This window comes from Arthrobacter ginkgonis (assembly GCF_039540195.1).
GTDB lineage: Bacteria > Actinomycetota > Actinomycetes > Actinomycetales > Micrococcaceae > Zafaria > Zafaria ginkgonis.
Window position 1 is genome coordinate 225424 of sequence record NZ_BAABEO010000009.1, and the last position, 55068, is coordinate 280491.

The window sequence follows — 55068 nt, forward strand, 5'->3', positions numbered from 1 at the left end:
GGGGCCACTACGTCCACTGGGCGCGGGAACGGGGCGTGGACCCGCTGACCGTCGGCGGCGCGGAGAACGCGCCGCGGCGGCTGGAAAGCTGGGACCAGGTGTACCAGACCGGCATTCCCGCGGACCTGCATCCCAGCGCCTACGTCGGCGAGCGCGCTGCCGGGCACCTGGCCGGGTTCGCCGAGGCGGGGGAGCCGTTCTTCATGTTCGTCTCCTTCCCGGACCCGCACCATCCGTACTCCCCGCCGGAGGGGTACGCCGACATGTACTCCCCGGACGAGGTCCAGTTGCCGGTCGGTTTCTACCAGGACCACGCCCAGTCCCCGCCGCACATCCGCCACATGCTCGAACGCCGCGGGGAGCCCAACGAGGACCCCACGATGACCTTCGCCGCGGACGAGGCCCAGTTCCGCCAGGCGCTGGCGGCGCAGTACGGGCTGATCACCCTGATGGACGAGCAGATCGGCCGGGTCCTGGCCGCGCTGGAGGAGAACGGGCTGGCGGAGGACACGATCGTGGTCTTCACCAGCGACCACGGCGACCTGTTCGGGGACCACGGGCTGATGCTCAAGCACTTCAGCCACTACCGTGCGGTGACCAACGTGCCGCTGGCCATCAGGGTCCCGGGCCTGGCCGCGGGCACCTCCGACGCCCTGGTTTCCACGGCGGACCTGGCCCCGACCCTGCTCGACCTGACGGGCACGCCCCGGTACCGCGGCATCCAGGGCCTCTCCCTGGTGCCCCTACTGGAGGGGGAGGCCGAGTCCGTGCGGGAGGCCCTCATCATCGAAGAGGACCAGCCGTTCGGGTTGCCCGGCCTGCCCGGACCCGTCCGCACCCGTTCGGTGCTGACCCGGCAGGGCCGGCTGACCAGGTACTTCGGCACGGAGGTCACCGAGCTCTACGATCACGGGGTGGACCGCGAGGAGCTGAACAACGTGGCGGGGCAGGAGAAGTTCAAGGAACTCCAGGACGCCCTGACCGTGGCGATGCTGGAGGGCATGGCCGAGTTGGCGGACGAGGGGATCGCGCCGACCGCGGCGGCCTGACGGCTGCCGCCGGGTGCGTAGCGGAGCGGGCCCCGAACCTCGGGGCCGCTCTGCCTGCGGAGAGCCGGCAACGCGTGCGCGATCCGTGTCGATTGGGGGTGCCCAAACCGGCGCGGATCGCGCACGCGTTCGGGCTTGGGCCCGCCCTTCCTCCCGCGCGGGGCGCGAGCCTAGACTCGAACCACCTCACTCCACCAGGACCCTTCATTAGGACCCGGAAGCCCTTGGGGCGCCACAGGAGACGGCGCGCACCGGCCCAGGGCCCGCGGAAGAAGCCCCTCATGAGACTCGTCGTCGACCTCACGAAGTGCCAGGGCTACGGGCAGTGCGCCTTTCTGGCCCCGGACGTCTTCACCATGAGCGGGGACGAGGCGCTGGCCTACGACCCCAACCCCGACGACGCACAGCGCAGGGCCGTGCTGCGCGCTGCCGCAGCCTGCCCCGTCCAGGCCATCCAGCTCGACCGGAGCAGCCAGTTCGATCAGGCCAGCCAGCCCGACCGGACCAGCCAGCCCGAACCGGCGGCGGATCCCCACAGACCGGGGCTGTCCGGCGAACCGGCGGCGGACCCGGCCTCAAGCGCCGACGGAAGCGCCGACGGGTTCAAGCGGACCGGGCGGATCGTCGTCGTCGGCGCCTCGCTGGCGGGGCTGCGGGCCGCGGAACGGCTGCGGGAGGAGGGGTTCGCCGGGCAACTGACCCTGGTCGGGGACGAACGGCACGAGCCCTACGACCGGCCGCCGCTGTCCAAGCAGGTCCCGGCCGGGCACATACCTCCCGAAGGCACCGCGCTGCCCCAGCGGCGGGAGATCGACGCCGACTGGCGGCTGGGCGTCGCTGCCACCGGACTGGACGTGGCCGGCAAGCAGGTCCACTTGGCCGACGGCACCCGGATCGGCTTCGACAAGGTGCTGATCGCTACCGGCGTGCGGGCCCGCCCGTGGCCCCACCCCGAGCAGGCAGCGCTGGAGGGCGTGCTCACCCTGCGCACCCGTGAGGACGGGGCCCGGCTGCAAGAACTGCTCGCGGCACGGCCCCGCCGGGTGCTGGTCATCGGCGGAGGCTTCATCGGCTCCGAGGTCGCCTCGGTGTGCCGGGAACTCGGCCTGCCGGTGACCGTGGCCGAATCGGGGCCCGCGCCGCTGGGATCGGCGCTGGGCGGGATGGTCGGCGCCATCGCGGGGGAGATCCAGCGGGAGAACGGCGTCGACCTGCGCTGCGGGGTCCGCGTCACCGCCCTGGAGGGCGACGGCGGCGGGCGGCTCCGACGCGCCCGCCTGTCCGACGGGACCGTGCTCGAGGTCGACGTGGCCGTGGCCGCCCTGGGCGTGGTCCGCAACGTCGAATGGCTGGCCGGCTCCGGGCTGGCCAGTGGCCCCTGGGGCGTGGCGTGCGACGCCGGCTGCCGGGTCATCGACGCGAACGGGCTGGTCATGGACAACATCTTCGTTGCCGGCGACGTTGCCCGCGCGCCGCAGCCGATGTTCGGCTACCAGTTCCTGGCCATCGAGCACTGGGGCAACGTGGTTTCCCAGGCCGAGGTGGCGGCGCACAACATGGTCAGCGGCGAGGCCGAGCGGTGGCCCCACCTGGAGGTGCCGAAGTTCTGGTCCATCCAGTTCGGCACCGAAATCAAGAGCGTGGGGGTGGCCTCCGTGGCCGACGAAGTGGTCATTGCCCAAGGGTCGGTGGAGCAGCGCCGCTTCCTGGCGGTCTACGGCTCCAAGGGGCGGATCGTGGCGGCGGTCGCCTTCAACCAGAACAAGTGGGTGGAATTCTACGAGCCGCTCATCGAGCGGGCCGCGCCCTTCCCGCCGTCGTTCGAAACGGTCGACGAACCCACCCGGCAGCAGCCCGTCCCGGCGGGGTTCCGTGCCCTGGCCCGCCTGACCCAGGACGCGACCGTCGTCGTGACCGGGCACGATCCCGGCGAACGCCGCGCCACCCTGACACCGATGGACGCAAAGGAGCCCCGGCCATGAAGCAGCCACCTTCCAAGGAAGAGCAGGGCCTCTGGGAACAGATCCTGGACTATTCGAACCGGGCCAACCCCTACCCGCTCTACGCGCAGCTGCGCAGCGCCCCGGTGACCAAGCTGGCTGACGACTCCTACCTGGTGAGCACCTACGCGGAGATCCTCTCGCTGCTGCACGATCCGCGGGTCAGCTCCGATCCGCGGCGGAACCCTCAGGCGCTGGCGGCTGCCGCGGCCGCCGCTGGCGCTCCGGGCGCGGCGGACGAGGCAAGCCCCGAGGAGGTGTCCGAGGCCTCCCAAAGCTTCCTGCTCAGGGACCCGCCCGACCACGACCGGCTGCGCCGGCTGACGATGCGCCACTTCGGGCCGCCGAACGCTCCCCGGCGCGTCACGGACCTGGAACCCCGGATGCTCGAAATCGTCACCGAACTGATCGATGACATGGAGGGCAGAAGCCGGGTCGACCTCGTGGAGGACCTGGCCTACCCCTTCCCGGTCTCGGTGATCTGCGAACTGCTGGGGGTTCCCGCCGAGGACAAGCCCCGGTTCCGGGTCTGGGTGGACAGGCTCCTGGAATCCACGGACCCCAACCTGGATGCGGAAACGCGGATGCAGCGGCAGCGGGAGGCGGGCCAGGACCTGAACGCCTACATGGGCGAACTGGTGGCGGCCCACCAGAAGGATCCGGGTGGCGACATGCTTTCGGCCATGGCCACCGACGACGGCCCCGAAGGGCGGATGGACACCGAGGAGCTGGTGAGCGTGGGCCTGCTGCTGCTCATCGCCGGCCACGAAACCACCGTCAACCTCATTTCCAACGGGGCACTGACCCTGCTGCGCCACCCCGAGATGCTCCAGCGCCTGCGTGCGGAGCCGGATCTGGCCATCCCGATGGTGGAGGAGCTGCTGCGCTACGAGCCGCCGGTGCACTTCGTCCCCTTCCGAACGGCCATCGACGACATCGACATCGCCGGAACCACCATTCCCAAGGGCTCCGCGATCACCCTTGCCCTCGCCGCCGGCAACCGCGACCCGCGCCACGTCGCCGATCCTGACCGCTTCATCCCCGACCGGCCGAACAACGCCCACCTCGGCTTCGGCAGCGGCATCCACATTTGCTTCGGTGCGCCGCTGGCCCGGCTGGAGGCCCAGACCGCGCTGACCGAATTCGCCCGCCGGCTGGAAAACCCCCGGTTGGTCGAGGACCCGCCGCCGTACCGGCTGAGTCCGCTGCTGCGGGGGCCCAAGCACCTGGAGGCCGACATCGACGGCGTGCTGGCCGCCGACCATTCCGGGGCGCCCTAGTCTGCGGCCACCACGTGAGGTTTGCCGGAACCCAACCTGTCGGACCACGTCTGTAGCGTCCTCTTCTGGATCCACGAATTCGCACTCTGGATCCGCAGGATCCGAAGAGTCGGTTCCTTGTCACTCGTTCCGTTCCCGGCGCTCTGGGAACGACTGCATCATGGGGGAAACATGACCAACCAGACCGCACAAGTACCCGCGCCCCAAGCTGGGCCGACACCCAAGACCGGCGCCGGCAAGGGCCTCGGCATTGCCGCGCTCGTTATCGCAATCGTCGCCCTGCTGCTCAGCTGGGTTCCGATCATCAACAACTTCGCCGCGTTCCTGGGCTTCGTCTCCCTGGTCCTCGGCATCGTTTCGCTGGTAATCGCCGCGAAGCGCCACGGCGGCAAGGGCCTGGGCATCGCCGCCTCGGTCATCTCGGTCGTCGCGATCGTTCTTGTCTTCGTCACTCAGGCCGCTTACGTGAAGGCCATTGACGACATCGCCGCAGCGGTGGAGGACGGCTCCGACGGCGAGCGTGCCGCCACCGAAGAGGTCCAGGAGGCGGCCGCCGCTGAATCGCTCGCTCTGGGGACCAGCGCCGAGGTCGGCGAGTACAGCGTCACCGTCAACAGCGTGAACCTTGCGGCCGATAAGGCGATCGCCGCGGCCAACGACTTCAACGAGCCAGCCGAGGGCCAGTATGTGCTGGCGGAGCTGACCGTCGAATACACGGCCTCTGAGGAGGGCGACCCCTGGATCGACCTCAACCCCGAACTTGTCGGCTCCGACGCCCGCATCTACAGCACTACCTCCTGCTCGGCGGTCGTTGAGCAGCCCGGCATGGACGTACCGACCCTGACCAGCGGTGGCACTGGAACCTACGAGGTCTGCTTCGACGTACCGGAGGCCGCCGTGGCCGACGCCAAGATCCGTGTTAGCGAGACGATCTCCTTCACCGACGCCGCCGCGATCTGGGCGACGAATTAACCGTCGCAGGTCCCCGTTCCCCTCACTGCGTTGGGGAATCCGGTAACCGCTGAAGTGGCCGCCGCATCTGTTTAGGATGCGGCGGCCGCTTCATTTTGAGATCAGGCGGTGTGCCCCGACCGGCACGTCCCGCAAGACGCAATCGGCTAAGCAGTCTTACAAAGGCCGAGGAATCGTCCCGGACCGTGTGGTGTTCCGTCAGGATGCGGGGATGGCCTGCTTCAGGATGGCCGGGGCGTAGCGTGTGTCGCCGATGTATTTGACGCTGACTCTGGGATTCGATGCCCAAATTGTTTGCTCAGCCACGCCATTGACGAGCCTAACGGGCAGCCCGGACTTGTCGTCGCCGTCGTAGAACTGCACGTACCCGGTCGGAGTGCGTCCGCCGGGCTCTGTGGCTCGAACGGTGGCAGACACCGTGGACGAGAATCCATTTTCCGACTGGTCAATCGTGAAGGATCCTGTGGCTGCCGCCGCCCAGACTGGGGGCCTGACGGTGAGGAGAAAGGGCCTCGATGCGGACGACTCATAGTGAATGAAGGGTTCGAAAGCGGCGGTGATCTTGTGCGTCCCGATGGGCAGGTAGCCAATCGTCAGGGAAGCATCCCATCCCCTAGACCCGGGCCTGCTGATTCCTTCGCCGATCCATTCCCCGTCCGCAAAGAACTGGATATGTCCGTCCGAATACCCGGTTAGGGGCCGGCCCGTGGAGGTGGTGACCTGCGCCCTGAGGGTGATCGGCTCGCTGACGGTGGTTGTGCGCTTGTTCACCTTCAAGGTGGTCTTGGTGTCAGGCCCGGACCAAACATCATAGGAGATCGTTTGCTTAATTGGCTTGTAGAACTTGTCCCCTGAATAGGTGACGGTGTAGTAGCGTTTCCCGACCTTGACCGGAGTGATGTACGGCCGGATCTCAGCTTCATCCCCGGTGAGGTTCAGGACGTACGGTTTCGCGCCCCGCTCGTGCAGGGTCAGGGTGAACGTTCCGGTCGGCCCGGATGGAGCATCCGCCGGAATGTCGGTGGTGAACCAGTTAATGACCTCGACCGGGTTGCCAACATAGGCCCAGGCGGGCTCGTCCAAATATGACAGGAGAGTCGCTTGGATCCGGTCGTCCGCCTTTTTTGAACCGGCCTGCGAGGGAGCGGCCGGTGCCACGGTGAATGCGGCTGCCAAGGCCAAGATGAGGGCAAGGACGAGCGGGAGCCGGCGTCCGGCCCCTCGCGCAGCGGTTGGTTGCATCAGTTCTCCTTCACAACGGTGCGTTGATGAAGTCCCCCAGAACCTCCTGCGGGCAGCGGGTGCCCATGCGCCTGACAATATCGGCCGAAGGATGGCTGCAATACCGCCACAAGGCGTGGATCGCCATATCCCCGGAAAGTACGGTAGCCGGGCTCCCTCGGGGCGTGGAAGCAGGACAGAATCCGGGCAATCCCTGCCCTGTGAATGCGGCGCCGACCCGGTTAAAATCCGTCCCCGGGATTGGACCCGTTCCCCGGCGGCAGTTGCGGCACGCAGGCGCCGGAGCCCAGCACTGCCAGCCCGGCGCGGTCCCCGTCCTGCAGTTCCGTCACGCTGTTCGGGCCGCCATACATGCGATGCGTCGAGCCGTCGACGTGGCCTAGGCCCAGCACGTGCCCGTTTCCTTGACGGTTGCGCTGCCGCCCGAGGATGGCTTTAGACCATACTCGGGCGGCAGCGGGCATTCACGGGCCTATTTCTCCAGGGCCTCCAAGGCCAGTCCCAGCTGCTCGAGCAGCTGGTCCGCGTGCTCCCGGGTGAACACCATCGGGGGGCGCATCTTCAGCACGTTGTCGTGGCGGCCGACGCGGCTGATCAGCACGCCGCGGGTCTTCATGTCCTCGATCAGCGCCTTCGCCAAGGCGGGGGCAGGCGTGCCGTCCGCCTCGACGATATCCAGGCCGAAGAACAGGCCGCGTCCCCTCACGGCACCCACATGGGTGCTCTTGGCGGCGAGGGGCCGCAATCGGTCGGCGATGTGGGCGCCGACGCCCGCGGCCTGCGCCATCAGGCCTTCCTCTTCCATGACCTGCAGCACGGCCAGCCCGGCCGCGGAGGACACGGGGGTGCCGGCAAAGGTGTTGAAGTACATGTTGTTCCGGCCGAACTCATCCAGCAGGTCGGCGGTGGTCACCACTCCTCCCACCGGATAGCCGTTGCCCATGGGCTTGCCCAGGGTGACCAGATCCGGCTCGATGCCGAACATCTGGTGCCCCCACATGCTGCTCCCGACCCGGCCGAAGCCGGACTGCACCTCATCGGCAATGACCAGGCCGCCCGCGGCGCGGACCCGGGCGGCGACGCCGTCGACGTAGCCGGCGGGCGGCTGCAGCAGTCCCTCGGTGGAGAACAGCGGGTCGAACAGGAACGCCGACACGCCGTGCCCGGCCTCCTGCAGGGAGGCGATCGCGGCGTCGACCTCGGCCAGCGCCTGCTCAAGCAGTCGTTCGCCGGCGTCGGCTGCCAAGGCGTCGGGAATGCGCACCGGACGCACGTGGGCCCCGAGGGGCTCCCGCACCTGCAGTCCGGTGGTCAGTTCGGCCAGGCTGGTGGTGTTGCCGTGGTAGCTGAAGTCGGACACGAGGACGCCGGTGTTTCCGCTGTGCTGGCGGGCGACGCGCAGGGCCAGCTCATTGGCCTCCGAACCGCTGTTGGTCAGGAACAGCCGCTGCAGTCCGTCGCCGAACGTGGCCAGCAGCGCCTCGGCGTACTCGACCACCCGGCTGTTCAGGTACCGGGTGTGCAGATTGATCGTACGCAGCTGGGCGTTGACCGCGTCGGCCACCACAGGATTGGCGTGGCCGACGTGCGGCACGTTGTTGTAGCCGTCCAGGTAGGTCCTGCCCTGGGCGTCCGTGAGCCAGACGCCGTTGCCGGAAACCAGTTCCAGCGGGGTCTCGTAGAACAGCGGGGAGTGGCTGCCCAAGGTCGCATGGCGGCGTGCGAGCAGGTCCTGCGCGGGCCGGGTGGCGGCCGCGATGGCCGCGGTGTCCGAGGTCATGGTTGTCCTTCCGATGATGGGGGTGGTTCTGCCTAGGCCGCCGCGGGGCCGAGGAGCCCTTGGGCCAGCAGCCTGATGGCAGCAATCTGTTGTTCCGCCGAGTCCGGGTCGGCGGCAACCTTCGTCCCTGCGGCTCCGATGGCGCCGCTGAAGGCCGTGGCCAGCGCTGCGGTGGGGGCGTCCGCGCGCAGTCGGGCCGCGGCCCGGGCCTCTTCCAAGTCGCGCCGGATCAGGTCCTCGAACGACTTGGATGTGCCGACCGGTACGCCGGTCCCGGTAAGGACGGCCACCATGTCGGAGCCCATCACGCCGTAGAACCGCCCGGCCGGCGTGGCGGCGGCCTCCAGTAGGGCCCTCGCCAGCGCGGCGATCCGGTCGGGGACCTCCACCGCCTGCTCGCGCAGGCTGATGCCCCGGACGTATACCGCATCGGCGATGCGCAGGTAGGTCTCCCGCACGATCTCCTCACGCCCGCCGGGAAAGTGGGCGTAGAGGGTTCCGCGGGCCAGCCCGGCCCGTTGGCTGAGCTCTTCCACGGTGGTGCCGGCGTAGCCGCTTTCGCTGAGGATCTCGGCCGCGGCGTCGAGGATGTCCGCTCGGGTTCGCAGCCGGTTCCGTTCACGCAGCGGCAGCTGCTGGTCCTGCGTAGATGCCATGGAAGGCCGCCTCTCTTCGTGTTTCTGTTTCAAGGATTGCACACCCGGGTAAAAAATTGAACAGAAAGTACAGTTGCCAAACTTGGCGTTCAGGATTTAGCTTTGCCTATGACGCCGATCACACGGCGAGGTTCGTCAGGCGGAAGAAAGTTGTGCGCGTGAAAACAGAGGAAGCAATCCGGGCCCTTCGCGGGGCGCTGAAACTTTACGGATTCGAGGAAACCTCGGGGATCGAACTCATCAAGTACCGGGAGAACTACGTTTTCCGGCTGACCCGGGAAACGGGGGACAGCTACGCCATGCGGCTGCATCGGGCGGGCTACCGTACCGACGACGAGATCCGGACCGAACTCGCCTACCTCCAGGTCCTGGGGGAGCAGGGCCTGAGTGTTCCTGAAGTCGTTCCCACCCTCGACGGTGAGCCGATGTGCAGGGTGCAGGCCGAGGACGGCACCGATTTCCAGCTGGACGTCCAGCGCTGGATCGAAGCCTCGCAGCCGCTGGGGGACGTGGCCGAGGCACTGGCTGGAACCAGCAGCCTGGAACCGGAGACGTTCCGCCGGCTGGGTATCCTCGCGGCCGAACTGCACGAGCGTACGACGGCGGTCGAGCGTGTGTGCAGTTTCCAGCGGCGCGCCTGGGACTCGGACGGTCTGGTGGGCGATGCCGCGCTGTGGGGCGATCCGCTGGCAGTGGACGGGCTGGGCCGGGACGATGCCGCCTTGCTGCGATCGGCCATGGCGCGGCTGAAGCGCGAACTCGACGTCATGGACACCTCGGCCGACGGGTACGGCGTCATCCATGCGGACCTTACGCCGGAAAACGTCCTGGTCCAGGACGGCCGCCTGATCATGATCGACTTCGACGACTTCGGCGAAGGCTGGCACCTCTTCGACCTGGCGACCATCCTCTTCTGGTACCAGCCGCACCCGCAGTACGAGGCCTACCGCCGGGAGCTCTTCGAAGGCTACAGCTCCGTGCGGCCCCTGCCTGCGCATTATCCGGCCTCGTGGGAAGCGATGCTGCTCGCCCGCGGCCTGACCTACCTGGGGTGGGCCGGGGAGCGCAGCGGCGATCCCGAAGCCGCGTTCATCGCCGAGCAGGTTGTCCCGATGGTGCTGGAACAAGCCCGCCACTACATCTCGACCACGATTTCCCCGGCCCGCACCGGATCCTGACACCCGACCCGGCCCCGACGTAGAGCACCCATCATGAGGAGACACCATGCCTGAACAAATTCATGCCGAACAGGGCCATGCCGATCTGATTGTGACCGGCGGCAGGATTTATACCAGCAATCCCGCCCACGAGTGGGCCGAGGCGCTCGCCGTGGCCGGCGGAAAAATCGTGGCCGTGGGCACCGACGCCGAGGTCCGCGCCCTGGCGGCCGGTTCCACCGCCATCGTGGAACTGGACGGCGAACTCGTCCTGCCCGGATTCAGTGACGGCCACTCGCACCTGGGCCTGGGCGGAGGACAGGCTGCCTGGGAACTGCCCATCCTTCCCACCGACACGAAGGAAGCCATCTTCGAAAAGGTACGGGCCTGGGGCGCGGACCTGGGTCCGGACGAGTGGATCATCGGCGGGATCGTCGGCGCGACCGTCATGGACGAGATCATGAACACCGACGACCTGGCCGCCCTGGATGCGGCCGGCGGCGGCCGTCCCGTGCTGCTCTGCGATGATTCGATGCACAACCGGTGGGTGAATTCCCGGGCCCTCGAACTGATGGACGTGGGCGCGGACACCCCTGATCCCGACGGCGGCACCTACGTGCGGGACGCGTCCGGTGCCCTCACCGGGGTCCTGCAGGAACTGGCCTCCGCCGTGGCCGAAGCGGCCGCCGATGCCTCGGTCGCCGACCCGGATTCCCGCAACAGGGTCTCGCTCAAGACCGCGCTGGAGACGCTGAATTCGTTCGGCATCACCTCGGTGCAGGACGCGGCCACGATGGAGTACTCCTGGAAGGCGCTCAGCTCGCTGGAGGCCGACGGCGAGGTCACCGCGTGGGTGGTCGGCTCGATGCCGGCCCGCAACTTCATCGAGGCCGGCACCGTCGGGGAGGACCTGTTCGCCATCGGGGAGGCGCACCGCAGCACCCATGTGCGCCCCGATTTCGTGAAGTTCGTGCTGGACGGCATCCCGATGACGCGCACTTCGGCGATGCTCCAGCCCTACATCTGCCACCACGGCCATGACGATCCGGGTTTCACCGGATCTCCGCTGTGGACGCAGGACGAGCTGGTGGAGGCGCTCGAGCTCTGTTACGACCGCGGGTACGGTGGCAAGCTGCACGCCACCGGAGACGCGGCGGTGCGCCTGGTGCTCGACGCCGTCGAGGTGGTGCGCCGCAGGCACGGCTTCGGCCCGATCTTCCAGATCGCCCACGTGGAATTCGTCGACCCCGCCGACATTCCCCGCTTCGCCGAACTGCAGGTGGTCCCCGATGCCTCCCCGTACATCTGGTACCCCTCGGTCATCCAGGACAGCATCGCGAAGCAGATCCCGGAGGACACCGTCAACAGCAGCTGGCCCACCAAGGACATGATCGACGCCGGCGCGCTGCTGTCGGCCGGCTCCGACTGGCCGTGCGCCCTGCCTTCGCCGGACCCCTGGACCGGCCTCGAAACCCTCGTCACCCGGCGCAATCCGGATCCCGCCGTCGAGGGCACGCTCAACGCCTCCCAGCGGCTGACAATCGCCGAAGCCATCGCCGCCTTCACCCGCAACCCGGCGGCGGCCATGGGACTGGCAGACGTGACGGGCATGATCCGGGAAGGGCTGTCCGCCGACTTCATCGTGGTGGACCAGAACCTCTTCGAGATCGACCCGGGCACCATCCACAAGACCCGCGTGAAGCAAACGTACTTCGAGGGGCGGAAGGTCTACGACCTGTCCGACGCCCTTGCCGCGGACGGGGACGTCCCGGCGCCGCTGGCCGCCGGCTGACGCCCGGACAACGAATCGGAAGCTGCACTTAACGAAGAGGACACCATGGCAACAACACTGGCCACTTCCGGCACCCGCACGGGCACGGACCGCGGCACCTACACCTTCATCGCCGTCTATTCCGCCGTCCTATACACGGTATTGCTGGTCGCCCCGGTAATCGCCGGCAAACTGATCGAGCAGTTCGGCCTGACCCCGGTGGAACTGGGTGGCCTGTTCTCCCTTGAACTGGCGGCCTTCAGCCTGGCCTCGGTGCCGGCGTTCCTGTGGCTGCGCCGCGTCAACCTGCGCACCGCCACCTACCTGTTCACCGCCGTCGTTATCGCCGGCAACCTGGCGTCCGGCTTCATGGACAGCTTCCCGGCCCTGATGGCGGCCCGGTTCGTCACCTCGCTGGCGGCCGGATCGATCACCGTCATCCTGCTCACCCTCAGCGGCAGGACCTCCAACCCGAGCCGGGCGTTCGGCATCTTCGTGGTGTTCCAACTGGCCATGGGGGCGCTGATCCTGGCCGCGTTCCCGGCCCTGTACGCCGGCGCCGGCGTGTCGGCGATCTACTGGACCCTGGCGGGTTTGGCGGCACTGTGCGTGTTCGTGGTCCGGCAGATCGACGGCGACGCGCTGCGCCGGGACGTTCCCGCGGAGGCCGGCCGCGCCGCCGCCCCGCAGCACGACGCCGGCGGGCCCGGCAAGGCGCCGCTGTTCCGGCTGGTCCTGGGCATGGCCGCCGTGCTGCTGTTCTATGTCGCCCTCTCGGGCGTCTGGACCTTCATGGCCCAGATCTCCGCGGGCGCCGGCATCGAACTGTCCGCCTCCAGCCTGGTGCTCTCCCTGGCCACGACCGCCGGCATCCTGTCCGCCCTGGTGGCCACGCTGCTGGGGGACACGCCGCGGCGCCGCGTCTTCCTGCTGGCCGGCTACGCCGGCATGGCCCTCAGCGTGGCCCTGCTGTTCGGGGCTCCGGGGCTGGTCCGCTTTGCCATTGCGGCGGTCATCTTCAAGTTCGCCTGGACCTTCATCCTGCCGTACCTGCTCTCCACCCTGTCCGATCTCGGCGGCGGGCACGTCATGAGCACCGTGAACCTGATGATCGGCACCGGCTTCGCCATCGGACCGCTGCTGGGCGGAGTGCTGATCCAGTCCAGCGGCGGTGGGTTCACCGGGATGCTGGGGGTGGCCGTCGGCGGTGTGCTGGCCTCCATGGCCTGCATTGCGGCCGCCCAGCGGAAGACGTCCTGATCCGCGCCGGGTGCGGGTACGGCAACCAGACCACGAGGAGAAAACATGCCTGAAAATCACGGAGCCAAGGGCACGGACCCGATCGATCGGAAAGTCGCGCTCATCACCGGCGGCGGCACCGGAATCGGTGCCGCCGTGGCCACCCGGCTGGCAGCGGACGGACTGCGCATCGCCGTGACGGGACGCCGGGAGGCACCCCTGAAGGACGTCGCCGGACGCACGGGCGCGCTCGTGGTTCCGGGAGACATGGCCGACTCGGACGATGCCCGCAGCGTCATCGACCAAGTGGTCGCCCACTACGGCAGGCTGGACATCGTCGTGGCCAACGCCGGCGGCCACGGCTTCTCCACGGTGGGCGAAACCGATGACCGGTCCTGGAGCGACAGCCTCAACGCCAACCTCACCACCGCCTTCAAGACCGTGCGGGCCGCGCTGCCGGAACTGACCCGCAACCGCGGTTCGGTGGTGATCGTGTCCTCGCTGGCCGGGCTCTTCGCCGGGCCCGGCGTCGCCGGCTACACCGTGGGCAAGCACGCGCTGATCGGCCTGACCAAGACGCTCGCCCGGGACTACGGGCCCGCGAACGTGCGGGTCAACGCCCTGTGCCCGGGCTGGGTACGCACGCCCATGGCCGACGCCGAAATGGGCGAATTCGCCCGGGCCGCCGGGATCGCCAGCCGCGAGGAGGCCTACGGGCGCGTGACCGAGCACGTTCCGCTGCGCCGCCCGGCCCAGCCGGAGGAAATGGCCTCCATCGTCAGGTTCCTGGTCTCCGACGAGGCCTCCTACATCACCGGGTCCACCATCGTTGCCGACGGCGGCGCCCACATCGTCGACCTGCCCACCCTTCCTTTCGAGGCGATGGGCTGACCGCCGGCTACAGCTGCGGCACGCAGGCGCCGGAGCCCAGCACCGCCAGCCCGGCGCGGTCCCCGTCCTGCAGCTCCGTCACGCTGTTCGGGCCGCCGTACATGAGCTGGCTCGGATCGTCGACGTGGCCCAGACCCAGCACATGCCCGAGCTCGTGCATGATCACGGCCTGCACCCGGTCCGGGCCGTACGGCTCGACCAGCGTTTCGGTCAGGTCGGGGCCATCCAGTTCGATCTGGCCGTTGACGCGGACATAGGGGGTACCCGTTTCCTTGATGGTGGCGCTGCCGCCCAGCCCGGCAACGTCCCCGGCCAGCCGGGGGCTTTCGGTGGGCGAAGACCACGCGATCAGGACGGGTGCCCACCGCTTGCCGTAGGCATCGGGCTGGTAGGACTCCCGCCTGTTCGACGGACCCTCTTCCGTGAGCCCGTCGTAGGCGAACTGCAGGCCGGTGGCGGCCGAGATCTCCGCCACGGCCTGGTGGACCAGGGCCTCGGAGTCCGGTGGGGCGTTGTCGGGGCGGATGACGTAGTGGATGGGCCGGCACGGGTCGTAGGCCGCGAAGGGCTGGGACGAATCCGGCGGCTCCAACAGCCGGTAGGCCGTGGATTCCGCGACGTCGGGCGGAGTCCCGAGCGGCTGCGCGGCGGCCTCGACGCCCTGCGGTGGAACGCTCGACCACGGCAGGGAGGCCTCCACAACGGGCGCGACATTCCGGTCGACGAACGCCGTGCCGAAGTAGAAGCACAGCAGGACGGCGACCACCACGGCCGTCCTGAGCACGGTCCGCGGGCGGAGAACCACCGGGCGCCGCTTTGTCCTGGAGTTGCTTCTCTGCGCCGCCCCGAAGGACAGGAAACGTGCCGTGCGGGTCCGGCGCGGGATGATGGGCGGCCGGATTCCCAGCGCCTCGTCGACGGCCCACTGCGGAATCCGGCCGGTTCCGGATTTTCGGACCCTCTGGGGTGCAAACGGGATCGACGGGATGGGATTGCCCGGCTGGTTCGGGAAGGTGTTTCCGAAGTGGTCAGGCTCGAAATGGTCAGGGCTGTGCAGCGGCATGTTCCCCCAATGTGCCGTACATGGCGGCCGCCCCCTGGCCGGTTCGGACAGAATAGCGGACGGAAATTGGCCGCGGGAAGGGGGATGGGGAAACGACGGCTGTGGCTGACAGCGATACTGTCTTCAGGGGGAGCGAAACGGGGAGCGTCCGCCGTGCGCAGCCCCGGAAGCCAGAAACGAACAGAATCCCAGGAAGTGAAGGTCCCGATGTCCCACCCCCGGTCCCGTATCTCCGAAGCATTGCTTCCCGGAGGGGAAGAGCCGGATCCGCGCTTCACGCTGGCCAACGAGCGCACCTTCCTGGCGTGGATCCGTACCGCGCTGGCCTTCATCGCCGGCGGCATCGCCCTGGAGGCGTTCGCCGGGACCGCCATCCCCGATCCGTGGCGCACCGTGCTGTCCCTCTTCATCGTCATCATCGGCCTGCTGCTCAGCCTCGGCGCCACCGTGCGCTGGCTGCGCGTGGAGGCCAGCATGCGCCACGGGCGCCCGCTGCCGCTGCCCCTGCTGGCGCCGCTGCTCGGCTTGGGTGGTGCCATCGCCGCAGCCGTCGTCGTCGCCGTGATCGTGCTCCAATGAGCGGCGGCTCCGAACCTGCTGCCCGTCTGCACGACGACCCCGGACTGCAGCCCGAACGCACCGTGATGGCTTGGGGCCGGACCATGCTGAGCCTGTTCGTGGCCTCGGCGGTGTTCCTGCGGTGGCTGCCGCACTATGGGCAGGCGATCGTGGTGCTGGTGCTGCTCTCCGGCCTCGCCGCCACCGGGATCTATGCGTCGCAGCGGCGCCGGTACCGCAGCGGATCCGAGGGAATCAGCGCCGGCCGTATCGAGGCTGACATCGTCGCCGTCGTCTCCACGGGGGCGTCGGTCGTGGCGCTCGGCGTCCTGGCGATCTGGATTCTGGTGGCCAACGCCCGGTTCTAAAAGCGGCGCGCTGAGGAGCCCGGGATCCCCGGTGGAACCCCGCTCTGCGAACGCCACCTCGGCCTCGCGCAGGGCATGCTTCGCTTGTGTTCTTAGGTGGGCCGGGCCGGCGCCCCCCGGGCACCGGGCCGGCCCATGGATCAAGTGAAGCGCCGCCGCGTTTCGGGCGCCCTCACCCTTCGTTTCGTCGCGGTTACGGTTGACTGGGCGCGCTTGGCGAACGCCTTTCGGCGACCCCAAAACCCGGCGCTCTTTGCTGTGCCCGGCCACATTGTTGCCGCCCGGGGGCAGACCTACCCTAAAGCCGTCAGAAGGTAACGAAAATATCCGGGAGGTCGCCATGCCGGAGTTCATGGATGTTCACCATGGGATGGTCGGGATCACGCCAGAGGGTCTGCGGGAGGCGCACAATGCCGACGTGGCCATCCAGGCGGACGAGAAGGTCGAGTTCAAGAAGGCGTGGGCGGACCCTGAGTCCGGCACGGTCTTCTGCCTGTCCGAAGCCCCCTCCGCGGATGCCGTGAAGCGCATCCACGAGCGCACCGGACACCCCGCCGACGAGATCCATCCCGTCCCCGTGGTCGCATAGACCGGGCGCCGAGCAGGCGCCCGCCAGACCGGACCGTGCGCGGTTGGCCGGAGACATCGTTTTCCGGCCAACCGCGCACCCCTTTGCGCCCGCGGCCGCACCACCGGGAAGATCTCCCCGTTGTCCGCAGGGCAACGCCGCGACACGCCGAGCGTTTCCCGGACACGCCGCGCGGAGGACCGGAGAAACGGGAGAAATCGCGCTGCCCCTGCGGGTTCCGTGTGCCGGGACCGGGTGCAAGACTGGTGCCGGCCGGACCTCGACCAGGTCCGACACGACCAGCCCTAACTCGACCAGCCGAGAGGAGCCGCGATGAAGGCATGGTGGGTGGAACAGCCCGGCCCGATCGGGGGCGTTCCGCTGCGCTTTGGCGAACGCCCCGATCCGCGCCCCGGACCCGGAGAAGTCCTGGTCGCGGTGCGCGTGTGCGGGGTCTGCCGCACCGACCTGCACCTGGCCGAAGGCGACCTGCAGCCCCACCGCACCCATACGGTGCCCGGCCACGAGGTGGTCGGCGACGTCATCGAACTCGGCGTGGGATCCAGCCGCTTCCGCGTGGGCGAGCGGATCGGCATCGCCTGGCTGCGCGGCACCTGCGGCGAGTGCCGCTTCTGCCTCCGCGGCGACGAGAACCTCTGCCTCACCCCGCGCTTCACCGGATGGGACGACGACGGCGGCTACGCCGAACTTGCCACGGTCCCCGAGGACTACGCCTACCGGATCCCGGAGGCGATCCCGGACCGCGAGGCCGCCCCGCTGCTGTGCGCGGGGATCATCGGCTACCGGGCCCTGCGCCGGGCCGACCTGCCGCCGGGCGGGAAGCTGGGCATCTACGGGTTCGGCGCCTCCGCGCACCTGGCCGCGCAGGTCGCGCTGCACGAAGGTGCCGAGGTGTACGTGATGACCCGCTCCGAGGACGCCCGCCAGCTGGCGCTGCAACTCGGGGCAACGTTCGCCGGGGCCGCGGACGAGGAGCCGCCCGCCAAGCTGGACGCGGCGGTCCTCTTCGCTCCGGCAGGGACGCTGGTGCCTCCGGCGCTGCGCGCGCTGGACCGCGGGGGCACGCTCGCGGTGGCAGGCATCCACCTCAGCGACATCCCCGCCCTGAACTATGCGGAGGAGCTTTTCCAGGAGCGCCAGTTGCGCAGCGTCACCGCCAACACCCGCGCCGACGGAGAGGCCTTCCTGGACCTGGCCGCACGGATCCCGCTGCGGCCCACCACCGTGCCCTATCCCTTGGCCGAGGCCGACCGGGCGCTGGGCGACCTGGCCGGGGACCGCATCACCGGGGCCGCCGTGCTGGAGGTCGGGGGCCTGGGCGATCCGGTGGCCACCGCGCCCGTCTTGTCCTTCAGCGAGCAGCTCCGGCCGGAGCTGGGGTTGGGACTGTAGCGCCGCAGCGCTGACGCGTGCCGTGGCGAGCGCCCCGATGAGTGCCCCCAATGAGCGTTAGGGCACCATTCGTGAGACGCTCAAAACCATGAAGCATGCACGGACCGGGGCCCCGCGACCCTGCCCGCCGGCGGCGGTCGCCGGGGATCTGGCGGCCGGCGCCTCCCTGGCCGGCCCGTGACCTCGGATCGGGCCACCGGGGAAGCGGCGGGGCGCGGCAGGCGCAAGGTGCCGGGCGGTCCGCGGTGGGCAGCAGCGGCCGGCGTCCTCCCGGGGATTGCGACGGCGGCCCTCGCGGCGGTCCTTGCGGGGCCGGCCCACCTGCTGGTCCCCGCCGTTCCCGCCCTGACGGTCGCCGTCGTCCTCGGCGTTGCCGCCGCGAACGTCCCCGCCACCGCGCGGCACGTCGACGGCGTCCTTGGGCCGGGCCTGCGCTTTGCCGCGACGAAGTTCATGCGCCTGGGCATCGTGCTGCTGGGGCTCAAGCTCAGCCTCATCGACGTCCTGGGGCTCGGGTGGGCGGCGCTGGGCGCCGTCGTCGGGATCCTCGTGCTTACCTTTTTCGGCACCTACGGGCTGGGCAGGGCGCTGCGGCTTCCCGGCCAGCAGCCCCTGCTGATGGCTGCCGGATTTTCGATCTGCGGGGCCTCCGCCATCGGGGCCATGTCCGCGGCGACCGGCGCCGCCCGCCGGGACGAGGCAGCCCCGGTGGCGATGGTGACCCTGTGCGGGACGCTGGCCATCCTGGTGCTGCCCATGGCCGGGGCGCTCCTGGGACTTTCGCCGGAGGACTTCGGCTTTTGGGCCGGCGCCAGCGTCCACGACGTCGGCCAGGTGGTCGCGACCGCCCAGACCGCCGGCTCGGCCGCGCTGGCGGTCGCCGTCGTCGTCAAGCTCACCCGGGTGCTCATGCTGGCGCCCATGGTGCTGGCGGTCTCGGCCGCGGGGCGCATCCGTTCCCGCCGCGCCGGGCGGACGGCGGAGGGGAAGCTGCCTCCGGCCATGCCGCTGTTCGTGGCAGGCTTCCTGGCCGCCGTCGGGCTGCGCAGCTTGGGGGTCCTGGACGCGGGCGCGCTGGAAGCCGCAGCCCATGTCCAGGAGTGGCTGCTCACCATGGCGCTCTTCGGGCTGGGTGCCGGCGTCCGGATCCGTGACTTCGCGGGCAAGGGTTCGCGGATCGTCGTGCTGGCCCTGGCCTCCTGGATCCTCGTCGCGGGACTGTCGCTGCTGGCCCTGCTGGCGGTCTAAGCCTTAGCCGCGGCCCCGCACCTCTCAGCGCAGGCGGCTGACCAGCACCGTCAGCTCGGCCGCCGCCGGGGGCAGCGCCTCGCTGATGAGCCGGCACTTGGCCTCATCCATCCGGTGCGCCGGTCCCGCGACGCTGACCGCGGCAAAGGCGTACCCGTCGGCGTCGAGCACCGGCGCGCCGAGCGCCACGACGCCCTCGTAGCGTTCCCGGTCGGCCCGGGCCACGCCGGTCCGCCGGATGTGCTCGAGTTCCTCGCGCAGCTTTACCGGATCGGTGACGGTCTGGTCCGTGTACCGGCTCAGCGGCGCCGCCAGGAAGGCCTCCACCGTCTCTTCCCGGCCGAAGGCCAGGATGGCCTTGCCCATGGCCGAGGTGTGCAGCTCGGCCAGCAGGGCAGGGGTCCGGGCCAGCCGGACCGTCGCATCCGCCGGTTCCCTGCGGTCGATGTAGAGCACCTGGCTGCCCTGCAACAGGCCCAGCTGGACGGTTTCCTGGGTCTGCTCGACCAGGGTGCCCAGGACCGGCCGGGCCGCCAGCACCAGCGAATCCTTCTCCGCCGCGGCCAGGCCCAGCGAAATGACCTTCCGCCCCACCAGGTAGCCCCCGGCCTCGGAACGGTCCACGAACCCGCGGTGCTGCATGATGGACAGCAGCCGGTGAACCGTGGTCTTGGGCAGCCCCGTCTCCGCGGCGATCTCCGCCAAGGGCCTGCCGGAGCGGCCTCCACTGAGGGTTTCCAGGATCACCAGGGCCTTGTCGATTGCGGTGTCCATCGGGAAGGCCTTTCGCGCGGGTGTCGACGGGTTCGGCGGCGGGGCAAGGGGAGCTGCTGCCGGGACAACTAGAATCGCACACCCGCGGGGATCTCACCGTTCATCCGGAACGCCCCGTAGGCGGAGAAGACCGGCTGGGCGAAGTTCGCCGAGTGGCTGCCGGCGCAGTGGATGTCCCGCCAGTAGCGCTGGAACGCACCGGTTTCGCGGATGGTGTGGCCGCCGCCGAGCAGGAACAGCTTCTCGACCGAGGCCACGGCCCGCAGGGCCAGGCCCACCTGGTTGCGGCGGACGGTCAGCCGCTGCGCGTCGGTGACCGGGACGTTGGCCTGGGCCTGGGCATACATCTCCGTGATGTCGTGGCGGAACTGGGTGCGGGAGCGTTCCAGTTCGGCGGAGACGTTGCCCAGCTCGGACATCAGGTGCGGGTCGCGGAGGGCCTTTGCGGTGGCTTCGCGGGAGGCGCTGCAGACCGTTTCCTCGAACACGGACAGCGCGCCTTGGGCGATGGCCAGGGTGCCGGCGGTGATGGCGGCGGAGAACATCATGTACCAGTGCATCCGGTAGAGCGGGATGTCGCGGCCGGCCTCGCGGGCCGCCTCGCCGGAGGAGATCCGGGCCGGGTCCACGATGCGGTAGTCCGGCACGAAGGCATCCTGGACCACCAGGTCCTTGCTGCCGGTGCCCTTGAGGCCGATCACGTTCCAGCTTTCCTGATCGATCACGTACTGGTCGCGCTGGAGGATGAAGTGGCGGCGCTCGCCGGGGCCGTCCTGGCCCGGCTCCGGTTCCAGGATGCCCCCGATGACGACCCACTCGCAGTTGTCGGTGCCCGAGGAGAACGGCCAGCGTCCGGAGAGCAGGTAGCCGCCGTCGACCCGGTGGGCCCGTCCCATGGGGGCGTAGGGGGAGGCGACCCAGGTATCTGGATCCTGGCCCCAGATCTCCTCCTGGACGCGGCGGTCCGCCTGCGCGATTTCGAATGGATGGACGCCGACGACGCCGGTGACCCACCCCGCGGACGGGTAGGCGGCGCCGATCTCCAGGACGGTGTCGAAGAACTCCAGCGGATGCTCCTCCGCGCCGCCGAAATCGACCGGCTGCAGCATGCGTATGACGCCGGCCTGACGCATCTTCGCCGCCATCTCGGCGGGCAGCTGCCCCGCGGCGTCGGCCTCGGCGGCATGGTCACGCACGTAGGCGGCGAGCCCGGTGGTGGTTTCCAGTGTCTGCAACATGTCTGCTCCTCGTATGTGGGCGAAGTGGATGGGGCAAGCGGGTGGGCGAAGCGATGGGGGCTGGCTGGGGGAGTGGATGGCCTTGGGGAACCGCGGGCCGCGTTGCGGGCGGGCGGCGCGGCACCGCCCAGTCCACATCGCGCTACCTCGGCATCGCTGGCCAAGCCTCGGCAGCCACGGCCGATCCGACCTCGGCTTGGACGCCATTGAACTCGTGGTTTAGGCCACACTCCAACTTGTCATCCCACAATGTGGAACGTATTCCATAAATCTTGTCCACGCGGCCGGGATCCCCTAGGTTCGACGCGAAGCGAGCCCAACAAACGCGTGAAAGGGGTGGGAAGCGTGACCGTTGCGCACCACGGCGGTGAGGTCCAGGCCGGCCAGCGGGCGGCCAAGGCCGGCGCGTCCGGCACCACGGGCCGGCCCGCGGGACCGGCGTCGATCCTCAAGGCCGTGGCGGTGCTGGACGCGTTCGACGGCGAGCCCAGCCTGCCGCTGGCCCGCATCGCCGAGCGCGTGGGCATGCCCAAATCGACGGTTTTCCGCCTGCTGGGCTCGCTGGTTTCCGAAGGCCTGCTGGAGCGGCGCGGGGACGCGTACCTGCTGGGGCGCCGGCTCCACGTCCTGGGCCAGAACGCCTTGGGCGGGGAGCCGGCAGGCCTGCTCAATGCCGGGCTGCCGATCATGACCGAGTTGCAGCGCTCCACCGGACACATCGTGAACCTCGCCTGGCTGCAGGGGTTCGACGTCGCCTACCTCGCCACCCTGCGCACGCGGGAGTCCCCGCCCACGCCGGCGGCGGTGGGCGGCCGCGGGCTTCCGGCCAACTGCACGGCGCTCGGCAAGGTCCTGTTGGCCTTCACGCCCGCCGAGGCGTGGACCCCCGCGGTCCCGCCGCGGTTCACCGCGCTGACGGCCCGCTCCCTTGCCGCCCCGGCCATGCTCGCTCCCGCGCTGGCCTCCGTGCGCACGCAGGGCTTCGCCGTCGAGTCCCAGGAATCCAGTCCCGACCTCGCCTGCGTGGCGGTGCCGATCCTGCGCCGGGGCCGGGCCGTCGCCGCCCTGTCCCTGTCCGCCCGTCCCGGCGCACTGGACGCGGGGACGCTGGCGGGCGTGCTGAAGCGGACCGCCCTCCACATCGGGCGCGCGCTCCCTTCGGCTCCGTAGCGAACTTCGGCGACCATTCCGGCCAGCGGCACACCATTCCACAATGTGGAATGCATTCCTAGGCGTGGTCTGTGTCCTGGCGCACACTCCTTGAAAGCAAGAGCAACCACACGAAGGGAAACGCCATGGGAAAAGTGATCGGCCTCGGATACGCCGTCATCGAGACCACCCGGTTCGACGAATGGGAAGCCTTCGGCGGCAACCTGCTGGGCCTGCAGGTCGTTCCCCGCCTGGACGGGAGCCTGCGGCTGCGGGCCGACGACAAGGCCTACCGGTTCGAGGTCCACGCTGGTTCCCGGAACGGGGTGACGGCCCTGGGCTACGAGGTTGCCAGCGAGGCGGACCTCGCGGCACTGGTCGAGGAACTGCGGGCCGCGGGCTATGCGGTCACCGAGGGGAGCGCCGAGCAGCGCTCCGCTCGCGGCGTCGCGGCCCTAGCCAGCTTCCCGGACCCGGACGGCACGTTGCGGATCGAGCTCTTCTGCAGCTTCCTGGAGCCCGAAGAACCCTTCGTTTCCCCCAACGGGGCGCGGTTCGTCACCGGGGACCTGGGGTTCGGCCATGCGCTGCAGCTGGTCAAGGACTGGGACGCCTACTGGCACCTGTACGTGGACATCCTGGGGTTCCGGCTCAGCGACAGGATCGAGCTGGCCCCGGGCCAGTTCGCCACCTTCCTGCACTGCAACGCCCGCCACCACACCTTCGCCTTCGCCGCAGCGTCCCCGACGGGCCCGGGCCTGATCGGGCACATGATGCTCGAGGTCGATGACATCGACGTCGTCGGACGCGCCTATGACAGGGCGCAGGCCGGCGCCGCGCGCATCAAGACCACCTACGGCCGGCACACCAACGACAAGATGATTTCGATGTACGTCGAATCCCCCTCCGACTTCGGCATCGAATACGGCTTCGGCGGGATCCTCATCGACGACTCCACCTGGATCCCGCGGCTTTACGACTCCCCGCACTCCTGGGGCCACGAGCGCCTGAACCACCCGCCGCGCGAGGAGCAGGGCGGCGAGCCCCGCTCGCTGGCGCATGCCTGACCCGCGGGGCCTGACCACCGCCGACCCACCCACACAGGACTGGAAGCATGACTACGCCTGAAGTTCGCACCGAATACGTCCGCCTGAGCGACGGCTCGCTCGCCCATTTCGCCACCGCCGGGGAAACCGGCCCCGCTGTCGTGCTGCTGCACGGCGGCCTGCCCGGATCCTCCGGCCCGGCCGGCTGGTCCAAGATGATCCCCGCGCTGGCCGCTCGCGGGGCCCGGGTCTTTGCCCCGGACCTGCCGGGCTTCGGACACGCCGACACCCGAATCCAGCACCACCCGGTGCTGGGCCTGAAGAGCTGGGTCGACTTCGTCCGGGACTTCACCACCACCCTTGGCCTGGACGAGTTCTACCTCGCCGGGAATTCGCAGGGAGCGCAGGTCGCGGCCCTGTTTACCGCCAACCACTTCGAGTCAGTCCGCGGGCTGGCCCTGATTTCCACGGCCGGCCTCTCCGAATGCCTCGGCATCGACTGGCCGTTCCGCGAGCGCGGGGACTGGCCGCCGCGCTACGAGGGCACCGAGGAGTCCATGCGCGCGGTGTTGAACCACGTCATCCGCACCAAGGAGAACATCACCGACGAGCTGGTGGCCCGCCGCACCGCGGCGGCGGCACGCCAGAAGGAGTCCTACGCCGCCGGCGTCGCCTCCCGCCATGCCGCCGTCGACGGCAGCTTCAGGCAGTGGATGGACCTCTCCAACCGGCTGCCCCGCCTGAGCCTGCCCATCGTCTACCTCCACGGGTGCCAGGACCGCCTGCTGCCGCTCGAAGGCGTCAACATCCAGGAGGACGCCTTGCCCAACGTGCAGTTCTTCTACGTCGAGGACTGCGGGCACCAGGCGCAGACCGACCAGTCCGAAATCCTCAACAGCGTGATCGGTGAGTTCGTCGTGGACGGGCGGATCAGCGAGGCCACCGCCCTGGCCGCAGGCATCTCGACCCGCCGCCCGCGCATCGCCGGAATCGTCGCCGACGGCCTGGCCGCCGCTGGCGCCCTCGCCTGAACCCGGCCCGTCCCGAAGCACCCCTGACCCACCCCACCACTCATTTCGAGTAGGAGACCCACATGAATGACCTCAAGTTCACCCGCCGCGTTGCGGCGCTCTTCGCCGTCGGCGCCCTGGCCCTGACCGGCTGCGGCGCGTCCGAGTCCTCCGCCGGCGCCCCCGCCGCCGAATCGGACGGCGCGATCCGCCTCACCGTCTTCCCGAGCCTCAACGCCCTGGGCGCCAGGGTTGCCGAAGCGGACGGCTTTTTCGAGGACGCTGGCGTCAAGGTCGAGCTGACCGCAGGCCCGAACGCCGCCGCCATGGTTCCGCAGATGATCGGTGGATCGATGGACATTGCGCTCATGGACATGGTGACCCCCACCGTGGCCCGCAGCCAGGGCGTGCCGCTGGTGATGATCGCCCCCGCCGGCGTGACCACCGAGCCGGACAAGGAGCTGGGCCGCGGCTTCGGCAACCTGTTCGTCCGGGCCGACAGCGACATCAAGTCCATCAAGGACCTGGAAGGCCACTCGATCGGCCTCCCGCAGATCAACAGCCAGCCCTGGATCGACGCCCGGGCCGTGGTGGACGCCAACGGCGGCGATTCCTCCACCCTCGAGTTCATCGAGGTCCCCAACACCCTTGCTGCGCTGGAGCAGGGCCAGGTCGACGCGATCACCGTCCCCGAACCGTCTGGCGTGCTGGCCCTGGCCAATGACAAGCTGCGCCTCCTCGGCCCGGCCGCGACCGAGGACCGCGTCGGCGGCCTCGACTACGCCTACGTCACCACCGAGGACTACCTTGCGAAGAACCCGGAGAAGGTCAAGAAGTTCGCCGAGGCCATTCTGAAGGCCAACGCAAAGGCCAACGAGGACGACGCGAACAGCCGCACCGTCGCCGAGGGCTACGTCGACGTCGACCCGAAGATCCTGGCCAAGGCCGTCCTCCCGACCATGGGCACCGAGCCGGTCTCGGCCGAGGACCTTCTGGCCGCCGTGGGCCGCATGGCCCGCTACGGGCTGGTCGAAGAGGGCCTGAAGGACACGATTGTCGCGGACATGCTGAAGTAGGCCCCGGATGACTGCAACCACTCTCTCCCGGCGCCGTTCGGCCGTGCCCCCGGGCGCGGCCGAACGGCGGCCGGAAGGCCGCAACCGTTCCCGGCCGTGGCGCCAGATCCTTGCGTTGGCGGTCTTTGCCCTGGTCTGGGAAGTGTTCGCCCGGCTCTCCCCGGGCTCGGGTGTTCCGACGTTCGGGGCAACCGTGGCGGAGCTGGGCAGCCAGCTCGGCACCTCCGGGTTCTGGGCCGCCTTGGGCACCACCACCGGCAACGCGCTGATCGGCTTCGCCCTGTGCCTGGCCATCGGCGTGGTGGCCGGCTTGCTCATCGGCCTGAACGACGCCCTGGTCAAGAGCACCAGCGTGGTCATCGACGTCTTCCGCTCGGTGCCCGCCGTGGCGTTCCTGCCGCTGACCCTGCTGTTCTTCGGGGCCACCCGGCCGATGGTGGTCACGATCGTGCTGATCAGCGCCGTGTGGCCGATCCTGATCCAGTCCATCTACGCGGTCCAGCAAATCGATCCGTCGCTGCGGCTGGTCGCGAAGGCCTTCCACCTGCGCAAGCGGGAGATCGTCCGGCACATCTACCTGCCCAGCGTCCTGCCGTTCGTCTTCACCGGGATGCGTATTTCCGCCACCATCAGCCTGCTGCTGGCGATCTCCTCCGAGTTCCTCGGCGGCGCCCCCGGCCTGGGCATGGAACTGAACAACGCCCTGGTCATCGACCGGAACGACCGCGTCTTCGCCCTGGTCATCATCTCCGGCTCGCTGGGCATGATCCTGAACTCCCTGCTCAAGGCGGCCCAAGGCCGCGCGCTCTGGTGGCACCCCTCGGAAAGGACCGCTAGCCATGATTAACGCCGTCAAGGACGTGGCATCCCGCGGGTGGCTGCTGGTCGCGCTGGTGCTGCTCTGGTGGTTCGGCACCGCCTCCAGCGAGTCGCTGTTCTTCCCGCCGCTGGCCAAGATCATGGCCGACTTCCAGGACCTGTGGCTCTTCGAGCACACCCTGACCGACCTGCTGCCGAGCCTGGGACGGCTGCTGCTGGGCTACTCGATCGCCGTCGTCGGCGGCGTGGGCATCGGGTTGCTGCTGGGCCTGTGGCGCCCCTTCGAGGAATCCGTGCGCCCGATCCTCGAGTTCGTCCGCGCCATCCCGGGCACCGCCATGGTGCCGATCTTCATGATCTTCCTGGGCAACGGCACGGAGATGCGCGTGGCGATGATCGGCATGGTCGCCGCCTGGCCGATCCTGCTGAACACCATTGACGGCGTCCGCGCCGTCGAACCGACCCTGAACCAGGTGGCCGGGGCGTTCCACATCAAGCGCCGGATGGCCATCACGCACATCGTCCTGCCCTCGGCCGCTCCGCAGATCTTCGCCGGCGCCCGCGTGGGCCTGTCCATCGGCATCATCGCCATGGTCGTCGTCGAAATGGTGGGCCGCCCCGGCGGCATCGGGCACTTCGTCCTCAGCTCGCAGCGGCAGTTCGACCTCACGGCGATGTGGAGCGGCCTGATCGTGCTGGGCATCGTCGGCTACGTGGCCAATCTCCTCTTCAAGCTGGTGGAGAAGAAGGTTCTCTGGTGGCACATCAACATGCAGTCCCGGCACAAGGAAGCCTAGAAAATGACTACCAACAACAGCACCTCCGCGAACCAGTCGCTCCTCGTCGAGGGCCTCGGCCATAGCTACGGGGACCACCAGGTCCTCAGGGACCTCTCCTTCGAGGTGGAGGCGGGCCAGTTCGTCTCCGTCGTCGGCCCCTCCGGCGCCGGAAAGTCCACCCTGCTGCAGTGCCTCACCGGCCTGCGGAAGCCCACCGCCGGGCAGGTCTCCTTCCGCGGGCAGAAGGTCAGCGGCACCCCGCGGGGCATGTCGATCGTCTTCCAGGACTACAGCCGCTCGCTGATGCCGTGGATGAGCGTCGCCGACAACGTGGGCCTGCCGCTGAAGTCCGCCGGCCTGAACAAGACGGACCGCTCCGCCCGGGTCCAGCGCGCGCTCGCCGAGGTTGGCTTGGCCGGCAGCGAGGCCAAGTACCCGTGGCAGCTCTCCGGCGGCATGCAGCAGCGCGTGGCCATCGCCCGCGCGCTGGCCTTCGACCCGGCGGCGATCGTCATGGACGAACCGTTCGCCTCCGTCGACGCGCAGACCCGCTCCGAGCTCGAGGACCTGGTCCTGGGCGTGCGCGATCACCTGGGCATTATGGTCCTGCTGGTCACCCATGACATCGACGAGGCCGTGTACCTGGCGGACCGCGTGCTGGTGCTCGCCGGCCGGCCGGCCACGCTGGCCGCGGACCTGAAGGTGGACCTTCCGGTCCCGCGCCACCAGGTCCGCACCAAGGCGCTGCCCCTCTTCGGCGAACTCCGCGGGGAAGTCCTGAGCCTGATCCAGGGCAGCGGCGCCGCCCAGGCGGCCGCGGCCGCGCGTTAGGCCGCGGGGCGCAAAGATCGGTACGACGGCGGGTGCGTCCCCTTCGGGGCGCGCCCGTCATTCATGTTCCCGGAGCCGGTCATCGCCGGGGTCCCGGATTCTCCGGGCCGGGTAGGCGGCATGGGGCCGGCCGTCCCGGGCTTCCGCTGAAGGGCCCGAGTGGCCCGCGCCACCTCCCAATAGCTTCAATCTCACACCAAATTGATGCAATTGCATATATATGCGGACGTAGGCTGAAACCGTAAGCGATACCCCAGGAAAGTAGGCGTAATGCGTGCGGTTGTTTTCGAGAACTACAAGACCTTCCCCGTCCTCAAGGACGTGGAGAAGCCGAAACCCGGTCCCGGCGAGGTCCTCCTGAAGGTGGCCGGCGCCGGTGCCTGCCACTCGGACGTGGCGGTCTACAACGAGTTCGACGCCAGCACCCCCGGCGCCGTTCCGCCGTCGTTCGTCCTGGGCCATGAGAACTCCGGGTGGGTCGAGGAACTGGGCGAGGGTGTGACCGGCTTCGAGATCGGGGACGCCTACCTGGTCTACGGTCCCGTCGGCTGCGGCCACTGCGCCGCCTGCTCCCGGGGCCAGGACACCTACTGCGAGAACGCCGCGACCAACCCGTACCTGGGCATCGGCCTGGGCCGCGACGGCGGCATGGCCGAGTACCTCGTGGTTCCGGCCCGCAACCTGGTGCCGCTCGGCGACGCCGACCCGGTGGCCGCCGCGCCGCTCTCCGACGCCGCGCTGACCCCCTACCACGCCATCAAGCTGTCCCTGCCGAACCTGGCCGGCGGCGGAAAGTTCGCCCTCGTCGTCGGGCTCGGCGGCCTCGGCCAGATCGCCGTGCAGATCCTCAAGGCGCTCACCGGAGCCACCGTCATCGCCACGGACATGAAGGAAGAGGCCATGGCCAAGGCCGCCGCCCACGGCGCCATCACCGTCCCCGGCGGCCCGGACCAGGCCGCCCGGATCCGCGAGATCACCGGCGGGCGCGGCGTGGACGCGGCCTTCGACTTCGTGGGCGCCGCCCCGACCATCAAGACCGCGGCCGCGTCCATGGCCATCGGGTCCCGCCTGACCGTTGTGGGCATCGCCAACGGCCTGTACGAATGGTCCTTCTTCGGCACCCCCTACGAATCCACCATCACCAACACCTACTGGGGCACCATCGAGGACCTGCATGAGGTCGCCGCCATGTACCGGGCGGGGCAGATCGTGCCGGAGATCGAACGCTTCGGCATGGAGGACGCGCTCGAGGCCTACCGCCGCCTCGAGGCCGGCGAGCTCTCCGGCCGCGCCGTCGTCGTTCCGCACGGAGCCCAGTAGAGGCCCCGGGAACTTCCGGCACGACGGCGGGTGCCTCCTTCGGCGGAAGGAGGCACCCGCCGTCGTTGGTTGCCGGTGAACCCCGCCCTAGTCCGGGAAAGGGACGTTGGGGACGTCGGGCTTGCCGTCGTGGTCCTTGTCGCCGTAGGCCCTCATGGCGAGGTCGTCGGCGAGCTTCTCATCGCCCCGGATCGGAACGACCCCCTCGTCGACTTCGCCCTTGTGGCTCTTGCGGTGCTTTTTCGGCGTCGCCTTGCCCTCGTGCGGTGCATCGCCCTCGAACGGCGCATCACCCTCGTGCGGTGCCTTGCCCTCGTGCGAGCCGCTGCCCTTGTTCCTGATGCCCATGAAACGACGGTACGCGCCTTCGGCGCGCGGTTGAAGGGGCAATTTCGGCGGGAACCGCGGGCCGCTCCTACGCTTCGTCCCCGTCCGGATGCAGCGGCGGCGAGGCTTCCACGCCGCGCCCCTCGCCCAGTCCCGTCACCACGTCGCGCAGGGCCTCGAGGGAACTTTTCCGGGGTGCCCACCCCAGCTCCTCACGGGCGCGGGTGGTGTCCATCAGGGGTGCCCCGGCGGCCATGTCCACCCATCCGGGGTCCGCGGCGAGCAGCCGCAACCGCCACGCGGCCGCGACGGCGCCGCGGACCAGTCCCGTCGGCAGCGGCAGCCAGCGCCTGGCCCCGAACAGGGAAGCCACCGCATCGGGGCCCAGCACCGGCTCCCCGGCAACGTTGAAGGCCCCCACGGCGCCGCGATCCAACACCCGCCAGTAGGCCTCGGCCACGTCCTGGGCATGCGCGGCCTGGAAGACGAAGGCCTTCGGGTACGGCAGCAGGGGAAGGCGCAGCCGGTGCACCCCACCCACCGGCAGCCACGGCCCAACGAAGAACCGGCGGACCTCGCTGCCCGCCCGGGCCTGGAAGATCAGGGAGGGCCGCAGCCGCGCGACCTTCACCTCGGGGTGCTGCGCGGCGAAGCGGTCCAGCAGCGACTCCTGCTCGCCCTTGAAGCGGCTGTAGGACGAACTCGGGATCCCGTCGGCGGGCCAGGACTCGTCCACCCGCCGGTCCTTGGGCCGGGCCCGGTAGGCCCCGACGCTGGAAGCGCAGACCACGTGCCCGACGCCGGCCCGGGCCGCCGCCTCCAGCACGGCCGCGGTGCCGTCCACGTTGATGCGCCGCATCGCGTCCTCGTCGTGGCTGGGCTGGACCACCCAGGCCAGGTGCACCACGGCGTCGCACCCGGCGAACGCCTCCGCGAGCCGGTCCGCGGCATCCCCGGCGGAGACGTCCACCGCGTGCCAGTCGGCGGCGTCGTAGGGTTCGGCCGAGGAATCGGGGAGGCGGCGCGCCACGCCGACCACCTCCAGGCCCCCGGGATATCCGTCCCGCTGGGCCGTGCGGATCCTGTGGAGCAGGGCGGTTCCCATGTTGCCGGTGGCCCCGACGATGGCGATGCGCATGGCTTAGAAGGTACGCGCCCGCGGCACCCGAATGAAGGGCGCGGCGCGGGGACGGGAAGCCGGCCGGCGCCACGGGCCCCGGGCACGGCGCCCCGCAAAGGGGCCCTGGCTAGAAAATGTGTTCTATGGTGGCGGCATGATCTTCCATGCCGATCCGCCCGCCGGTCCCGCCGGGCCAGCATCCGGTGGGGGCGGCCCCGCCCGGAACGAGGCGCGCGGATTCCCTTCCCCGGCGCAGGACTACTTCCACGGCGGGATCGACCTGAACCGCCACCTGATCCGCGACCGCACCTGCACGTTCCTCATGCGCGTGGAGGGGAACGCCATGGCCGCGGCCGGCATCGCCGACGGCGACGAGATCATCGTGGACAGGTCCTTGACGCCGCGCGACGGTTCCGTCGTGGTGGCCGTGCACGACGGCGAACTCACCGTCCGGCGCCTGCGCTCCACTCCGCGCGGGGTCTCCCTGGTGGCGGAGGGCGGCGCGTCGCAGGCGGACGAACCCGCCGTCGAGGTGGCGGAACTGGCGGAGCTGGAGGTGTGGGGCGTGGTCACCCGCTGCCTGCACCATGTTTGAGACGCACGTGTCTGAAGCGATGGGGTCTGAGGCGAACGCCTCTGGGGCGGCCGACGGTCCCGCGCTCGCCGCGGGGGAGCGGATCGCGCTGGTGGACGTGAACAACTTCTACGTCTCCTGCGAGCGGGTCTTCGACCCGCGGCTGGAAGGCCGGCCCGTCGTCGTGCTCTCCAACAACGACGGCTGCGTGGTCTCCCGCTCGGAGGAGGCCAAACGGCTGGGGATCAAGACCGGCGCGCCGTGGTTCCAGCTGGCGCCGCAGGCGCAGCGCTGGGGGCTGGTGGCGCGCTCGAGCAACTACGAGCTGTACGGGGACATGAGCGCCCGGGTGATGGAGGTGCTGGGCCGGTTCGGGACCTGGCAGGAGGTGTACTCGATCGACGAGTCGTTCCTGGGCGTGGCCGGCGACGAGGCGCGGCTGCGCACCGAAGGCGGACGCATCCGGGACGCCGTGCGGCGGCTGGTGGGGGTGCCGGTGTGCGTGGGGATCGCCCCGACCAAGACGCTTGCGAAGTTCGCCAACCACATCGCCAAGCGCAACCCGGGCATGGACGGGGTGTGTTCGCTGGGATCCCTGCCGCGCGGGGAGGCGGAGCGGATCCAGTCCCGCGTCCCGGTCACCGGGCTCTGGGGCGTGGGGCCCCGGACGGGCAAGCGCCTGAACGCGCTGGGCATCGAGACCGTGGCGGACCTGCGGGCGGCCGACCCGCTCGCGATCCGCAAGAGGTTCTCGGTGGTGCTGCAGCGGACCGTGCTGGAGCTAAACGGGACGCCGTGCATTCCGCACGCGGAGGAACGGGCGGACAAGCAGCAGGTCATGTTTTCCCGCTCCTTCGCGGTGCCGGTGTCCACGCTGGAGGAGATGGACCAGGTGATGGCGGTGTACGCGCAGAAGGGCGCGGCCCGGCTGGCGGCCGAGGGAATGCGCGCCGCGGTGGTGTCCGTCTCGGCCGGGACCAGCCGGTTCTCCGCCGGGGTGGAGTCCGCGCCGGCCGCCTCCGTGGCCCTGCCGTCGCCCACGCAGGACCCGATCGTGCTGACCCGGGCCGCGGTCGGTGCCATGCGCGGGCGCATGGTGCCCGGGGTGCCGTACGTGCGCGCCGGCGTGCTGTTCTCGGGGCTCTCGCGCGCCGATGCGGCCGGGGAGCAGGCGATGCTGGAGCCCTTCGCCGAGGAGCGGAACGAATCCGGGATCGCGGACGTGCTGGGGGCGGTGCGGGCCAAGTTCGGGGAGGCCGCGATCGGGCTGGGGCAGGGAGGGCTGGCCGAGCCGGCGGCGTGGACCATGAAGCGCGAGTTCTCCTCGCCGCGGTACACCACCGAGTGGGCCGACCTGCCGGTGGCGCGGGCGTAGGCGGCGTCCCCAACGCGTGCTCGATTCATGCGGGAATGGGGTGGCCAAACCCGCACGAATCGAGCACGCGTTGCTTGCGCGGAACGCGCACGGATGCCTCACCCGTGGCTGGCGTCCCCATTGCCGCCGCGGAGGCGCAGGGCCGCCACGTTGGCGCCGGCAATGAGGGCGATGCCGGCCACTTGGACCGGGTGGAGGGTTTCGTGGAGGGCCAGGACGCCGATCGTGGCCGCGAACACCGGATTGACGCTCATCAGGATCCCGAACAGGTTGGCCGGGACCCGGCGCAGCACCAGCAGGTCCGCGGTGTAGGGGACAACGGTGGCCAGGATTCCAGCGCCCAGCGCGTAGAGCAGGGTGGGGACATCGGGGCGCTGGGTGGCGAACACGATCAGTGCGGCGGGCAGGAAGAGGGTGGCCGAGACTCCGGCGGCCGCGGCGGTGCCCTGGACACCGGGGATGCGCGCCCCCACCGTCTTGTTGAGCAGGATGTAGGCGGCCCAGCAACCTGCCGCCGTCAGGGCCAGCATGATGCCGAGGTAGTCGGTCGAGGGCCCGGGCTGGGTGATGGCCAGGACTCCGGCCGCGGCGGGAAGGGCGCATGCCTTGCCCGCCCAGCGGCGGGCGCCGATGATGGCCACGGCCAGCGGACCGAGGAATTCCAGGGTCATGGCGAGCCCGAGCCCGATGCGTTCCACCGCCGCGTACAGGCTCAGGTTCATGGTTCCGAACACGAGTGCCAGCAGCAGCACCGGCCACCACTGGTGCCGGGTGAAGGTGCGCAGGCGCGGGCGGACCACCGGGAGGAGGACGGCCGCGGCGATGAGCTGGCGCACCGCGACGACCCCGACGGGGCCGAGCACCGGGAACGCCAGGGAACCGCTGGCCGCTCCCAGCTGGTTGGACAGGGCGCTGCCCACCAGCGCGGCGACGCGGGCGGACCGTCCGCGGGGGGTGGGTTCTTTCGGGTCCATGAGCCGAGTGTGGGACGTCCGGATCAATTCGCATAATGCATGGACAGCGGTGTTGATGCGTCCAGCGTATGAATAGACTCGTGTCGTGGACGTCGAGCTTCGTCATCTTCGCTGCCTGGTCGCCGTCGTCGAGACCGGGAGCTTCACCGACGCCGGGATCGAACTGGGCATCTCCCAGGCCGCGGTCTCCCGGGGCGTGGCCGCCCTCGAGCGTGCCCTGGGCGTGCGGCTCCTGCATCGGACGACCCGCAGCGTCGAGCCCACCCCCGCGGGGGAGCGGGCCCTCCGCAAGGCGCGCCGTGTGCTGTCGATCGTCGCGGACCTCCAACGGGAGGCCTCCGACGACGGCGGCACGGTCCGGATCGGGTACGCCTGGTCCGCCCTGGGCAAGCACACCCAGGAACTGCAGCGCCGGTGGGCATCCGTTTTCCCGCACAGCGAGCTGCGGCTGGTCAAGACCAACACACCCACGGCCGGGCTGGCCGAGGGAACCAGCGACTTCGCGATCCTGCGGCGGGTTCCCGACACCTCGATCCTGGACGTCGTGCTCATCGGACACGAGAGGCGCTACTGCGCGATGGCCTCCGTCGATCCGCTGGCCCGGCGGCGGACCGTCTCGCTGGCGCAGGTGGCCGACTCGCCGCTGGCCATCGACCTGAGGACCGGCAGCACGCGGCTGGACCTCTGGCCGGAGGATGCGCGCCCCCGCAGGACCATACCCATCGAGGACGTCGACGACTGGCTCACCGTCATCGCAACCGGCACGGCCCGCGGCGTCACGGCCGAATCCACGGCCTACCAGTACCGCCGTCCCGGTCTCGTCTACCGGCCGGTGCGCGATGCCCCGCCGCTGCCCGTCTACGCCGCATGGTCCAAGGCCGATCCGCCCCCGGCACGCCAGGACGTCGTCGAACTCCTCGCCGGCTTCTACCGCCCGCCGTCCCCGCACGGTAACCGGCCGGAATCCGCCGGACCGCTGGGCCAGCCGGTGCAGTAAAGGCGGGCTCCCATAAGGCAGGACGACGACGGCGCGCGGCGCGCGGCGCCGTCGTCGTCCTCGTTTCCGGGAGCGGCGGGTCAGCAGCCTACGAGGGAATGCTCCAGGGCGCCATCGACGAACGTGGCCAGCACGGCCGTCGCCGCCAGCTCGGCCGGGCTGGAGGCGAGCGGATCCGCGGCCAGCACGGTGAGGTTGGCCCGGTTCCCCAACGCGATCGAGCCGTGGTCGGGCAGGCCCGCCGCCTTGGCGGCGTGGGTCGTGTACCCCTCCAGTGCCATGAGGGCGGTCAGCCCCTGCTCCGGGTTGATCGGCTGCGCCCCGGGACGGTCCACCCGATGGCGGAGCTGCGCGTCGGCCATGATCGCGCGCGGGTCGTAGGGAGCGATGGGCCAGTCCGAGCCCAACGCGACCGTGACGCCGGCCTCCCGCAGGTCGCGGCAGCGCCACCCGCGGTCGGCGCGGTCCTCCCCGAGCCGGGAGGACCAGTTGTCCGAGCGGTCGGCGTGGACGAAGTGCGTGCAGTGGGTCGGCTGCATGCTGGCCGCCACCCCGATCCGGGCCATCTCCTGGATAAGGGCGTCGGGCAGCGTCTCGAGGTGCTCAATGCGGTGGATCGACCGCGCCGCCTCGGGGACCTGGGCCAGCGTGCGCAGCACGTGGGCGATCGCGGCGTCCCCAATGGCGTGGGTGGCGGTGGGGATGGAGCGGTCGGCGAAGTAGCGCAGCGCCTCGGAGAAGCGGGTGGCGTCGGGCCAGAACGGGTCCCGGGATTCGCCGTTGGCGTCGGGTTCGTGCAGCCAGGCCGTGCCGTTGTCGATGGTGCCGTCGATGAAGAACTTGATGCCGGTGACGGCCCAGCGCCGCCCTCCGGTCCCCACCAGCGATGCCAGGTTTGCCCAGTCCTCCTCAGTGGTTCCCGGCACGCACCAGGCGGCGCAGCGCAACTCCAAGGGCAGGCCCGGACCGTCCTCGACGGCGGCGAGCAGCGCGGCGGAGTCTCCGCCGAAATCCATCACCTGTCCGCCGGTGATCCCGTGCCGGGCGAACTGGGTGAGCACGTCGTGCAGGCGCGCGGCACGTTCGGCGAGCGGTTCCAGCGGCATGGCGTCCAGGGCCAGGTCCATGGCGTCCATCTCCACCAGCCAGCCGGTGGGCAGGCCGTGCGGGCCCCGTTCGATGCCGGGGACCCCGGCGAAATCCGCAGCGCCGTGGATGCCCGCGGCGGCGAGGGCGGCGCCGTTGACGACGGCGGAGTGGGCGTCGAAGAGCCGCACGAGCGCCGGGCGGTCCGCCGGGAGGCCGCCGAGGAAGCCGTTGTCGGGATTCCCGGCGCCGAACAGGGTGGGCTTCAGGCCCCACCCGCGGACCCAGGCGGGGGCCGGTGTGCGTTCTGCCTCCGAGGCGAGGAGGGCGGCGGCCTCCGCGAGGGACCCGGCGTCCGTGAGGTCCACGCCGCAGGTGATCTCGGCCCCCATGACCGGGTGGATGTGCGAGTCGATCAGCCCGGGCACGACGCAGGCGTCGCCGAAGTCGTGGACGGCGGTCCCCGGACCGGCCCACGCGGACGCGTCCGCGGGGCTACCCAGGTGGGTGATCCGGCCGCCGGTGATGCCGATCGCGGTGACGCCCTCGGTGGAGGGGGCCAGGGTGCGCACTGTGCGGGCGTGGATGATGGCGTCGGCCTTAGTTGCCGTCATTGGTGGCGATTCCTTCGTAGATGGCGGGACGGGTTTTCCTCAGGATTCGGGCGAGGGCCAGCCCGGCGGCGAAGACGGCGGGCACGACGGCGGCGATGAGGACGTTGGTGACGCCGTCGGCCGCGGTCATCAGGCCGATGTTGGCCAGCACCAGGTAGACGGCCGCGAACAGCAGCATGGTGGCGACGGCCGCGACCGGGACGACCCACCGGTTGGTGGCCGCCTCGCGGTGGCGCCGGAGGTAGACGACGGTGGCCAGCGAGACCAGCCCCTGCAGGCAGATGATGCCAAGGACGCCGGGGGTGTTCAGCCAGATCATCAGGTGCAGGTAGGGGTCGGCGCCGACGGCGGCCATGGCCAGCACGACGACGAGGGCCACGACGGTCTGCGCGAGGCCGGCGATGTGGGGCGAACGGAAGCGGGGATGCGTGCGGCCCAGGAATGCCGGCGTGAGCCCGTCCCGGGAAAGCATGTAGGTGTACCGGTTGATCGCGTTGTGGAAGGCCAACTGCATGGCGTAGAGGCTGGTCGCCAGCAATACGGCCATGGCAGCGCCGGACCAGGAGCCGACGTAGGTGTCCGCGGCGATGTAGAACAGGTCGGTGAGGTTCTCGGCCGCCAGCGACTGCACCTGGGCGGAGCCGAACGCCAGCACGGTGGTCCACGAGACGAAGGCGTAGAACAGCGCCAGGAAGCCGACGGCGATGTACGTCGCGCGCGGAATGGTGCGTTCCGGATCCCGGGCTTCCGAGCGGTAGAGGACCGTCGATTCGAACCCGACGAACGCGCCGAAGGCCAGGCCCAGCACCGCGACCAGCCCAGGGTCGGTCAGGTGCGCGGGGGAGAAGGAGGTGACGTCGATCCCGTCGGCCCCTCCTTGGGCCAGGACCGCCACCGCGACCACGGCGAGGATGAGGGTCTCGGCCACCAGCAGCACGCCGAGGACCTTGGCGCCGACGTCCACGCCCCGGTACCCGACCAGGCAGACGGCGAGGATCGCGGCGACGGCCAGGAGCGGCCACGGCACGTCCGCGCCCGTGAACCGAAGGACCAGGCCCTGCAGTTGCAGGGCGAACAGCCCGTACAGGCCGATCTGGATCAGGTTGTAGCTGACGACCGACAGGGCCGCTGTCGCCAGGCCCGCGGTGCGGCCGAGGGACTTCGTCACGTACCCGTAGAAGCCGCCCGCCGCGCGCATGTGCTTGGTCATGGCCATGAAGCCGGTGGAGAAGAGCACCAGCACCACGCCGGCCAGGAGGTATCCCAGCGGCGCGGCCGGGCCGGCGACGGCGATGGCCAGCGGGGCGATGCCCGCCATGATGGTCAGGGGGGCGGCTGCCGAGAGGACCAGGAAGACGATGCCCGGTGTCCCCAGCGCATTGCGCTTCAGGCCGGCGGCCGTCCCCCGCGCAGGGGAGATCACGTCGGTGGTTTCCATGGAATGTCCGCTTTCAGGGGGAAGGACCCAGGGGATCAGGCGTGCAGGGGAGCCATTAATCGAGAGGCTTTCGGTTTAGTATGGTGTAACCGGGATTACTCCACAAGGGGGTTCCTGACGATTTCTTTCAACAGGGGAGAGTTCACCTCGATGGGACGGCCCAAGGCACCACTGCTCAGCCGGGAGCAGGTCGTCGCGGCGGCCCTGGAGCTCGTCGACGCCGAGGGGGACTTCAGCTTCCCGAAGCTCGCCAAGAGCCTGGGGGTCAGCCAGTCCTCGATCTACCACCACGTGTCCGGGCGGGCCGAGCTGGTCGAAATGCTGCGGGGGGCGGCGTTCCGGGCCGGCGACGACTCTCCTTCCCCGAACGCCCCGTGGCACGAGAAGCTCCGGGACGCCATCCGCCTCTACCGCGCAGGCTTCGCCCAACATCCGCGGCTGGCGCCGCTACTGGCCTCCACCACCGTCGAGAACCCCCACATCCTGGGGATGTATGAAGGCATCGCGGCCGCCCTGGCCGAGGCGGGCTTCAGGGGCCCGGACATCGTGAGTGCCATCGGCCTGGTCGACAGCTTCGCCATCGGCGCCGCGCTGGACCTCTCCGCGCCCGACGTTCCGTGGAGGCCCAGCCGCGGCAGCTACCCCGCCCTGGAGGAGGCCTTGGCCCAGGCCGCCCCACCGGTGCAGCGTGCGGAGGCCGCCTTCGAATTCGGCCTGGAAACGCTGATCGCCGGGCTGCGCGCCCGCGCCCAACAGATCGAACAGGCCGGGCGGATCACGCAGAAGGCCGAGGCGGGGACGAACCCCTAGCACCGCCGGGCACGCCAAGGCCGCCCGCCGGCGGAAAACAGGCCGTAACGCAGGACGACGACGGCGCCGCGCGCCGCCGTCGTCGTCCTTGATGAGATGGGCCGGCCCGGAACGGGCGGGCTGGGGAACGGTCAGTGGGCCTCGAGCACGCTGACGTAGTTGGCCACGGCCAGCCCGCCCATGTTGTGCACCGCGGCGCGGCGGGCGCCGGGAAGCTGCATGTCCCCGGCGGTGCCGCTCAGCTGCATGGCGGCGACCACGTGCTGGGAGACGCCGGTGGCGCCGACCGGGTGGCCCTTGGCCTTGAGTCCGCCGGAGAGGTTGACGGGCAGCCTGCCGTCCCGGTACACCCAGCCCTCTTCGATGGCGCGGCGTCCCTCGCCGGGGCCGGTGAGGCCCATGACCTCGTACATGACCAGTTCGGCGATGGTGAAGCAGTCGTGGACCTCGGCGAAGTCCAGCCCGTCCAGGCCGGTGCCGGCCATGGCCAGCGCGCGCCGCCAGGCGGCCGCGCTGCCGGCGAAGGCGGTGGGGTCGCGCTTGTCCACGGGCATGAAGTCGTTGGCGTGCCCGAAGCCGGCCAGGCGGACGGCCTCCGCGGCGGCTCCGGCGCGCGGGGCCTCGGTGCTGAGCACCAGCGCGGCCGCTCCGTCGGAGACGGGGGAACAGTCGGTGCGGCGCAGCGGCTCCGCGACCACCGGGTTCTTCTCCGAGACGGTCCGGCAGAATTCCTCGCCCAGGTCCCGGCGCAGCTGAGCGTAGGGATTGGACACCCCGTTGCGGTGGTTCTTCGCCGCGATCGAGCCGAGCACGTCGCCCACGGCGCCGTAGCGCTTCTCGTAGTGCTTGGCCGTTTCGGCGAAGAGCCCGGCGAAGCCGGTGCTGGAGGCCTTCCCCGCGGCGTCGTAGTCGGCGCCGAGCAGGGCCGCCCCCACGACGTCGGCGCCCGCGTGCGTCATCTTCTCCGCGCCGATGACCAGCACGTTGCGCGCCGTGCCGGCCAGCAGGGACTTGGCTCCCTGCTGGACGGCGGCCGAGCCGGAGGCGCAGGCGTTCTCCACCCGGGTGGCCGGGACGTTGGCCAGGTCGTCGGAGATCTGCAGCGCCAGCGAGGACGGGAAGCCCAGGGCCACCATGCCGGAGTTGAACTGGCCCAGGTAGACCTCGTCGATCTGCCCCGGCTCCAGCCCGGCGTTGGCGATCGCCTCGCGCCCGACCTTCACGATCAGCGATTCGAGGGTCTCGTCGGCGAGCTTGCCGAAGGGGGTGTGCCCCCATCCGGTGAGCAGGATGTCCTTGCCGAATTGGGATTGCAGGCTCATGCGGAGGCACCTTCCAGTTCCGTGGCCAGGGTGTCGGAGACGGCGAAGTCCGCCGCCGTGTTGGCTTGGACCTCGTCCAGGCCCACGCCCGGGGCGAGCCGGACCAGCACCAGTTGGGCTTCCGGGCGCGGCGCGCCGCCTTCGTTGGGGATGCGGTCGTGGTGGATGTCGAAGACGGCGAGGTCGGTGACGATGCGGTCCACCACGCGCACCCCGGTCAGCGGCAGGGTGCACTCGGCGACGATCTTGGGGGTGCCGTCCTTGGCCACGTGCTCGGTGAGCACCACCACCCGCGGCGTGCCGGCCACCAGGTCCATGGCCCCGCCCATGCCCTTGACCATCTTGCCGGGGATGGTCCAGTTGGCCAGGTCCCCGGAGCCGGAGACCTGCATGGCGCCGAGGATGGCGACCTTGACGTGGCCGCCGCGGATCATGCCGAAGCTGGTGGCCGAGTCGAAGATGGACCCGCCCGGCAGGATGGTGACGGTCTGCTTGCCGGCGTTGATCAGGTCCGCGTCCTCCTCGCCCTCGTAGGGGAACGGGCCCATGCCGAGCAGGCCGTTCTCGCTTTGGAGCACCACGCGGACGCCGTCGGGGAGGTTGTTGGCCACCAGGGTGGGAATGCCGATGCCGAGGTTGACGTAGTCCCCGTCCTCCAGTTCGGCGGCGGCGATGGCCGCCATCTCGTCTCGTGTCCAAGCCATGGTCTTCTCCTTGCGGTTCGGGGGTCGGGGGTCAGGCGCCGACGGCGGCGGGCCGGGGGCGGACGGTGCGTTGCTCGATGTCCTTGGTCCGGCCGGTGGACTTCGCCAGCCGCTGGACGTAGACGCCGGGGGTGACGATGTGGTTCGGATCCAACGTTCCGGGCTCGACGACCACCTCGGCCTCGGCGACGGTGACGCGCCCGGCGGTGGCGACGACGGGGTTGAAGTTGCGGGCCGTGTAGCGGTAGATCAGGTTCCCGTCGGTGTCCGCGGTGTGGGCGTGGACCAGGGCCAGGTCCGCGACGATGCCGCGCTCCTGGACGTGGAGGACGCCGTCGAACTCCGCGTGCGGCTTGCCCTCGGCCACCAGGGTGCCCACCCCGGTCTTGGTGTAGAAGGCCGCGATGCCGGCGCCGCCGGCCCGTAGCCGCTCGGCCAGGGTGCCCTGCGGGGTGAACTCCACCTCGAGGGCCCCGGCGAGATACTGCTCGGCGAACAGCTTGTTCTCCCCGACGTAGGAGGCCACGACCTTGGCGACCTGGCCGTTCTCGATCAGCACCCCCAGGCCCTTGCCGTCGATGCCCATGTTGTTGGAGACGATGGTCAGGCCGGTGACCCCGGAATCGCGCACCGCGTCGATCAGGTCGGCGGGGATGCCGCTGAGGCCGAAGCCGCCGACCGCGATGGTGATGCCGTCGGTCAGTACCCCCTCGAGCGCGGCGGCGGGATCTGCCATGAGCTTGGACATGCGCTTCTCCTTGTGTCGGTGGCGGGCGGCGTCCTCGGGGAGGGGCCGCAGCGTCCGTGCGAGTCTGTCCACTAAATGGACGGCCGGATTTGAATGGACCCTATCGGCGCATTTGTCAGGGCGTCAAGGCCCTGATTGACTGGTCATCACACTGTGGACGGACGCCAGCAAGCTGTCCATATTATGGATAATGGAGCCGAATATGACGCAGAAAACGGTGCAGCACAAAACGGTCCAGGGGGCGCAGGTCGTGGGCCGGATCGCGGACCTGCTGCGCATCGTCGCCCGCGCCCCGGAGGCGGGCGCGGCGCTGCCGGAGATCGTGGCGGCGTCCGGGCTGACCCGGCCCACCGTCTACCGGCTGCTGGCCTCGCTCGCGGCGGAGGGTCTGCTGGACCACGACGGCGCCACCAACACCTGGCACCTGGGCCCCGAGCTCTACGTCATGGGCGCGGTGGCGGCGAACCGGTACGCGATCGAGGACATCGCCCGCCCCAGCCTGCGGCGGCTGGCCGACGAAACGGGGGAGAGCGCCTTCCTGTCCATCCGGCGCGGCGACGAAACGGTGTGCCTGATGCGGGTTGAGGGCAGCTTCCCGGTCCGGTCCTTCGTCCTGCACGAGGGCGTGCGGTTCCCGCTCGGGGTCGCGTCGGCGGGGCTGGCGATCCTGGCCTTCCTCCCGGACGCCGAGGTGGACCGCATCCTGAACGACGACGGCGCGCGCACCGCCCGCTTCGGTCCCGGCCACAGCCCCGAGTCGATCCGGGCCAACCTGCGCGCCATCAGGGAGGTGGGGTACGCGGTGAACCCCGGACTGGTCCTCGAAGGCAGCTGGGGCATGGGCGCGGCGGTGTTCGACCGCAAGGGCGAACCGGCCTGGGCCCTGTCCCTGACCGGAATCGAGTCCCGCTTCCGCCCCGAGCGGCAGGAGGCGTTGGGGCGCCTGCTGCTCGAGGAGGCGCACCGGATCACCCGGGAACTGCGGGACGGGCCCGGCCGGCGCCGCGATTCCTAGCTGGCCGTATGTCAGCGCTGGGCGATCTTCAGCCCCAGCCGCCGCTCGCTCAGCAGCAGCGCCAACAGGATGCCCACGGCCGCGAAGCCGCAGGTCATCCACCAGGTGGCACCCCAGCCGCCGGTCGCGGTGGCCAGCGCTGCGGCGATCGCCGGGCCGGTGAAGTTGCCGACGTTGAAGATCTGCTGCATCAGCCCCATCACGGCCGGGGCCGAGCCGCCCTCCGGGGCCAGGTCCACGGCCAGCCTGACCAGTGTCGTGGGGATGGCGGCGCCGGTCATGGAGAACAGCGCCACGGCGGCGAACTGGAACGCGGCCCCGCCCGGCACCTGCTGCCACGGCACCGCGAAGGTCAGCAGCGACGTCGTGCCCATGGACACGAAGGCGCCGATCAGCAGCACCCGGGCCGGGACCCCGCGCTGCATCAGGGGAGCGGTGAGGATCGCGCCCACGGCGTTCAGCCCGCCCACGACGGCGGAGAGCACGCCGGGCCAGATGCCGGTGACCCCGTTGGCCTGGTAGACCGTGGGGAGGAAGCCCACCACGGCCATCCACTGGACCGTGTAGCAGGCGAACACCGTGCCGGCGATCCACGGGTTGGGGGAGCGCACCGTGATGGCGATGCGGCGGGCAGCCGCCCGGCCGCGGCCGGTGCCGGGCCGCGGCGGGGCGTCCGGGGGCACGTGCCGCAGCACCAGCGGGATCGGCAGCAGGGACACCGCCGCCATCACCAGCCACCAGGTCTCCCAGGAAACCACCTGCAGCGCCAGGGCGGTGGCCACCAGGCCCACGAACGTTGCGATGCCCTGGTAGGCGCTCCACACGCCCACCGCCAGGTTGAGCCGGCGCAGCGGGGTATGCGTCCGGATCAGGCCCGGCGCCAGCACGGTGACCAGCAGGAACCCGGCACCCTCAAGGACGCGGGAGGCCATCAGGACGCCGGCCGTGGCCGAAAGGCCGCCGGCCAGCGAACCGGTGAACAGCAGGGCCAGGCCGGACAGCAGGCAGCGGCGCGCCCCCGCCAGTTCGGACAGCAGGGACACCGCCAGCCCGGCCAGCATGCCGGCCACCTGCACCATCCCCAACAGCAGGCCCGCGGCCACCAGGCTCAGCCCGAGGTCGGCCTGGATGGCGGGGAGGGCGGCGGGCAGCTTCCAGATGTGCAGGGCCGCGACCACGCCGGCGAACACCACGGTTGCCCAGGCGGCGTCCTGGTGGCGCGTCGGTTCCATGGTCCTCCCTCGTTTCATTCGGTATGCCGGTCTCATTCGGTCTGCCGGTGCAATTCGGCATGTCAGCACCCAGCATCTCCCGCGCGCAGCGGCGGCGGCATCCCGGGTGGGATGCCGCCGCGTGCTGGACCTAACTACGCTGGTGGGCTAGGACTAGTCCCGGCCCTTGCCGGGCCTGTCCTTCTTGGCGACCTTGAGCGTCAGGACCTCGGCCTTGCCGCCGTCCGCGTTCTTCTTGCCGCTGAGGGTTCCCGTGGCGTTGTGGTAGTGCAGGAACAGTGCCTTGGCCTTGGTCTCGCCCGCCGCCCGGTGGGCGGTGAGGGTCTGGCGCGGCAGGTCGGCGAAGACGGTTCCGGTGCCCGAGCCTTCGAACCACAGGTCCGGGGTGATCGCGTTGTAGTCGATCCATCCGGTGGAATCGACCGCGACCAGGTTCCCGTCGGCGTCGCGGTTGAAGTAGCTGTAGGTGCTCACCCGGTAGCTGATGGGCGCGCTGGACTTGCCCGCCAGGCCCAGTGTCCCGAGGGACACCGGCAGCGAAACCACGTTGGTGTCGAACGTGTTCGTGTCCACGTCGCCCGCCTGGCTGTTGGTCGGCCACAGCTCGAGCTGCTGGTTGGTCGCCAGATCCTTCGTGACGGCCACATCCAGGTCCGCGTCCCCGTACGGGGAGCTGAACGTCAGGAAATCGGCCTGCCCGTCGCCGTTGGTGTCGATCTCCACGTCGATCTCGGTGGTCCCGGCCAGGTGCGCCCAGTTGCCCCAGGTGCTGACGCCGAAGTTCAGCGTGCCGTTGGCCGCTCCGACCACGGGCGCGTCGGTGGCGGCGCCCACGTACTGCAGGTCCATTTCGCGGCCGCCGGCGACGGCGTCGAGCTGCCGGCCCTGGCGGGCGCTGGAAGCGCCGAGCTCGAACGCGGAAACCAGCGACAGGTACCGCGCATCGCCGGTGCCCTGGTTGAGGGCGCGGCCGGAGAGCGTCACCGTCGATTCGGTGCCGTTCGCGGTGAAGGAGATCTTCTTGCCGGCGCTCATCGCGGAGGTCGGCTTAGGGGCCGCATGCACGGGCACGCGCAGTTCGGGCACCCCGGCAGCGGTCAGCTTGAGGCGTCCGGAGGCTTCCGCCGCCCACTGGCGGGGGACCCCACCCTGGTAGCGCTCGCTGGCGCTGGGAAGCGTCTTGGCCATCTTCGCCGGATCGACGGTCAGGGTCACCTTGACCTTCGCCGTGCCGTTGGCGGGCACCTTCACGCTGGACCGGTCCAGGGTGTACGTCGCGCCGGGCAGTTCGACGGCGGGAGCGTACGCGACGGCGTAGGTGCGGGCCGTGCTGGTCAGGTTCCGCACGGTGACCCATTGGGCCTCGGTGTGCCTGGAGGTGGCGAGTTCGTCCACGCCGAAGGACAGGGACACCAGGTCCGGCGCGTCGGTCGCGTAGGCGATGGCCGGCGTCGCAAGGGCCGCGGAGCCCACCGTGCGCCCGGTACCGACGCTGGCGGGCCCGTACACGTCGCCGCCGGCGTCCGTGACGTCGGCGGAGGCGGTGTTCATGACGATCGCCTTGATTTCCAGCGGGGTGCGGGTGCCGGAGGCGGCCACCAGGGCGGCCAGGCCCGCGGTGTGCGGGGAGGCCATCGAGGTGCCGGTCTTGGCGGTGGCGCCGGTGCCGGTGCCGACCGCCGCGGAACCGATGCTGGTGCCCGGGGCCGCGACGTCGGGCTTCACGACGCCCTCGGAACCGTGCACGCCGCGGGAGGATCCGGTGTTCAGGACGTCCTGGCTGCCGGTGTCGCCGGCAGCGGTGGCGATCAGGCCGGCGGAGAGGTTCACCTGCAGGGTGCCGGCCTCGGCGGCCGGGCGCAGGGCGTCGGAGGAGGGCTTGTTCAGCTGCACGCCGGGGATTGCCGTGTTGCCGCCGATGCCGCCGTCGAAGACTAGGCGCGGGGAGTCGAGCACAACGCCGAGCGCGCCTGCCGCGGCCGCGTTGTTGAAGCGGGCTCCGGAGCCGCAGGGGAAGGAGCCGTTCTCCTCCCACTGCAGCCAGACCCACTTGCCCTCCAGCGAGCCGGGTGCAAAGGCGGTGCAGCCGTACTTGTTGGCCTCGGGTGCCTTGATGACGGTGCCGGTGAGGGCGTCCGCGTCCGCGCCGGAGTAGTCGTAGTTCACCGTGTACTGTCCGGCCGCGGTGCCCGCGTTCGCGGCCGGGGCCAGGACCTTGACGGCGTCCAGGGTGATCTGGGAGCCGATGGTGTTGGCGACGGTCAGTGCGGAGGCCGCGTTGCCCGGGCTGCCGCCGACGTCGGTGACGTCCCCGGCGTTGCCGGCGGCGACGACGGAGAGCACGCCCTGCCGGGTGAGCGCATTGACGATCGCGTTCTCCGGATCGTCCACGGGGGAGTGGTCCCCGCCGAGGGACATGTTCACTATCTGCGCGCGGTCGGAGAAGTCGCCGTCGCCGTTGGGGTCCAGTACGCGGTCCAGCGCCTGGCCGGTGACCTCGGTGGCGCCGCTGCAGCCGAAGATGCGCAGGCCAACGACGCTGGCGGCGGGGGCGGTGCCCGGGCCCACCTTCAACGCGGCCACCTGCGCGGTGGTGAGGGTGGCGTGGTCGCCGGTGAAGGTGGTGCCGTCGGCGTTGACGCCGTACCCGGCGGCGGTCCCCGCCACGTGGGTGCCGTGCCCGTTGGTGTTGCCGGTGTTGCAGTCCAGCGGGTTGGAGTCCGGATGCGGAACCGGCTGGTAGGCGGGGTCGGTGGCGTCGGCGTTGTAGCTGTCGCCGACCAGGTCCCAGCCGCCCTTGAACTTCGCCGGGTCGTAGAGGCCGGAGGAGGCGGCCGGCAGCGACACGGAGTCCTTGGCCTCACGGTAGGCGGCGGTGGTGCCCGGTCCGCCGAAGGTGGCGTGCGTGTAGTCGACGCCGGTGTCCAGCACCGCGATGGTCACGCCCTTGCCGGTGACCCCGAGCGAGACCCAGGAGGACAGCGCGGCGGTGTCGATGACGGCGCCCAAGTTGTCCGGGGACTTCGGGATGATCGCGGAGACGGAGACGACGTCGGTGCGCTCGGCCAGTTCGCGCAGCCGGTCGGCCTCGCCGCGCAAGGCCACGCCGGGGACGGTGTTGGTGGTGGTGTAGATGACTTCGGCATCGGCCTCCTGGGCGGCGGACTTGCCCTGGGCGGCGATGTCCGCGCGGATCCGCTTGACCTTGGCGGTGTCCTTGACCGGCTTGGAACGGCCTTCGCGGACCGCCTCGGTCTGCGTCTGCTCGAACGCGCCCTCGCCGTCGAACTGCACGAACACGCTCACCTCCCCGCTGGCGGTGGAGAGGGGGGCAGAGACCTTCCCTCCGGCGAGGGAGGAGCCCTTTAGCGCCTGGGCGGCGTTGCCGGGGGTGGGATCGGGGTCCAGCGGGGCTGCGGTGGAGGGGAGGGCCATGGAAACGGCGAGGGCGAGGCCCGACGCGGCTGCCACGACCGCCCGCGCCAGGCGGGGACGGTGCGAGGTGGACATGAGACTCCTAGGGATTCCTGCTGACGGAACGATGCCAGGGCAGGCTAAGGAAGCACCCCCCCGGCTGTAGCTCGTTTCACAGCCTAGGTGACGCGGTCCACAAAGGGCGGGATCCGGGGCGCCACAATTCGTGATGTCCGCTGGTCAGCTCCGCCAGGTCGGGGCCTGAAGCCAAAACGGCGCCGGGGCCGCGCCCGGCGGGCCCGACCCCGGCGCCGGCGTCGTCCTGGTGTGCGCCGTGTTTCGCGCCCTAGGGAAAGTTCGCGGCCGGCCGCCTTGGGCTAGCGGGCGCCGCCCTGCCACAGGGCGTCGAACGGGGCGCTGGAGGAGACGCGGTTCTTGATGCCTTCGGTCACGAACGCCTTGGCGGTGCGCGCGGCATCCAGCGGGGTGGCGCCCTTGGCCAGTTCGGCGGTGATGGCGGCGGCCAGCGAGCACCCGGCGCCGGACACGGCGACCTCGCCTACCTTCGGCGCGGAGAGCACCTCGAGGGTGGTGCCGTCGAAGAACACGTCCACGGCCTCGGAGCCGGCCAGGCGCACGCCGCCCTTGGCCAGCACGGCCGCGCCGGAGGCCTCGTGGATCACCCGCGCGGCCTCCTTGAGGTCCTCGACGTCCTTGATCTCGATCCCTGACAGGGACTCGGCCTCGAAGTGGTTGGGGGTGACGAAGGTGGCCAGCGGCAGCAGGCTGGCCTTCAGCGCCTGGTCGGTGTCCAGGGCGTGGCCCGGCTCCTGGCCCTTGCAGATCAGCACCGGGTCCAGCACGATGTTGCGCCACTCCTGCCCCTTGAGCGCGGCGGCCACGGTGTCGATGGTGGCCGGGGAGCCCATCATGCCCAGCTTCACGGTGTCCAGGCTGCCTTGGTAGCAGGTCTGCACCGCCTCGAGCTGGTCGGCGATGACCTGCGCCTCGACCGGCACGAAGCGGTGGTTCCAGTTGTCCTTCGGGTCGAAGGAGACGATGCAGGTCAGGGCGGTGATGCCGTAGACGCCCAGTTCCTGGAACGTCTTCAGGTCCGCTTGCGCTCCGGCGCCGCCGGTGGCCTCCGAACCGGCGATGGTCAGCGTGATGGCAGGGCGGGAGGCGTTTTCGGGGGAAGTCATACACCCATTTTAGGCGGGCAGCCGCGGCCGGCCGCCGGCCGGGCGCCAATGGACTAGGCGCCAGTGGCTAAGCAGTGGCGCGGACCAGCCCGATGAGGTCATCGAAGATCGTGCGCACCACCGGCAGGCGGGACAGCACCACCAGGCGTGCGACGACGGGGGACGCGTTGGTGATCAGGCGGCGGCTGCGCCGGTGGCCGGGGGAGGGGTCGTGCGCCCAGAACAGGACGACGCCGCGCTCAAGCAGCCACAGCAGTTCCGGAAGGTCCTGGCGCATGGACAGCGGGGGCTGCGGACGGGCGGTCTCCACGGCCTGCCGCCACAGCGCCAGGTCGCGCCCCCGGTCCGGATCCTGGGGGTCCTCGGTGCCGGTGAGGCCGGCGCGGATGAAGGCCGGGCCGAAGTCGTGGAAAGGCTCGAGGACATCCAGCACGGTGTTCAGGATGGTCCGGATGTGGGTCTCCAGGTTGTTGCCCGCGGCGAGCTTGGGCCAGGCGCGGGTGCGGTGCTCTTGGCGCAGGTTGCGGTAGAGCTCTCCCGCCAGCTCTTCCTTGGACCCGAAGTAGTAGTAGGCGTTGCCCAGCGAGTGGCCGGATTCCGCCGCGATGGCGCGCATCGTGGTCTTTTGGAAACCGTCCTTTGCGAACAGGCGCAGCGAAGCATTTAGGACGCTTTGCCGGGTTCCGGCTCCTTTGGCGGTCTGCATGGCCATGCTTTTCCTTGCTGTGGCGGGGATCCGTTCCAGTTTATCTGTTTTTGAACATGTTCAAAAACAGATCCGGATGTGGCGGGCGCCATGGACCTGGCGGGCCCGAGCCCCCTCCATGGGACAATCGAGGGTCAAGTGCTAATACAGCGGGCGCCGATGGCGGGGGTTTGACACCCCGCCCCCGACCTCCAAGGGGCCGTTCCCCCAGGTCGGGCCGCCCAGCGAACCACTTTCAGATTGGGTAATCCTCCATGGCCGAAACCTCCGCCAAACCAGACGTTCCTTCGCTCAAGCACGCGGCCTTTGCCGCGGCGGGCAGCCCCTACTTCTCGACCGTGCTGGCCCTGATGGCCGTCGTCGTGATCCTGTCCAACATCGGCGCCTCCAAGGGCGTGACCTTCGGGCCGATCGTGACCGACGGCGGCTTCTTCCTTTTCCCGCTGGCCTACATCCTCGGCGACGTGGTCAGCGAGGTCTACGGTTTCCGCGCCGCCCGCCGGGCGATCCTCACCACCTTCATTTTGGCGGCCTTCGCGTCCCTGTGCTTCTGGATCGTCATCGCGCTGCCCGCAGCGGAGTGGTACGACGGCCAGGCCGCGCTGGAGCGCACCCTCGGCCCGGTCTGGCAGATCGTCGCCGCCTCGCTGGCCGGTTTCCTGGTGGGCCAGACGCTGAACTCCCTGGTGCTGGTCAAGATGAAGGAACGCTTCGGCGAGAAGGGCCTGGTCGCCCGGCTCATGGGCTCCACCGGCGTCGGGGAGTTCGCGGACACGCTGATCTTCTGCGCCATCGCGGCCCCGGTCATCGGCATCGCGGACATGCCGACCTTCGTGAACTACGTGGTGGTCGGCTTCCTGTACAAGACCGCCGTCGAGTTTGTCTTCGTCCCGGTCACCACCGCGGTGATCCGCTGGTTCAAGCGCCGCGAACCCAGCTACGGCGCCGCGCAGGCGGTCGCGGGCAGCTAGCCCCGTCCCGACGGCGCGGGGACCGGCCGGGTCCAATCGGCAGGGGTCCAATCGGAACGGCTCCATCTAATCTGGGGTCATGGAGTTTCTCACCGCGATGGGGCTCAGCTCGGCCGCCGGGCTCAACGCATACATTCCCATGCTGGCGCTTGGCCTCCTTGACCGTTTCACGGGACTGGTCGACCTGCCGCCGGGGTGGGAGTGGCTGTCCAACGGGTGGATGCTGGTCATCCTGACGGGCCTCCTGGTGCTGGAGATCATCGCCGACAAGGTGCCGGTGGTGGACAGCATCAACGACGGGGTGCAGACGCTGATCCGTCCGGCCTCCGGCGGAATCGTCTTCGCCTCGGGCCTGGGTGCCGAAACCGTCAGGGTTTCGGATCCGCAGACCTTCTTCGCGGGGGACCAGTGGATTCCGGTGCTGATCGGCGTTGCGGTCGCGCTGGTGGTTCACCTAGCCAAAATGACGGCCCGGCCCGTGCTCAACACGATGACCGCGGGCGCGGCCGCCCCGGTGGCGAGCACCGCCGAGGACGGGGTGGCGCTGGGCCTGGTCGGGGCAGCCCTCCTTGTGCCCTTCCTGGTGCTGCTGTTTCTGGTGGCCCTGGTGGCGCTGTTCGTCTGGCTGGGCTACAGGCTGGTCACCGGCCGCAGGTCCTCCCCCTACGGGGACCGGGTCAACTAGGGTTCCGGGCCGAGGCCGTCGCCGAAGGTCCGTGGCACGGGCTCCCCACTTCTGTCCATCCAGTGGGAATGAAATGCCATTGAATGGGTAACCCTCGCGGGGTAATGTGAGGCCCTCTACCGTCTGACCCGATCTGGCTGACGGCAAGCAGACCAAGGACGATGCGAGGGCGCGGGTGAAGGAAGCAATGGATGCCGGGGCGAGGAAGCCCCGGCCCGGCCCCGCTGCGGCCGAGGGCGGACCCGGCACACTGGTGGACGCCGAGATCGAGGAGCCGCCCGCGCCGGAACCCATCCGCGTGGGCAGCCGTTGGCAGCTTCTGTATCTGGGGACGTGCCTGGTCCTGATCGGACTGAACCTCCGCACGGTCTTCTCCAGCTTCTCGGCGGTACTTCCGGAGGTCACCGCGCAGGCGGCGCTGCCCGGGTGGTCCGTGGTGGTGCTGACCACCGTTCCGGTGACGCTACTGGGCGTGTTCGCGCCGCTTGCCCCGGCCCTGGCCCGGCGTTTTGGAGCCGAACGGGTCCTGCTGGCGGCCATGGCCGTGCTGACGGCGGGGCTCCTGCTGCGCCCGGCGGAACTGGGGCTGCCGGGACCCGGCGCCGGGCAGGGAGCGGGCCATCTGCCTGCCCTCCTGGCCGGGACGGCTGCCTGCGGCGCTGCCATCGCGCTGTGCAACGTGCTCCTTCCCGGATTGGTGAAGCGCGATTTCCCGCACCGGATGGGCCTGATGGGTGGGCTCTACACGACTGCCATCTGCGCTTCCGCGGCACTCGGGGCGGGCTTTACCTACCCGGTCTACGCGGCCACGGGCGAATGGACCCGGGCGCTGTGGTTCTGGGCGGTGCCTGCCGCCGTCGTCCTGCTGCTGTTCCTTCCGGCGGCGCTCCGCCAGCCCCGGGTGCGGCGCCAGGCGGTGAAGGAGGGCGTGAGCGTCTGGCGCTCCCCGGTGGCCTGGCAGGTCACCGTCTTCATGGTGCTGCAGGCCATGATGTCCTTCAGCGTCTTTGCCTGGCTGGCGCCCATCCTGCGGGAGCGCGGCGTGGACGGAGCGACGGCGGGGCTGATCGTGTCCGTCAGCATTGTGCTGCAGATGCTCGGGTCGCTGTTGGCGCCGGCGCTTGCCGCCAGGCTCCGCGACCAGCGGGGCATCAACACGGTGGTTGCGCTGATGACCGGCGGCGGCTTCGCCCTGAGCATCTTCGGCCCCCTGGACCTCGTGTGGGTCTGGGCTGGCCTGCTGGGACTGGGCCAAGGAAGCCTCACCGCCGTGGCTCTCACCCTGATCATGCTCCGGACCCGGGACGGGCACACCGCCGCGCAGCTGTCTGGCATGATGCAGGGCGTGGGCTACGGCGTCGGCTCCACGGGGACGTTGCTGGTGGGCCAGCTGCACCAGGCCACGGGCTCCTTCACCGCCGCCGGCATCCTGTTCCTGGCAGTCGGCCTGCTGGCGGCATGCTTTGGCTACCGTGCCGGCCGGAACCGGTTCGTCGGAGAGGGCCCTCTTTAGTCGGCGTCCCTGGCCTCCGGGCCGTCGGCAGGGCTGCCGGCGGCCACGAGGGCCAGGCCCTCCTCGACCAGCCCGATCCACGTGGCCTTGAGGTCCTCGATCCGCTCCGGACCGAGGTCGGCCCGGCGGTTCTCCAGCTCGCGGCGCTGCTCCGGGGTGAAGTGCTTTTCGTACAGGGCCATCCCCTCCAGCGTGGCCATGACCTGCTCAGGGCCCGGATCCGGTAGAGCCGCCGCAGGTCCTCAGCCGTGTAGCGGCGGTGGCCCGACCCGGTCCTTCCGCCGGGCGGGAGCAGGCCGATTTCGTCATAGTGGTGAAGCGTCCGCACCGTTACTCCGCTGGCCGTGACCAGTTCCCCGATGCTCCATTGGTGCCCGTTATTTTCGTTCATGGCCCCCACGCTAGGGCCTCACGCGACGGCAGGGGCAAGCCCCGAAAACCCGGGCCCCGGCGCCCGCCGCACGCGTCGCGTTCCCGTCCGCCGGACCCGGCCCCGCACCGTGATTTCCAGAGCCCTTTCGCGGCCCTCCGTACGGGAAATCCCGCAACGGTTGTTGACGACTGTGGTCAAATCGGTAATAGTAGAGCCCGAGGCGTTGGGAAATTCCCAACACCAAGTGAGCTGGACCCGATCATCTCACCTGACCGCCAAGATGGCGCACCCCTCCAGGGGAGGCCACCGTAACTCGAAGGGGATCACCATTCGTATTCTCACTCTTGTGGCCGGAGGGCTGGCCGGATACCTGCTGGGAGCCCGTGCAGGCCGCGAAAGCTACGACCGGATCGTCGACGCCGCACGCACCTTCGTGAAGGATCCCCGCACCCGGCAGACCCTGGGTGACCTCGGCAAGACCGTCAAGGAAAAGGCTCCGGAGGCCTCGGAGGCAGCCGTCGCGGCGGCCGCTTCCCTCAAGGACAAGCTCCACCTCCGCAACGGGGACAAGGCGGGCACCGCCGTTGCCCATGAGCCCGACGTCGAGTCGGACCCGGCGCTCTCCGCCGACCTGGGGCGCGACTGGACGGATGAAGGGGGAGCGACGCCGGCCGAACCGGCGACGTCCTCCGTCTGACCAGGATTACGCGCGACTGAATTTGCGCCCATCACATCAACTCCACTCGCTATGTATGAGCCGCGGTGCTCCGCAAGGGACGCAGGACGCCCGGGACTCCGCGGCCCACAGAAAAGAGGTAATCACCATGGGAATCATTGGTTGGATCGTTCTTGGCCTGATCGTCGGCGCCATCGCCAAGGCCATCGTGCCTGGTGAACAGGGCGGCGGCTGGCTCGCAACCCTCCTGCTGGGCGTCGTCGGCGCCGTCGTGGGCGGCTTGATCGGCGGTGGCATCTTTGGCATCGGTCTTGAGGAATTCTGGTCCCTGCAGACCTGGCTCGTCGCTCTTGTCGGCGCCGTTGCCGTTCTGCTGGTCTGGGGCCTCGTGACCCGTCGGCGGGCCTAACCCGGTTTGGGCCACCCACCTCAGCGAACGGGGGTGGGTATCCCAAACCCCGGCCCGCGCGGGCGCTTCAGTGAACGGGGGCGATCGCGCAGGCCGATGAAGGCGAACCGCAAAAGGGTGGTTCCGGCACATGCCGGAACCACCCTTCCTTCGTGTGTGGGAGTTGGTTTCCCTCCGGTCGGGACGGCCGGAGGGAGACTGGCTGCCGTCCCGCTGGCCGGCCTGCGCCCCGTCCCGCCCCTAGGCCCGCCCCCAGGACTGGGTGGGGGAGAGCTCTTCCAGCGGAACATCCAGCATCCACGCCAGGACCTGCCCGTCCGCCTCCCCACGGCCCACCGCCTGCATCTGTGCTTCCAGCAGTTGCTGCGGGACCCGGATTCCCCGGTAGACGTTGGCTCGGGGCTGCTGGGTGAACCCCTCGATGTGGTTCGCCACCAGGGCCAGCGTGGCGTGCCGGCCGAGCGTGGCCTCGGCGCGGGAAGCGGGAGCCGCGGCGGCGATCCGCCCGCGGAGGACTTCCGCGGAGACGCCGGTGTCCCACAGGAGGGCGCCGAGCGAGGCCTCGTCCGCCTCGCCGATGGCGGGTCCAAGGAGTTCGTCGGGGACCAGGAAATGGTCGGCGAAGTCGTCGGCCCATCCGCGGGTGGCGGAGGTTCGCGCGTCGATCGGGGGAAACTCTCCGTGCAGGAGATGGCCGAGTTCGCGGGCCAGGGCGTGGTTAGCGGCAAACCACATTCCGGTGCCGCGGACCACCACGTAGGCCGAATGGTCCAGATGCACGGCGCGGGCGTCGAAGTCGGAGCCGCCCTGAAGGATGAAGATGTCCAGCCCGAACGCGGTGGCCAGGGCCGCCGGCAGGTCCTCGATGAAGCGTTCGCCTGCCGCCGCGACCACCAGTTCGCGCGCGCTGGCGGCGGCCTGGGCCGGGGTGCTGCGCATCGACGCGCTCGTGTTGAGGGTCCACGGCGGAACGAGGCGCACCTGCCGGTAGGCGGCCGCCGGATACGCCACGGTGGCCACCACTGCATCGGGGATGGAGTCCCCGGACGCCAACGCGGGATGCGGGTCACCCGTAACGAGCCAGTGCAGCGATACGCCCAAGGTGCGCGAGATCCGTCCGAGCTCCACCGGGGCGAAGGTTCGCTGGCCGTTGACGGAACGGTTGAATGCGTCCCGGCTCATGCCCACGCGGCGGGCCACTTCGGATTGCGTGACGGTCCCGAGAGTCTCGATGGCCATTTTGACGCGAGTCCCGATTCCAGTGTTCATCCCAAAATTCTAACCAGTGTTGGCAATTTCCCAACCGCCCGCGGATCGAGTGTGAACGCCGGCCGTGGGGCCCGGGGGTTTCCTCACGGACCCGGATCCAAAAGCTGGGCCAAGTGCCGGCCCGGCCGGCCGGGATCCAGCTGGGCGGCCTGCCGCGAGCAGGAGAACCCGTCGGTGAGCACCGGAGCCTCCGCGCCGGTTTCCCGCAGCGCCGGAG

At 70.1% G+C, this 55068-nt stretch carries 53 protein-coding genes and 1 pseudogene (2 of these 54 cut by a window edge); 31 read left to right on the top strand and 23 right to left on the bottom strand.

Features of this window, described 5'->3' with window-relative positions; translation table 11 throughout:
* The 4 genes from ABD912_RS07630 to ABD912_RS07645 all read left to right on the top strand — a co-directional run.
* A protein-coding gene (locus ABD912_RS07630; RefSeq protein ID WP_345149758.1) for a sulfatase family protein crosses the window boundary here: on the top strand, positions 1–1049 show its 3' portion. 544 nt of this gene lie to the left of the window's left edge; the window shows 1049 of its 1593 coding nt (coding positions 545–1593); its start codon lies beyond the left edge, outside the window; its stop codon occupies positions 1047–1049.
* 281 nt (positions 1050–1330) lie between these two features.
* Positions 1331–3031 carry an FAD-dependent oxidoreductase gene (locus ABD912_RS07635; protein WP_345149759.1) on the top strand — a complete coding sequence of 567 codons (1701 nt, stop codon included), beginning with the start codon at positions 1331–1333 and terminating at the stop codon, positions 3029–3031.
* The gene (locus ABD912_RS07640; protein WP_345149760.1) at positions 3028–4329 is read left to right on the top strand and encodes a cytochrome P450; all 1302 of its coding nucleotides are present in this window, start codon (positions 3028–3030) and stop codon (positions 4327–4329) included. The genes ABD912_RS07635 and ABD912_RS07640 overlap by 4 nt, the downstream gene beginning before the upstream one ends.
* A 171-nt stretch (positions 4330–4500) precedes the next feature.
* Positions 4501–5301: a DUF4352 domain-containing protein gene (locus ABD912_RS07645; RefSeq protein ID WP_345149762.1), complete on the top strand. Its 801-nt coding sequence runs from the start codon at positions 4501–4503 to the stop codon at positions 5299–5301.
* Between the two features lie 198 nt (positions 5302–5499).
* On the opposite strand, the gene ABD912_RS07650 is transcribed toward ABD912_RS07645, so the two are convergent.
* The 4 genes from ABD912_RS07650 to ABD912_RS07665 all read right to left on the bottom strand — a co-directional run bounded on the left by ABD912_RS07650 (position 5500) and on the right by ABD912_RS07665 (position 8979).
* A complete protein-coding gene (locus tag ABD912_RS07650; protein WP_345149764.1) occupies positions 5500–6543 on the bottom strand; it encodes an Ig-like domain-containing protein in 1044 nt (347 codons plus the stop codon).
* Between the two features lie 221 nt (positions 6544–6764).
* A complete protein-coding gene (locus tag ABD912_RS07655; protein WP_345149765.1) occupies positions 6765–6935 on the bottom strand; it encodes a hypothetical protein in 171 nt (56 codons plus the stop codon).
* Positions 6936–7015: 80 nt separating this feature from the next.
* Entirely contained in the window at positions 7016–8323 is a 1308-nt protein-coding gene (locus ABD912_RS07660; protein ID WP_345149767.1) for an aspartate aminotransferase family protein, read from the bottom strand.
* Positions 8324–8355: 32 nt separating this feature from the next.
* Positions 8356–8979 carry a TetR/AcrR family transcriptional regulator gene (locus tag ABD912_RS07665; protein WP_345149768.1) on the bottom strand — a complete coding sequence of 208 codons (624 nt, stop codon included), beginning with the start codon at positions 8977–8979 and terminating at the stop codon, positions 8356–8358.
* Positions 8980–9137: 158 nt separating this feature from the next.
* Between ABD912_RS07665 and ABD912_RS07670 the strand changes: the two genes are divergently transcribed.
* The 4 genes from ABD912_RS07670 to ABD912_RS07685 are packed head-to-tail and all read left to right on the top strand — an operon-like array spanning position 9138 to position 14037.
* Positions 9138–10157 (top strand): phosphotransferase enzyme family protein, encoded by a 1020-nt coding sequence (locus tag ABD912_RS07670; RefSeq protein ID WP_345149770.1) that lies wholly within the window; start codon positions 9138–9140, stop codon positions 10155–10157.
* 46 nt (positions 10158–10203) lie between these two features.
* Positions 10204–11928: an amidohydrolase gene (locus ABD912_RS07675; protein WP_345149771.1), complete on the top strand. Its 1725-nt coding sequence runs from the start codon at positions 10204–10206 to the stop codon at positions 11926–11928.
* Positions 11929–11973: 45 nt separating this feature from the next.
* Positions 11974–13167 (top strand): MFS transporter, encoded by a 1194-nt coding sequence (locus ABD912_RS07680; RefSeq protein ID WP_345149773.1) that lies wholly within the window; start codon positions 11974–11976, stop codon positions 13165–13167.
* 45 nt (positions 13168–13212) lie between these two features.
* The gene (locus tag ABD912_RS07685) at positions 13213–14037 is read left to right on the top strand and encodes an SDR family NAD(P)-dependent oxidoreductase (protein WP_345149775.1); all 825 of its coding nucleotides are present in this window, start codon (positions 13213–13215) and stop codon (positions 14035–14037) included.
* 7 nt (positions 14038–14044) lie between these two features.
* On the opposite strand, the gene ABD912_RS07690 is transcribed toward ABD912_RS07685, so the two are convergent.
* On the bottom strand, positions 14045–15100 hold the full coding sequence (locus ABD912_RS07690) for a matrixin family metalloprotease (RefSeq protein ID WP_345149778.1): 1056 nt from the start codon (positions 15098–15100) through the stop codon (positions 14045–14047).
* 207 nt (positions 15101–15307) lie between these two features.
* Between ABD912_RS07690 and ABD912_RS07695 the strand changes: the two genes are divergently transcribed.
* From ABD912_RS07695 to ABD912_RS07715, 5 genes are all read left to right on the top strand, one after another.
* A complete protein-coding gene (locus tag ABD912_RS07695) occupies positions 15308–15679 on the top strand; it encodes a YidH family protein (protein ID WP_345149782.1) in 372 nt (123 codons plus the stop codon).
* Positions 15676–16026, top strand: coding sequence for a DUF202 domain-containing protein (locus tag ABD912_RS07700; protein ID WP_345149784.1), 351 nt, complete (start codon positions 15676–15678; stop codon positions 16024–16026). The genes ABD912_RS07695 and ABD912_RS07700 overlap by 4 nt, the downstream gene beginning before the upstream one ends.
* 352 nt (positions 16027–16378) lie before the next feature.
* Positions 16379–16615: an SCO4226 family nickel-binding protein gene (locus tag ABD912_RS07705; protein ID WP_345149984.1), complete on the top strand. Its 237-nt coding sequence runs from the start codon at positions 16379–16381 to the stop codon at positions 16613–16615.
* 312 nt (positions 16616–16927) lie between these two features.
* Positions 16928–18007, top strand: coding sequence for a zinc-dependent alcohol dehydrogenase family protein (locus ABD912_RS07710; RefSeq protein ID WP_345149786.1), 1080 nt, complete (start codon positions 16928–16930; stop codon positions 18005–18007).
* Positions 18008–18235: 228 nt separating this feature from the next.
* Entirely contained in the window at positions 18236–19255 is a 1020-nt protein-coding gene (locus ABD912_RS07715) for a YeiH family protein (protein ID WP_425548036.1), read from the top strand.
* A 24-nt stretch (positions 19256–19279) separates the two neighbouring features.
* Here the strand turns inward: ABD912_RS07715 and ABD912_RS07720 are convergent, their stop codons facing one another.
* Both ABD912_RS07720 and ABD912_RS07725 read right to left on the bottom strand, forming a co-directional pair.
* Entirely contained in the window at positions 19280–20029 is a 750-nt protein-coding gene (locus ABD912_RS07720; protein WP_345149789.1) for an IclR family transcriptional regulator, read from the bottom strand.
* A gap of 68 nt (positions 20030–20097) precedes the next feature.
* Positions 20098–21267 (bottom strand): acyl-CoA dehydrogenase family protein, encoded by a 1170-nt coding sequence (locus ABD912_RS07725; protein ID WP_345149791.1) that lies wholly within the window; start codon positions 21265–21267, stop codon positions 20098–20100.
* Between the two features lie 345 nt (positions 21268–21612).
* Between ABD912_RS07725 and ABD912_RS07730 the strand changes: the two genes are divergently transcribed.
* From ABD912_RS07730 to ABD912_RS07765, 8 genes are all read left to right on the top strand, one after another.
* Positions 21613–22437 (top strand): IclR family transcriptional regulator, encoded by an 825-nt coding sequence (locus ABD912_RS07730; RefSeq protein WP_345149792.1) that lies wholly within the window; start codon positions 21613–21615, stop codon positions 22435–22437.
* A 125-nt stretch (positions 22438–22562) separates the two neighbouring features.
* Positions 22563–23483 carry a VOC family protein gene (locus ABD912_RS07735; RefSeq protein ID WP_345149793.1) on the top strand — a complete coding sequence of 307 codons (921 nt, stop codon included), beginning with the start codon at positions 22563–22565 and terminating at the stop codon, positions 23481–23483.
* A 47-nt stretch (positions 23484–23530) separates the two neighbouring features.
* Complete coding sequence (locus tag ABD912_RS07740; protein WP_345149795.1) at positions 23531–24493, top strand: alpha/beta fold hydrolase; 963 nt, start codon at positions 23531–23533, stop codon at positions 24491–24493.
* A gap of 62 nt (positions 24494–24555) precedes the next feature.
* Positions 24556–25548, top strand: a complete 993-nt coding sequence (locus ABD912_RS07745; RefSeq protein ID WP_345149797.1) for an ABC transporter substrate-binding protein — start codon at positions 24556–24558, stop codon at positions 25546–25548.
* 7 nt (positions 25549–25555) lie between these two features.
* On the top strand, positions 25556–26395 hold the full coding sequence (locus ABD912_RS07750) for an ABC transporter permease (RefSeq protein WP_345149800.1): 840 nt from the start codon (positions 25556–25558) through the stop codon (positions 26393–26395).
* Complete coding sequence (locus ABD912_RS07755) at positions 26388–27164, top strand: ABC transporter permease (RefSeq protein WP_345149801.1); 777 nt, start codon at positions 26388–26390, stop codon at positions 27162–27164. The genes ABD912_RS07750 and ABD912_RS07755 overlap by 8 nt, the downstream gene beginning before the upstream one ends.
* 3 nt (positions 27165–27167) lie before the next feature.
* On the top strand, positions 27168–27977 hold the full coding sequence (locus ABD912_RS07760; protein ID WP_345149802.1) for an ABC transporter ATP-binding protein: 810 nt from the start codon (positions 27168–27170) through the stop codon (positions 27975–27977).
* Between the two features lie 270 nt (positions 27978–28247).
* The gene (locus ABD912_RS07765; protein WP_345149803.1) at positions 28248–29297 is read left to right on the top strand and encodes an NAD(P)-dependent alcohol dehydrogenase; all 1050 of its coding nucleotides are present in this window, start codon (positions 28248–28250) and stop codon (positions 29295–29297) included.
* 87 nt (positions 29298–29384) lie between these two features.
* Here the strand turns inward: ABD912_RS07765 and ABD912_RS07770 are convergent, their stop codons facing one another.
* Positions 29385–29645 (bottom strand): hypothetical protein, encoded by a 261-nt coding sequence (locus ABD912_RS07770; RefSeq protein WP_345149804.1) that lies wholly within the window; start codon positions 29643–29645, stop codon positions 29385–29387.
* 67 nt (positions 29646–29712) lie between these two features.
* Positions 29713–30762, bottom strand: a complete 1050-nt coding sequence (locus ABD912_RS07775; protein ID WP_345149805.1) for an NAD-dependent epimerase/dehydratase family protein — start codon at positions 30760–30762, stop codon at positions 29713–29715.
* A 136-nt stretch (positions 30763–30898) separates the two neighbouring features.
* Between ABD912_RS07775 and ABD912_RS07780 the strand changes: the two genes are divergently transcribed.
* Complete coding sequence (locus ABD912_RS07780) at positions 30899–31339, top strand: LexA family protein (protein WP_345149806.1); 441 nt, start codon at positions 30899–30901, stop codon at positions 31337–31339.
* Between the two features lie 19 nt (positions 31340–31358).
* Positions 31359–32693, top strand: coding sequence for a Y-family DNA polymerase (locus tag ABD912_RS07785; RefSeq protein ID WP_345149985.1), 1335 nt, complete (start codon positions 31359–31361; stop codon positions 32691–32693).
* A gap of 98 nt (positions 32694–32791) precedes the next feature.
* On the opposite strand, the gene ABD912_RS07790 is transcribed toward ABD912_RS07785, so the two are convergent.
* Positions 32792–33667 (bottom strand): EamA family transporter, encoded by an 876-nt coding sequence (locus tag ABD912_RS07790; protein WP_345149807.1) that lies wholly within the window; start codon positions 33665–33667, stop codon positions 32792–32794.
* A gap of 85 nt (positions 33668–33752) precedes the next feature.
* Here ABD912_RS07790 and ABD912_RS07795 point away from each other — a divergent pair, with 85 nt between their 5' ends.
* Positions 33753–34664: a LysR family transcriptional regulator gene (locus ABD912_RS07795; RefSeq protein WP_345149808.1), complete on the top strand. Its 912-nt coding sequence runs from the start codon at positions 33753–33755 to the stop codon at positions 34662–34664.
* Positions 34665–34744: 80 nt separating this feature from the next.
* Here the strand turns inward: ABD912_RS07795 and ABD912_RS07800 are convergent, their stop codons facing one another.
* Together ABD912_RS07800 and ABD912_RS07805 are read right to left on the bottom strand one after the other, a co-directional pair.
* Positions 34745–36364 carry an amidohydrolase gene (locus ABD912_RS07800; protein ID WP_345149809.1) on the bottom strand — a complete coding sequence of 540 codons (1620 nt, stop codon included), beginning with the start codon at positions 36362–36364 and terminating at the stop codon, positions 34745–34747.
* Entirely contained in the window at positions 36351–37802 is a 1452-nt protein-coding gene (locus ABD912_RS07805; protein WP_345149810.1) for an APC family permease, read from the bottom strand. Before ABD912_RS07805 ends, ABD912_RS07800 begins: the two co-directional genes overlap by 14 nt.
* 150 nt (positions 37803–37952) lie before the next feature.
* Between ABD912_RS07805 and ABD912_RS07810 the strand changes: the two genes are divergently transcribed.
* Entirely contained in the window at positions 37953–38612 is a 660-nt protein-coding gene (locus tag ABD912_RS07810) for a TetR/AcrR family transcriptional regulator (RefSeq protein WP_345149811.1), read from the top strand.
* 131 nt (positions 38613–38743) lie between these two features.
* Here ABD912_RS07810 and ABD912_RS07815 read toward each other — a convergent pair whose 3' ends face one another.
* Genes ABD912_RS07815 through ABD912_RS07825 form a run of 3 tightly spaced genes read right to left on the bottom strand, consistent with a single transcriptional unit; the run spans position 38744 to position 41386 of the window.
* Positions 38744–39934, bottom strand: a complete 1191-nt coding sequence (locus ABD912_RS07815; protein WP_345149812.1) for an acetyl-CoA acetyltransferase — start codon at positions 39932–39934, stop codon at positions 38744–38746.
* Positions 39931–40638, bottom strand: a complete 708-nt coding sequence (locus ABD912_RS07820) for a 3-oxoacid CoA-transferase subunit B (RefSeq protein WP_345149813.1) — start codon at positions 40636–40638, stop codon at positions 39931–39933. The genes ABD912_RS07815 and ABD912_RS07820 overlap by 4 nt, the downstream gene beginning before the upstream one ends.
* A 31-nt stretch (positions 40639–40669) precedes the next feature.
* Positions 40670–41386: a CoA transferase subunit A gene (locus ABD912_RS07825; RefSeq protein ID WP_345149814.1), complete on the bottom strand. Its 717-nt coding sequence runs from the start codon at positions 41384–41386 to the stop codon at positions 40670–40672.
* 202 nt (positions 41387–41588) lie between these two features.
* Here ABD912_RS07825 and ABD912_RS07830 point away from each other — a divergent pair, with 202 nt between their 5' ends.
* Positions 41589–42401, top strand: coding sequence for an IclR family transcriptional regulator (locus ABD912_RS07830; protein ID WP_345149817.1), 813 nt, complete (start codon positions 41589–41591; stop codon positions 42399–42401).
* Positions 42402–42412: 11 nt separating this feature from the next.
* Here the strand turns inward: ABD912_RS07830 and ABD912_RS07835 are convergent, their stop codons facing one another.
* The 4 genes from ABD912_RS07835 to ABD912_RS07850 form a co-directional block, all read right to left on the bottom strand.
* Positions 42413–43633, bottom strand: a complete 1221-nt coding sequence (locus ABD912_RS07835; protein ID WP_345149819.1) for an MFS transporter — start codon at positions 43631–43633, stop codon at positions 42413–42415.
* A 153-nt stretch (positions 43634–43786) separates the two neighbouring features.
* Positions 43787–47143 carry a S8 family serine peptidase gene (locus ABD912_RS07840; RefSeq protein WP_345149820.1) on the bottom strand — a complete coding sequence of 1119 codons (3357 nt, stop codon included), beginning with the start codon at positions 47141–47143 and terminating at the stop codon, positions 43787–43789.
* A gap of 281 nt (positions 47144–47424) precedes the next feature.
* Entirely contained in the window at positions 47425–48249 is an 825-nt protein-coding gene (gene thiD / locus ABD912_RS07845) for a bifunctional hydroxymethylpyrimidine kinase/phosphomethylpyrimidine kinase (protein WP_345149822.1), read from the bottom strand.
* Between the two features lie 67 nt (positions 48250–48316).
* Positions 48317–48961, bottom strand: coding sequence for a TetR/AcrR family transcriptional regulator (locus ABD912_RS07850; protein WP_345149823.1), 645 nt, complete (start codon positions 48959–48961; stop codon positions 48317–48319).
* A gap of 248 nt (positions 48962–49209) precedes the next feature.
* On the opposite strand from ABD912_RS07850, the gene ABD912_RS07855 reads away from it, so the two are divergent.
* The 3 genes from ABD912_RS07855 to ABD912_RS07865 all read left to right on the top strand — a co-directional run bounded on the left by ABD912_RS07855 (position 49210) and on the right by ABD912_RS07865 (position 52124).
* On the top strand, positions 49210–49926 hold the full coding sequence (locus ABD912_RS07855; RefSeq protein ID WP_345149824.1) for a queuosine precursor transporter: 717 nt from the start codon (positions 49210–49212) through the stop codon (positions 49924–49926).
* Between the two features lie 79 nt (positions 49927–50005).
* On the top strand, positions 50006–50611 hold the full coding sequence (locus ABD912_RS07860; RefSeq protein ID WP_345149825.1) for a DUF4126 domain-containing protein: 606 nt from the start codon (positions 50006–50008) through the stop codon (positions 50609–50611).
* 187 nt (positions 50612–50798) lie between these two features.
* Positions 50799–52124 carry an MFS transporter gene (locus ABD912_RS07865; RefSeq protein WP_425548034.1) on the top strand — a complete coding sequence of 442 codons (1326 nt, stop codon included), beginning with the start codon at positions 50799–50801 and terminating at the stop codon, positions 52122–52124.
* Here the strand turns inward: ABD912_RS07865 and ABD912_RS07870 are convergent.
* Both ABD912_RS07870 and ABD912_RS07875 read right to left on the bottom strand, forming a co-directional pair.
* Entirely contained in the window at positions 52121–52306 is a 186-nt protein-coding gene (locus tag ABD912_RS07870) for a hypothetical protein (RefSeq protein ID WP_345149993.1), read from the bottom strand. The two genes, ABD912_RS07865 and ABD912_RS07870, sit on opposite strands and share 4 nt — an antisense overlap.
* A 38-nt stretch (positions 52307–52344) precedes the next feature.
* Positions 52345–52515, bottom strand: a pseudogene (locus ABD912_RS07875) (MerR family DNA-binding transcriptional regulator); the annotation flags it as partial.
* A 328-nt stretch (positions 52516–52843) separates the two neighbouring features.
* On the opposite strand from ABD912_RS07875, the gene ABD912_RS07880 reads away from it, so the two are divergent.
* Together ABD912_RS07880 and ABD912_RS07885 are read left to right on the top strand one after the other, a co-directional pair.
* Positions 52844–53194: a hypothetical protein gene (locus ABD912_RS07880; RefSeq protein WP_345149828.1), complete on the top strand. Its 351-nt coding sequence runs from the start codon at positions 52844–52846 to the stop codon at positions 53192–53194.
* A 127-nt stretch (positions 53195–53321) separates the two neighbouring features.
* The gene (locus tag ABD912_RS07885) at positions 53322–53582 is read left to right on the top strand and encodes a GlsB/YeaQ/YmgE family stress response membrane protein (protein ID WP_345149829.1); all 261 of its coding nucleotides are present in this window, start codon (positions 53322–53324) and stop codon (positions 53580–53582) included.
* 240 nt (positions 53583–53822) lie between these two features.
* Here ABD912_RS07885 and ABD912_RS07890 read toward each other — a convergent pair whose 3' ends face one another.
* Both ABD912_RS07890 and ABD912_RS07895 read right to left on the bottom strand, forming a co-directional pair.
* Complete coding sequence (locus ABD912_RS07890) at positions 53823–54851, bottom strand: helix-turn-helix domain-containing protein (RefSeq protein WP_345149831.1); 1029 nt, start codon at positions 54849–54851, stop codon at positions 53823–53825.
* An 83-nt stretch (positions 54852–54934) separates the two neighbouring features.
* On the bottom strand, positions 54935–55068 hold the final stretch of the coding sequence (locus ABD912_RS07895) for an FAD-binding and (Fe-S)-binding domain-containing protein (protein WP_345149833.1). Its footprint extends 2887 nt past the window's final position; the window shows 134 of its 3021 coding nt (coding positions 2888–3021); its start codon lies off the right edge, out of view — the gene reads right to left on this strand; it ends in the stop codon at positions 54935–54937.

What these genes read in the sequence shown, in the direction of transcription:
- ABD912_RS07830 (WP_345149817.1), top strand. Translation starts at nt 41,589, where the DNA reads ATGACGCAGAAAACGGTGCAGCACAAAACGGTCCAGGGGGCGCAGGTC.
- ABD912_RS07735 (WP_345149793.1), top strand. Translation starts at nt 22,563, where the DNA reads ATGGGAAAAGTGATCGGCCTCGGATACGCCGTCATCGAGACCACCCGG.
- ABD912_RS07860 (WP_345149825.1), top strand. Translation starts at nt 50,006, where the DNA reads ATGGAGTTTCTCACCGCGATGGGGCTCAGCTCGGCCGCCGGGCTCAAC.
- ABD912_RS07740 (WP_345149795.1), top strand. Translation starts at nt 23,531, where the DNA reads ATGACTACGCCTGAAGTTCGCACCGAATACGTCCGCCTGAGCGACGGC.
- ABD912_RS07825 (WP_345149814.1), bottom strand. Translation starts at nt 41,386, where the DNA reads ATGTCCAAGCTCATGGCAGATCCCGCCGCCGCGCTCGAGGGGGTACTG.
- ABD912_RS07770 (WP_345149804.1), bottom strand. Translation starts at nt 29,645, where the DNA reads ATGGGCATCAGGAACAAGGGCAGCGGCTCGCACGAGGGCAAGGCACCG.
- ABD912_RS07710 (WP_345149786.1), top strand. Translation starts at nt 16,928, where the DNA reads ATGAAGGCATGGTGGGTGGAACAGCCCGGCCCGATCGGGGGCGTTCCG.
- ABD912_RS07885 (WP_345149829.1), top strand. Translation starts at nt 53,322, where the DNA reads ATGGGAATCATTGGTTGGATCGTTCTTGGCCTGATCGTCGGCGCCATC.
- ABD912_RS07855 (WP_345149824.1), top strand. Translation starts at nt 49,210, where the DNA reads ATGGCCGAAACCTCCGCCAAACCAGACGTTCCTTCGCTCAAGCACGCG.
- ABD912_RS07640 (WP_345149760.1), top strand. Translation starts at nt 3,028, where the DNA reads ATGAAGCAGCCACCTTCCAAGGAAGAGCAGGGCCTCTGGGAACAGATC.
- ABD912_RS07775 (WP_345149805.1), bottom strand. Translation starts at nt 30,762, where the DNA reads ATGCGCATCGCCATCGTCGGGGCCACCGGCAACATGGGAACCGCCCTG.
- ABD912_RS07695 (WP_345149782.1), top strand. Translation starts at nt 15,308, where the DNA reads ATGTCCCACCCCCGGTCCCGTATCTCCGAAGCATTGCTTCCCGGAGGG.
- ABD912_RS07820 (WP_345149813.1), bottom strand. Translation starts at nt 40,638, where the DNA reads ATGGCTTGGACACGAGACGAGATGGCGGCCATCGCCGCCGCCGAACTG.
- ABD912_RS07680 (WP_345149773.1), top strand. Translation starts at nt 11,974, where the DNA reads ATGGCAACAACACTGGCCACTTCCGGCACCCGCACGGGCACGGACCGC.
- ABD912_RS07720 (WP_345149789.1), bottom strand. Translation starts at nt 20,029, where the DNA reads ATGGACACCGCAATCGACAAGGCCCTGGTGATCCTGGAAACCCTCAGT.
- ABD912_RS07800 (WP_345149809.1), bottom strand. Translation starts at nt 36,364, where the DNA reads ATGACGGCAACTAAGGCCGACGCCATCATCCACGCCCGCACAGTGCGC.
- ABD912_RS07690 (WP_345149778.1), bottom strand. Translation starts at nt 15,100, where the DNA reads ATGCCGCTGCACAGCCCTGACCATTTCGAGCCTGACCACTTCGGAAAC.
- ABD912_RS07700 (WP_345149784.1), top strand. Translation starts at nt 15,676, where the DNA reads ATGAGCGGCGGCTCCGAACCTGCTGCCCGTCTGCACGACGACCCCGGA.
- ABD912_RS07805 (WP_345149810.1), bottom strand. Translation starts at nt 37,802, where the DNA reads ATGGAAACCACCGACGTGATCTCCCCTGCGCGGGGGACGGCCGCCGGC.
- ABD912_RS07650 (WP_345149764.1), bottom strand. Translation starts at nt 6,543, where the DNA reads ATGCAACCAACCGCTGCGCGAGGGGCCGGACGCCGGCTCCCGCTCGTC.
- ABD912_RS07635 (WP_345149759.1), top strand. Translation starts at nt 1,331, where the DNA reads ATGAGACTCGTCGTCGACCTCACGAAGTGCCAGGGCTACGGGCAGTGC.
- ABD912_RS07840 (WP_345149820.1), bottom strand. Translation starts at nt 47,143, where the DNA reads ATGTCCACCTCGCACCGTCCCCGCCTGGCGCGGGCGGTCGTGGCAGCC.
- ABD912_RS07790 (WP_345149807.1), bottom strand. Translation starts at nt 33,667, where the DNA reads ATGGACCCGAAAGAACCCACCCCCCGCGGACGGTCCGCCCGCGTCGCC.
- ABD912_RS07705 (WP_345149984.1), top strand. Translation starts at nt 16,379, where the DNA reads ATGGATGTTCACCATGGGATGGTCGGGATCACGCCAGAGGGTCTGCGG.
- ABD912_RS07780 (WP_345149806.1), top strand. Translation starts at nt 30,899, where the DNA reads ATGATCTTCCATGCCGATCCGCCCGCCGGTCCCGCCGGGCCAGCATCC.
- ABD912_RS07870 (WP_345149993.1), bottom strand. Translation starts at nt 52,306, where the DNA reads ATGGCCCTGTACGAAAAGCACTTCACCCCGGAGCAGCGCCGCGAGCTG.
- ABD912_RS07785 (WP_345149985.1), top strand. Translation starts at nt 31,359, where the DNA reads ATGGGGTCTGAGGCGAACGCCTCTGGGGCGGCCGACGGTCCCGCGCTC.
- ABD912_RS07890 (WP_345149831.1), bottom strand. Translation starts at nt 54,851, where the DNA reads ATGAACACTGGAATCGGGACTCGCGTCAAAATGGCCATCGAGACTCTC.
- ABD912_RS07760 (WP_345149802.1), top strand. Translation starts at nt 27,168, where the DNA reads ATGACTACCAACAACAGCACCTCCGCGAACCAGTCGCTCCTCGTCGAG.
- thiD (WP_345149822.1), bottom strand. Translation starts at nt 48,249, where the DNA reads ATGACTTCCCCCGAAAACGCCTCCCGCCCTGCCATCACGCTGACCATC.
- ABD912_RS07755 (WP_345149801.1), top strand. Translation starts at nt 26,388, where the DNA reads ATGATTAACGCCGTCAAGGACGTGGCATCCCGCGGGTGGCTGCTGGTC.
- ABD912_RS07765 (WP_345149803.1), top strand. Translation starts at nt 28,248, where the DNA reads ATGCGTGCGGTTGTTTTCGAGAACTACAAGACCTTCCCCGTCCTCAAG.
- ABD912_RS07865 (WP_425548034.1), top strand. Translation starts at nt 50,799, where the DNA reads ATGGATGCCGGGGCGAGGAAGCCCCGGCCCGGCCCCGCTGCGGCCGAG.
- ABD912_RS07835 (WP_345149819.1), bottom strand. Translation starts at nt 43,633, where the DNA reads ATGGAACCGACGCGCCACCAGGACGCCGCCTGGGCAACCGTGGTGTTC.
- ABD912_RS07685 (WP_345149775.1), top strand. Translation starts at nt 13,213, where the DNA reads ATGCCTGAAAATCACGGAGCCAAGGGCACGGACCCGATCGATCGGAAA.
- ABD912_RS07850 (WP_345149823.1), bottom strand. Translation starts at nt 48,961, where the DNA reads ATGGCCATGCAGACCGCCAAAGGAGCCGGAACCCGGCAAAGCGTCCTA.
- ABD912_RS07645 (WP_345149762.1), top strand. Translation starts at nt 4,501, where the DNA reads ATGACCAACCAGACCGCACAAGTACCCGCGCCCCAAGCTGGGCCGACA.
- ABD912_RS07745 (WP_345149797.1), top strand. Translation starts at nt 24,556, where the DNA reads ATGAATGACCTCAAGTTCACCCGCCGCGTTGCGGCGCTCTTCGCCGTC.
- ABD912_RS07815 (WP_345149812.1), bottom strand. Translation starts at nt 39,934, where the DNA reads ATGAGCCTGCAATCCCAATTCGGCAAGGACATCCTGCTCACCGGATGG.
- ABD912_RS07675 (WP_345149771.1), top strand. Translation starts at nt 10,204, where the DNA reads ATGCCTGAACAAATTCATGCCGAACAGGGCCATGCCGATCTGATTGTG.
- ABD912_RS07810 (WP_345149811.1), top strand. Translation starts at nt 37,953, where the DNA reads ATGGGACGGCCCAAGGCACCACTGCTCAGCCGGGAGCAGGTCGTCGCG.
- ABD912_RS07660 (WP_345149767.1), bottom strand. Translation starts at nt 8,323, where the DNA reads ATGACCTCGGACACCGCGGCCATCGCGGCCGCCACCCGGCCCGCGCAG.
- ABD912_RS07665 (WP_345149768.1), bottom strand. Translation starts at nt 8,979, where the DNA reads ATGGCATCTACGCAGGACCAGCAGCTGCCGCTGCGTGAACGGAACCGG.
- ABD912_RS07725 (WP_345149791.1), bottom strand. Translation starts at nt 21,267, where the DNA reads ATGTTGCAGACACTGGAAACCACCACCGGGCTCGCCGCCTACGTGCGT.
- ABD912_RS07750 (WP_345149800.1), top strand. Translation starts at nt 25,556, where the DNA reads ATGACTGCAACCACTCTCTCCCGGCGCCGTTCGGCCGTGCCCCCGGGC.